This window comes from Bacillus sp. FSL L8-0167 (genome assembly GCF_038630295.1).
Taxonomy (GTDB): Bacteria; Bacillota; Bacilli; order Bacillales; family Bacillaceae; genus Bacillus; species Bacillus safensis.
On the sequence record NZ_CP152027.1, the window covers coordinates 2820830 to 2878500 of the forward strand.

Sequence of the window (57671 nt, forward strand, 5' to 3'; positions counted from 1 at the left end):
GTAAGGGCTCACCTCCTCTGGCATCAATTAATCATTACGGCCATTTAGGAAGATCATTACAAAACGGAGCAATTCAAACAGGGAGACAAGGGCCGCTGCTACGTACGTCAGAGCTGCAGCATTTAACACCTTGTTCACGCCTCTTTCTTCACTGCTTCTAATGATTCCTTCTGAAACAATGATATCTTTTGCACGAGAACTTGCATTAAACTCGACAGGCAATGTCACAAGCTGAAAGAATACAGCTGCTGAGAACAAAATGATCCCAAGCCCGATTAAGTTAAGGCTGCTGAGCAAAATTCCACCAAGGAAAAGAAGCGGAGCAACACCAGATGCAAAGTTCACGACAGGAAAGATCTTATGTCTCAAAACAAGCGCACCATAGGATTCCTGATGCTGCAAGGCATGTCCAACCTCGTGTGATGCGACTGAAATGGCCGAAATGGAGTGGCCGTAGTACACAGGTTCAGATAAACGAACCACACGCTGCGTCGGGTCGTAATGATCAGTCAAAGTTCCTCTTACCGGTTCAACAGGCACGTCGTATAACCCGTTGCGATCTAAAATATATCGAGCGGTTTCAGCACCTGTTTTCATACTGGATGCTTCCACCTTTGAATACTTTTCAAAATTATTCTTCACTTTAAATTGTGCCCAAAATGATAAACCCAATGCGGCAAACGTTAAAAAATAAAAAAACAGCATGCTCATCAGCTTCCTTTTTATTTTATATATTTATTTACAATTTTAATGACTTTTATGTACCATGTACAGCAAAAAGCACTAGGTCTTTTTTAGGGGAATAACCGCACCAATGAAAAAGAAGAACACACCTAAGCAAGCTGTATAAAAGGTCCCTGTACCATAAAGGTCTTGAAAAAAGTGCAGCCATGAAAAATCATTCATAAAATGATTCACAGCATTTAAATCAAACACGAGTAAGATGACAGCTGATGATAAAAAGTGCACACCAATAAAAAGAAGTACGGTCTTTTGAACAAACGACATTCGAATTCCCTCCTTCTTCTCCCTTATTTTAAGATATGGGTTCTATTTCAATACATGACGAAGATGAAAAAATGTTTCCTCAATCGGGCATACTGACATTAGCAGTCTCCTGAAAGGAAGAGTCCGATGAAATCAAACCGTATCTTTATCGCTTGGCTAAGGTGGCCACTTTATCTTCGAATTGCCATTATCATCTGTTTCTTGCTTCTCTTTTTTGGACAATTAATCGTTTTACTTGAACCGAAGCAGTATCATACGATCTTTGATGGGATCTGGTGGGCACTCATTACAGTCTCTACGGTTGGCTACGGTGATTTTGTGCCGCAAACCATGCCAGGGCAGGTGGCAGGTATGGCGCTCATTTTTATCGGAGCCAGCTTTGTCACCGCTTATTTCGCCACACTTGCCGCCGCTGTGTTCAGCAAGCAGCACCATTATGTTGAGGGCAAGGTAGCCTTTAAGGGGAAAGGACACCTCATTATCGTCGGCTGGAATGAGAAAACGAACAAACTGCTTCAGTCGTTTCAAACGATTGATCCAGCCATGCCGATTGTGCTGATTGATGACTCCTTGAAAGAAGGGCCTCTTTTGGAAAATGTTCATTTTATTAAAGGACATGGGACCGAAGATGTCACACTTCGTAAAGCCAACATTACCGGTGCAGATGCAATCATGATTACCGCGGATCAGCATGAAAATGAAGTGACAGCCGATATGCAGAGTGTTTTAACCTTACTTGCAGCAAAAGGATTAAACCCTTCTCTATATTGTTTAATTGAAATCTTAACAGATCGTTACGTGAAGAATGCCGAGCGTGCTGGCGCCAACCAAGTCATTCATACCTCTGATGCTGTCAATCATTTAATGGTTGAACATTTTCTGATAAAGGAACAGCTTACGGCGTTTAAGAAAAAACGACATATGACGCTGCATAAACACGTCACCATCATACCTGTACCGGCTTCATTGGCTGGAGAAACATTCTTAACGGCGCTCCATCACTTTCTAGAGCATCATGTAATTATCGTTGGCGTACAAAAAAAAGAAGGACCCATGATGAATCCTCCCTTTGGCTATGAGCTTCATCCAGAGGATGAATTGATCAGCCTTTAAAGCAGTGCGTCTTCTAATTCCTTGACGAGCGAAAAGCCAATCTCAGCATAAGCCTTTGATACATCCCCATCTTTCTCTTTTGGTTCTTGGAATTGATTAAAGGATGCACCCACATTTCCAACCATCGCATGATCATCTAACTTATCTTGATAGACATGCTTTAAGAGAAATGGATGTCCCATTTTCACCACAACACCTGGCTGATCGAGCTGGCCTTTCTCGGCTGTAAAAGGAACTCTGAGAAAGGTATAGCCATCACGGTTATCAATTTTATAATCAAAATACCCGTGATCATAATCCCAGTTGCCATTAATGACATAACCGAGCGGCTTCATCGTTTCTTCTAAATGGTAAAGTGAAAAGCTTTCACCAGGCAGCCTGGATGGTACATGAATCATACGAAACCCTCCTTTTTGTATAGGGTTCGTTAAAGAGAGGAATTCATACATTTCCCCCTCGTGATTTGTACATTGTTTGTAAACGCGGCATCAAACAGGCTTTGATTGGATGATTGATTCGTCTCGTTATCACTGCCGGAACCCGCTGTTTCCTTCGTAGCACTCTTAGAACAAATGCGTCCGACATTGCCAAAGTTAACGATCGCCTGCCCAGAAATATCATGAATATATATATGATTCGTCCTCATTTTTCACCCTCCTCCATTCATTATTCTATGTACAGCACACAGGAAAGCTTGCACAGGAACCTGAAGAAAACAAAAAAGGCACACCTTTATGAAAAGGTGTGCTTTTTGTTCTTATGATTGTTTTAAACGGCTTTCAAGCTCAGCTTTTTTCTCTTCGAAGCCTGGTTTTCCTAGTAAAGCAAACATATTCACTTTATAAGCTTCTACTCCAGGCTGATCAAATGGATTGACGCCTAGTAAATATCCTGACATCGCACATGCTTTCTCAAAGAAGTACACGAGGTATCCGAATGTATAAGCATCCATCTCAGGAATTGTCACGATAAGGTTCGGTACTTTTCCATCTGTATGGGCAAGCATCGTTCCTTCAAATGCTTTTTTATTGACGAAATCAACCGTTTTTCCTGCCAGATAGTTCAAGCCATCAAGGTCTTGTTCTTCTGCTTCAATTACAAGCTCATGTCGAGGCTTGTCTACACTCACGATTGTTTCAAACAAGTCTCTTCTTCCTTCTTGAACATATTGACCAAGTGAATGAAGATCTGTTGAGAAGTTAGCAGATGAAGGATAGATTCCTTTTTCATCTTTCCCTTCACTTTCACCGAATAATTGCTTCCACCATTCTGCGAAATATTGCAGACCTGGCTCATAGTTAATCAGCATTTCAATCGTTCTGCCTTTATTGTAAAGGACATTGCGGACGACAGCATATTGGTAAGCCGCATTTTCAGAAAGCTCCGATGAAGCGAAGTCTTCGCTTGCTTTTGCTGCACCTTCCATCATCTGATCAATATCTGCACCGCTCACAGCGATTGGCAAAAGACCGACTGCTGTTAATACTGAATAGCGTCCACCAACATCATCCGGGATGATAAATGATTCGTAGCCTTCTTCAGTTGCTAATGTTTTAAGTGCACCGCGTGCCTTGTCAGTTGTCGCATAAATACGTTTTTTCGCTTCTTCAGCACCGTATTTTTCAATGAGGAGCTTTTTAAAGATGCGGAACGCAATGGCTGGCTCTGTTGTTGTACCAGATTTTGAAATCACGTTAATGGAGAAATCTGCATCTTCCAATAGATCCATTACATCTGTTAAATAAGAAGAACTGATGTTGTTTCCAATAAAAATGATTTGCGGTGTCTTGCGCTTGCCTTTTGGCAAAGTGTTATAGAAAGAATGGTTCAAAAATTCAATCGCGGCACGTGCCCCTAGATATGACCCGCCGATTCCGACAACGAGCAGGACGTCAGAGTCAGATTTAATTTTGTCTGCACTTTTTTTAATGCGGGCAAATTCTTCGCGGTCATATTGCTTCGGCAAGTCCACCCAGCCTAAATAGTCACTGCCTGCACCCGTTTGTTCATGAATATTATGATGGGCTACCTTCACAAAATCTTTTAAATATGTAAGCTCATGTTCTTGAAAGAAAGGTAACGCTTTCGAGTAGTCAAATTGAATATGTGTCATCGCTTGTAAGCCCTCCATTACGTTAGTTCTGTCCCTTTCACTTTAGCGGAACTAGCTTTTGAAATCAAGTGATCGTCACTGGCATGGCAAAAAGCCGCTTCTCTTGATGAGAAGCGGCAATCTGAATTATAAAGAAGCTTTCAAAATGGATAGAATATCATCACGGTTAAGTTTCATAAAGTTACCAAAACCACCGTATTCCATTTCTTTTGCTGCAATGTCGGCAATTTTGTCCAGCTGATCTTCACCAATATCATAATCCGCTAAACGGCTTGGTGCACCGAGACTTGTCCAGAACGCTGACAGTTTGTCGATCCCTTCTAATGCGATGTCACGATCTGACTTTCCGTCTGTTTCGATGTCAAACATGTTCAGCATAAGGTTTTTAAAACGTTCTACATTATGATCGAGCGTGTGGCGCATCCAGTTTGGGAAGAGGATAGCAAGCCCGCCTGCATGCGGAATGTCATAGACAGCCGATACAGCATGCTCAATCGTATGGGACGCCCAGTCGCCAAAGTAACCCATTTGCAGCGTGCCATTTAAAGCAATCGTTCCTGCATATAGAATCGTTTCACGATGCTCATAGTTTTGTAAGTCTTCCAGCAGTTTTGGTGCTGTCTCGATGACTGTTTGAAGAACAGCAAAACACATCCGGTCCTGTAAAGGCGTGTTTTTCACATTATGGAAGTATTGCTCAAAAACGTGGCTCATCATATCGACCATACCATACACCGTCTGGTTTTCTGGCACAGAATACGTATGCTCAGGGTCTAGAATTGAAAAAGCAGGGTGAGTGACAGAGCTGCCCCACACATATTTTTCATTCGTTTCCCAGTTTGTGATGACAGAGTCTGGATTCATTTCTGAACCAGTTGCTGCAAGTGTCAGCACTGTGCCAAACGGCAGTGCTTTTTGAGCGGTTGTTTTCTTTGAAATAATATCCCACACATCACCGTCATACTCTGCTCCGGCTGCAATTGCTTTTGTACAGTCGATCACACTTCCGCCGCCAACGGCTAATAAGAAATCAATGTTCTCCTTTTGGCAGATATCGATTCCCTTTTTCACTGTTGTGAGGCGCGGGTTTGGTTCAACGCCAGACAGCTCAAACACTTCTGCATCTGCTTCATTTAACGCTCTGATGACATTGTCATAAAGACCATTTTTCTTAATGCTCCCTCCGCCATATACAAGTAACACTCGTTTTCCATAACGAGCGAGTTCGCTTTTGAATCCTTCTAGCTGTCCTTTTCCAAACATCAATTTTGTTGGATTATAGTAAATAAAATTCTCCATCTGTTGAAACATCTCCTTACAACGAATATATCCAAAAACATGAAAGACTACTGTAACATATGTACACGATGAACTCAAAAAAAGATAACTGCCCGCAAGCAGCTATCCCTTTATTGTTCAATTATAAAGAAGCGTTCAAAATGGCTAAAACATCTTCTTTGTTCAGCTTTTTAAATTGACCAAATTCACCGCGTGCCATTGCACGGTCTGCAATTAAATCAATTTTCTCATCGTTGATGTCATAATCCGCTAAACGACTTGGTGCACCAAGACTTGTCCAGAAAGCTGACAGCTTGTCAATTCCTTCTAAGCCGACTTCTTCATCTGTTTTGCCCGCAGGATCTACATCGAATACACGGACCGCTAATTGTTTAAAACGGCCTGGGTTTTCTTGAATCACATGTTTCATCCAGTTCGGGAACAAGATTGCAAGACCGCCTGCATGGGGGATATCATAAACAGCTGATACTGCATGCTCAATGTTATGAGAAGCCCAGTCACCACGTGCCCCCATTGAAAGCATGCCATTAAGCGCAATTGTGCCAGTGAATAAAATCGTTTCACGGAGCTCATAGTTCTCTAGATCGTTGATCAACTTCGGTGCCGTTTCAATGACAGTGCGAAGAAGTCCTTCACACATACGATCTTGGTAAGGTGTATTTTCTGTGTGATGGAAATATTGTTCGAACACATGTGACATCATGTCAACCATGCCATAAATCGTATGATTTTTAGGCACAGTGAATGTGTTGACTGGATCAAGAATAGAGAATTTCGGGAAAACTGCTGGACTTCCCCAGCCATACTTCTCATTTGTTTCCCAGTTTGTGATGACTGATCCAGAGTTCATTTCAGAGCCTGTTGCGGCAAGTGTTAACACAGTACCGAACGGAATAGCTTCCATTGGGACGTGCTTGCGTGTCACGATATCCCAAGCATCTCCATCGTACTTCGCACCAGCTGCGATTGCTTTCGTCGCATCAATGACACTGCCGCCGCCAACTGCCAAAATAAAATCAATGTCGTTCTCTTTGCAAAGTTCGACCCCTTTTCTTACTGTTGTTAAGCGCGGGTTAGGCTCCACACCAGCAAGTTCAGTGATTGCAGCTCCTGATTCTTTTAGGATGCTGACAACTTGGTCATAAAGGCCGTTTCGTTTAATACTGCCTCCACCATATACAAGTAATACGTTTTTTCCGTAGTGTTTGAGTTCATCTGAAAGGGCTGATACTTCTCCCTTTCCAAAAATTAATTTCGTTGGGTTCCAATAAGTAAATCGATCCATGTGATCTCCTCCTCGCGCTACATTATGCGCCTCATTCATTCCAAAAGTAAAGTAATTTGCTTTCATCCATTTTCTTACGCATAGTTTGGCTAAAAATCTGCAAAATATAAATGTATTGATGCTGTAGCGAAAGGAGGAATCACGATGAGTGCTATTCAGCGTATTGCCCTCGTGCTCACGATTATCGGTGCTATTAACTGGGGACTAATCGGCTTTTTTCAATTTGACTTAGTAGCAGCGATCTTTGGCGGACAAGGTTCTGCATTATCACGTATTATTTATGGTCTTGTTGGAATTGCAGGTCTTGTCAACCTTGGTCTGTTGTTCAAACCAAGCGAAGAAGCTGTTCGCCGTGACGAGCCGAACCCAGAAGTTCGTTAAATAAAAAGACATAAAAAAGGCTGCCTACATGAGGCAGCCTCAGCATGTAGACAAACCCTCGCATTCTTTGTCAGGTCTGCGCGCTGGTGCTCACGAATTCTAAATTCGTCCGCAAAAGTAGCCGCTCTTCCTTGACTTCAAAGGTTTTCTATCACGCTGAAAAAGAAGACAAAGGGCTAAAATAAAAATCATTTTAGCCCTTTGTCAACAATCTAAGGCACCGTTTGATGCGGTGCTTTTTTATTATTTCTTGATAAGGTCTTTACGGTTTGATTGCTCAATCCACTCTTCAAGTTTATCTTTAAGCGTATTGAAACCTTGTGGTGCAGCAGCTTCTTCTTTCACTTGCTGTGGTCTTTGTTTCTTTGGTTTGCTTTCTTTTCTTTCAGGTGCATCTTGTGTCGCACGGATAGAAAGGCTGATTTTACCTGCATTTTCATCAACAGAAAGAACTTTTACTTGTACTTCGTCACCAATTGAAAGGTGCTCGTTGATGTCTTTTACAAAGCCATGTGTTACTTCAGAAATATGCACAAGTCCTTGAGTTTCTTCATCTAATGCAACAAACGCACCATACGCTTGTAATCCTGTTACTTTACCAGTGTAAACACTGCCTACTTCAAACTTTGTCGCCATGATAACAACTCCTAAATAAATGTTTTAATATTCGTTTATACGCAATTAAAAACTATATCACAGAACAGGCAGTTACGCAAAATATTTTTTAAATGGGTTTAGATGAGATCAAAAGGGGGAATACCTGAAAACAAGAATGCTTTCTAGTATTCCCCCCTAATTTGTGAGGCATGAGTCCATTTGGACTGATGCCTTTTTTTATTTTAAGATGGCTGATGCTTCTTCCTTCACTTGTCGAGCCTGCAAAAAGCGCTGAATTCTTGAAAGTGATTCCTGAAGATGATCAAGTGACGAAGCATATGAACAGCGTATATGACCTTCACCGCTCGGTCCGAATACATTCCCAGGAACAACGGCCACTTTTTCGCTTAGGAGCAGCTCCTCAGCAAATTGTTCTGACGTCATGCCTGTGCTTTTAATCGATGGGAACGCGTAAAACGCTCCATTTGGCTGATGGCATGTAAGTCCTAGTTCATTAAGGGAGCCGACAAACAAATTACGGCGTCTTCTATAGCTTTTCTTCATTTTCTCTACATCTTCAAGCCCATTTTTTAATGCTTCTTCTGCCGCATATTGTGCCATCGCCGGCGCGCACATCATAGAATATTGATGTATTTTCAGCATGGCATCGCGCAGTACAGGTGGTGCTGCCACATATCCTAAACGCCAACCCGTCATGGCAAACCCTTTAGAAAAGCCTGAGATCAAGATCGTTCTTTCCTTCATATCTTGAATAGCCGCCACGCTTGTAAAAGCTTCATCGTATGTCAGCTCCGCATAAATCTCATCCGTAATAATGAGCAGGTCATGCTCTTTCGCAAATTGAGCAATATCTTCAAGCTCTTCCTTTGAATAAACAGACCCAGTCGGATTTGATGGCGAGCAAAGCAAAATGGCTTTTGTCTTCGGCGTCAGCTTTGTGCGAAGATCAGCAGAATCTGCTTTGAAATCTTTTTCAGCGGTTGTACTTAAATAGACAGGCACGCCGCCTGCAAGTGTCGTAAGTGCCCCGTATGCTACGAAACAAGGCTCTGGAATGATCACTTCATCCCCGCTGTTTAAAATCGCACGAAAGGCCAAATCAAGTGCCTGGCTTCCGCCAACTGTGATAATGAGTTCTTCTTCTGGACTGTAGTTAATGTGAAACCGCTTATATAAATAGTGGCTCAGTTCTTTTCGCAAAGAAATTAAACCTGCATTCGCCGTATAAGAGGTCAGCCCTTGTTCTAATGACATAATACTTGCCTCTCTGACATTCCAAGCTGTCACGAAATCTGGCTCGCCGACACCAAGGGAGATAACCCCCTCCATTGTGGCAGCCAAATCAAAGAATTTCCGAATACCTGACGGCTGAATGCTTTGTACCGTTTCAGATAAATAAGACTTTTTCATTTAAGGAGACACCACGATTCTTTTGTCATCGTCTCCTGTTTCAAACACTTTCCCATCATGTTTATATCTTTTCAAAATAAAGTGGGTAGTTGTTGAAACAACGGAATCAAGTGTCGATAATTTTTCAGATACAAAGCGGGCAATATCAGACATTGATCTTCCGCGGATCACAACGGAAAGATCATAAACACCTGACATGAGATAGACAGACTCCACTTCCTGAAACCGATAAATCCGTTCAGCAATTTCATCAAATCCGACGCCTCTTTTTGGTGTCACTTTTACATCAATCATTGCTGTAACGCCTTCATGACCATCCACTTTTCGCCAGTCAATCATGGTTGAATAATCAATAATGACTTTTTGATCTTCAAGTTTTTGAATGATGGCTTCGGCTTCTTCTGTTGTCACGCCTGCCATTTTTGCAATTGTATTTAAATCGGCGCGGCTGTTTTCATCTAAAATCTCTAATATTTCAGTTTCTTTTTCTGTTAGTTTCATTTGATTTCACACCTCAGATTATAAAAGCTAGTTTTAAAAAATCTTCTGAACATTATAGCACGTTTTTCCCATTATGCTAAGCAGGGAAAAGATTCTATTAATAGCTTAAAATCCACTTTTTAGGGTACAATACAGTCACCTAACAGAGAGAGTATCAAGTATCGGAGTGAAGAATGTGGACATTGTTCAGCCAGCTTATATGAAAAGTACATTCGGTTTAGACATCTATTACGAGCACTATCCAAATGAAGGCAAGAAGACATTGATCTTAATTCACGGTCTCTTCTCTTCTACCTTCAGCTATCGAAAGCTCATCCCGCTTCTGAAACAGGATTTCAATTTAATTGCAATTGATCTGCCGCCATTTGGACAGTCCGAGAAGTCGAATACGTTTATTTACAGCTATCGCAACATGGGAAAAATTATTATAGAGCTAGCTGGTTATTTACAGATTCGGCATGCGATTCTAGTGGGTCATTCAATGGGTGGACAAATCGCCTTATACGCTGCATCTGAACGGCCGGACCTATTTGAAAAGGCGGTTCTATTGTGCAGCTCTGGCTATTTGAATAAGTCAAAAAGATCACTTGTTTACAGCACATATATTCCTTATTTTTATCTGTATCTAAAAAGAAAGCTTTTAAAACAGGGCATTATGAAAAATTTAACGGCTGTTGTGCATGATCATTCCATCATTGATCAAGAGATGGTCGACGGCTATTTAAAGCCGTTTTCAGATGATCAAATCTTTCGGGGGATATTTCGTTTGATTCGGCACCGGGAAGGAGATTTGACCTCGGACGTTTTAAAGAAAATGGAAACACCCGTGCTGCTCATTTGGGGCGAGGAAGATCGAATCGTTCCCATCCAAATAGGCGAAAGACTGCACAAAGATCTGCCAAATTCAACCTTGCATGCATTAAAAAAAACCGGGCACCTCATTCCTGAGGAAAATCCGGTCTTTGTGTCTGATCAAATCGGACAGTTCAGCCTGTCTTAGCGTGAACAGGAGCTGCTGTCTCTTATGGCAAAAAGCTGATTCGCTGTATGCTGACAGCTCTCTATCGGAAGAAGCTGTTCAAATGAGTGATGGTAGATGGCTTGAATCTCTTTTGCTAAAGATAACGGGTCTTCTGCGTCGTATAATGCACTGATGACTTCAGCAGGCTCCGTTTCATAAAAATCCTCTCCATAATGAAAAGGGTCCCATGCCTTAATGAATTGAATCATCTCTTCTACAGCTTGACTATCTTTCATCGGTATCACCGCTTATAATAAATTTTGTGATGTTTATTTTAGCACAACCAAGAATGGTTGAAAAACAGCTAGAGGTGGGTTTCATGAATTTCGACGAACAGATCATACGTAAAGGTTCAAAATCAGTGAAATGGGATCAGGCAGAGTCTTTGTTCCTGACAACAGATGCCCTTCCGATGTGGGTGGCCGATATGGATTTTAAAGCACCGCAGGTCGTTCTTGATGCATTGAAAGAGCGATTAGATCACGGTGTATTTGGCTATGCATTTCAGGATCAGGATACGCAGCAGGCAGTCGCTGGCTGGCTCAAAAGAAGACATGGATGGACAATCCAGACAGATGCCGTCACCTTCACACCAGGAATCGTAACGGCACTTAGTTTTGCTGTTCAAGCCTTTACAGCACCGCACGACGAAGTAGTTATACAGTCACCAGTGTATACACCTTTTTATCAAATGATTGAGCGAAATGGACGTACAGTCTCAACCAATCCTTTAAAAATAGAAAACAACCGCTATATGATGGATTTTGATGATTTAGAGAAAAAACTGAGCAGACCACAAGCAAAGCTCATGTTCCTTTGCCATCCGCATAATCCGTCCGGAAGAGCATGGTCAAAAGAGGAATTAAAGCGAGTCGGAGACCTATGTGTGAAGCATGGAGTCACAGTCGTTTCAGATGAGATTCACTCGGATTTGATGCTTTACGGGAAGCAGCATGTGCCCTTCGCCAGCCTTTCTGACGACATTGCACATATCACGGTAACGTGTATTGCGCCGAGTAAAACCTTTAATCTAGCAGGGCTCCAGGCATCTGCTATTATCATTTCAGATGAAGAAAAAAGAACCCTTTTCACGAATGAAGTGCAAAGAAACGGACTGTCCAAACTGAATGCCTTTGCGATTCCAGCGATGGAAGCAGCATACCGCCACGGGGATGAGTGGCTTGATGCCCTTGTTCTTTATCTCGAAGGCAATATGAAAACGGCGATGGACTATATCGACGAAAATCTTCCAAATATGCGTTATATGAAACCAGATGCTTCTTATTTATTGTGGCTGGACATTCGGGATTATCAATTCAGTCAAGCGGAATTGAAACGGAATCTGCTGAAAAAAGGGAAAGTGATCCTAGAGCTTGGCCACGTGTACGGACACGAAGGAGACGGCTTTATTCGGATGAATCTCGGCTGTCCTGCTGAAACAGTCAAAGAAGGACTGAAACGTCTCCACCAAGCGTTCACGCTATCAGCTGAATAAGACCTATACGATAGAAAGAACATCCTAACGGGTGTTCTCAGCGCGTAGACAAACCCTCGCATTCTTTGTCAGTCCTGCGTGCTGGTGCCCACGAATGTCAAATTCGGTCCGCGCCAGTACTCGTCCTTCCTAGACTTCAAAGGTTTTCTATCACGCTGAAAAGAAGACAAAGGGCTAAAATCAAGATCATTTTAGCCCTTTGTCAACAATCTGAGAACATCCTAACGGGTGTTCTTTTTAAAGAAAAAAACCCTCCTTTTATCATATCTACTTTGTACATGAAATGATATAATGAGAGGAATTACAATTATTTACGAGGAGAGCATTTAAATGGAAATGTTCAAGGATTTTCTGCTCCATGTATCTTTTATTCTATTTCCAATCTTTTTATATCATGCGCTATGGCTAAGCCGGACCCCTGCTCATTTCCCAAAAACGAATAAACTGCTCATCACAGTATTCGCATCCATCTCTTCAGCACTATGTATTATGTATCCAGTTGGTTCGATTTTAGATTTGCAGACTGGGCTTCAATCCATTCCCCTTGTGCTTGCTATTTTATACGGAGGATACATGGCGGGGATCGTTGCCATCTTGATAAGCATCATTGTCAAATTCGTGATGTACGGCTCTTTCTTATGGATTGGGCTCATCGTTGTCCCAATTTACTTTTTCATCCCATTCCTGTTCTACCGAAAATGGCATCAATATTCGAAGCCAAATAAGCTGTTTTACGGAGTGCTTATCGGTTTATCCAAAGGATTCTTTATTTACATTGGCCTGCTTGCGGTCAGCTTAATGGCATACAGCCCAGCTTTTATTATGCAGCAAAAGCTCCTTGAGTTATTTTTCTCAACTCTTTACTACATATTCTTTCTTGTGCTCAGTATCTATTCCATTGAATTCGTGAAAGAAAATGCGGAAATGAGATCACAGCTTGTCCAGTCAGAAAAACTGACCATTGTAAGTGAACTTGCTGCAAGCGTTGCCCATGAAGTACGCAATCCGCTGACAGTTGTGAGAGGCTTTATTCAATTGCTCTTTTCGAGTGATAATACTAAAGAACCACCTGCCAATAAAGATTATAAGAATCTCGTTCTGTCCGAGTTAGACCGTGCGCAGGACATTATCACGAGCTATCTTGACATTGCAAAACAAAACTATTATCAAATTGAATCTCTTAATCTCTCTAAATTACTTGAGGAATGTGCATCACTGATGACATCCTATGCGAATTTTAAATCGGTCACAATTCATCAATCCATTGAACCTGACTTATACATTCAAGGGGATGTAACGAAGATCAAGCAAGTCATGATTAATTTAATCAAAAATGCGATAGAAGCGGCTCCTGAACATGAAGGGAAAATAGAACTTTTTGCTTCAAAAGAAAATCATAAGATCTGCCTTTATTTTGTTGATAACGGTGTAGGTATGACAGAAAGCCAAATGAAAAAGCTTGGCGAACCCTATTACACCTTGAAAAATAAAGGGACTGGGCTTGGGCTGACAGTGACTTTTTCTATTATTGAAAATCACCATGGAACCATTCGTTTCAAAAGCTCGCTGCAGTCTGGAACAACCGTCACCGTGAAATTTCCTGAAGATACAAGAAGAAAATGATTAATCCATTTTTTTTGTTCTTTTTTCATCTATCCGCTCCTGCTTCTTAGACGCTCGAACGATGAGACGAAAACAAATAAACGCAGCAATAAAGAAAATCACCGTGGTGATAGCCGCTGGGATGTACTCCCTTTTATCTTCAGGAAAATATAGTAGAAAAAGTACGATGAACGACATCATTCGCCATTCCCCCCCTTTTGCTCGTTTACTTCACTATATTGGCTAAAAGAAATGAAATACCTTCCGATGAGAAGGAAATGGAGGAATTTCACATGACAGACATTCAAATTGGACAAGTTGTGAAAGGTTTTTATAAAACAGGTGTATACGTTGGGGAAGTGACAGCAGTGAAACCATCGACCTATCTCGTTCAAGTAAAAGCCGTTCTGACACATCCCACTCAAGGCGACCTGCATCATCCGAAAGAAGCAGACGTGCCTTTTTTCCAAGAGAGGCGGGCTTTGGCCTATAGAGAACAGACAAATATCCCTCATCATATGGTGAAGCCTTATGATGGCGATATACCTGATTATGAAGAGTCACTGAAAGAAGCTGTAGATAAATTGAAACAAGCACTCCGTGCGGATGATTCTAAATGGGCTGAAAAATCAAGAGCGTGCCTATCTTCTCTTGAAAAAGATTATTTTCCAGAAGACGTCCGCTAATCAGCCGAATCAAAAAAATGTGAGAAATCGATCAGCTCACCAATTTTGGTTGTTTGCGGATTTTCCACATAGGCTCTGTCTTTTTCAAAAAGGGTGAACAGCTGATAAGTCGTCATGGCATCATCGAGTGCTTTATGATGCTTACCAGCTCCTTCACTGCCGTATTCCTTTGCCGCTTTTCGAAGCCCTGTCAGTGTACGGTCACCAAAAAAGGTTTTATATTCAAAAGCCAGATCCCTCAGCTTCCCCTTAAAAGGAAAGGTAATATGATTGAGCATACAATTTTGCTTCAGTACCTTCATGTCCATGTTGCCCCACGTAATAATCTCACAATTCTCTCCCCCATCAAGTGACACGAGCTTCTCGATAAACGCCTCAAATGAAATCCCGCTCTCTACATCCTCCTGCGTAATTCCGAGGAAAGATTTACAGCGCTTCGTCAGCTTCGGGAACTTTTTCGGTTTGACGTAACTAGAGAATGTGTCTATGATCGTTTCATCTGCTGCTTTCACTACCCCAGCTTCAATAATTTCAGGAAAAAAGTTTTGTGGATGATATTTTCCATCAGGCATCGTAAATTCAAAATCGACCACAAGCACCGTCTTCTGTTCCACCAGTTTCACCTCACTTTTTCGTCAGCTTTTCATTCTCATACCATTATATTAAGACGGACCTTGAAATCACTTCATTTTCGTGAAAATAATGCAGATTCACTATGCCCAACCTATTCATCTGATGAAAGATCGTTTATTTTCCTTTATAATTATTAAGGAACACGAAATAAATAAAGAAGGTGGTCTCTATCACAAACAGGAAGAAAAACTTGTACATCATGTGGTTTGTGAACTTTTTTGTATCTGCGAGTATTACAATGATCGTCCCTTTTTTATCACTTTACATAGAATCTCTTGATAGCAGCTATTCAAATGAATTTGTTCAAAGATGGAGCGGCTATGTCTTTGGGGTCACGTTTTTAACAGCCTTCCTGATTTCTCCGATTTGGGGGCGGATTGGCGACCGGCATGGCTATAAAAAGATATTATTAATTAACGGTATTGGCATCGCCACAAGTATTCTATTAATGGGGCTTGTGCACACCGTGTATCAGCTATTTGCACTAAGGCTCTTCATGGGGCTTGTCACAGGCTTTATCTCGACTTCAATGGCACTGATTTCTGCACAGACTGAAAAGGCAACTGCTGGTAAAACCCTTGGAACGATGCAGATGAGTAATGTCGCCGGAGGATTGTTTGGTCCGTTAATGGGCGGATTCATGGCAGACAGCGTCGGATTTATTTATACGTTTTTCCTCACAGCGGCTGTCATTTATGTGTCAGCTATTGTGATTATCTTCGGAGTAAAGGAACAGCCGATCCGGTCAAAAGAAGCAAAGCGAGTTTCTTACTCACGGAAGGATGTACTCATTCACATTTTCAAACAGCCTTTGCTTGTGGTCACGATGCTTTTAACGTTTATTACGCAGGTAGGGAACTTTAGCATACAGCCGCTTTTGGCTTTATACATTCATGATTTACATGGTCCTGTCAATCTCGCTTTTTATGCGGGGCTTGCTTTTTCTGCAACTGGACTTGGCAATTTGCTGTTCACGCGAAAATGGGGGGATCTCGGAGATCGAATTGGTCACGACAAGGTGCTGCTTGCCCTTCTCATCCTCTCCTCTATTTTATTCATCCCGCAAGCGATGGCGGATTCATACGTCATGTTAGTCATTTTCCGTTTCCTATACGGGATGGCACTTGGCGGAATTATTCCGTGTACGACGGCGTATATCCGGATCAAAGCACCTGCTTCTATGCAAGGGGAAGTGCTCGGATATAATGTCAGCTTCCGTTTTCTTGGGAATGTCGTCGGTCCGGTGATCGGCGGCATTGTGGCGAGTCATTACGGGATTCCAGCTGTCTTTTATGTCACTGCCGGCATTTTTCTGTTTGGTGCGTTATTTTTATGGGCGGTCCGCTCGCATGCGAAGACGAATGAAAGGAGTGTCTGATCATCTTCAGATACTCTTTTTTCTTGCGTAAAAGCCTTATTCACTAGACTTCACGCCCATTCTTTTCTAAAAATAACCTTCTCGTATTCGCAAAAGAATGGTACGATATGGCTAGAAAATTGAAGAAAGTGAGTGACCTCATGTTTCGTGCAATTATTGGTTGGTTATTACTTGCTGCCCTCATCCCATTATTTGTTCTGACTTTTTATCTATCAAAGGAAGAAGCTGCAAGTGTAAAGCCTGTTAACGAAGTGCTTGATCAAAAAATCAAGCTGGAAAAGATAGATTTTTCCCAAAATAGTTATATGTATGACCGGGATGGTTCTCTTATCTCCGAGATCGTCTCAAATGATGAGAACCGGGTGTTCGTGAAATACGATAAAATCCCTGAACCTGTGAAGGAGCTGTTCCTTCGTTCAGAGGACCGCAACTTTTATGACCATAAGGGAATTGACTTTATGGGGGTTGTTCGTGCCCTTGCTGCAAATGTCAAAAACCATGGCATCAGCCAAGGAGCGAGTACGATCACACAGCAGCTGTCCCGCAACTTATATTTAAGCCATGAACGTTCATTCAGCCGAAAGTTTACAGAGCTGCTCTATTCCTATGAACTTGAACGGAAATTCTCGAAGGATGAAATTCTCGAAAGCTATTTAAATACGATTTATTTCAGTAATGGTGTTTACGGTGTCGGTTCTGCGGCTAATTACTATTTTGATAAGCCGCTTAGTTCTTTAACACTTGCACAAATGGCATTTATCTCTGCTATTCCAAACAACCCAACACTGTATGACCCATTAAAGCAGTTCAAGCACACAAAGAAACGCCAAGAACGACTGCTTGGTATTTTGAAGAAAGATGGCGTCATCACCAAAAAGCAATACAAAAAAGCCGTCAAAGAAAAAATCAGCCTTTCTTTAAGTGAAAAGAAAAACCTATACCCTGATTATGTGACATATGCCAATGAAGAGTTTACCGATCTTGTGTCTGATCAGGAGGGCTTTACAAAACGATTGAAGAAAGCCAAAACAACTGAAGCGAAAAAGGCGATTCAAAAAGAATTATCTGAAAAGGTCAGTGCCCTGCTCCAGGATGGTGTGAAAATTTATACGGCGCTTGATCCTTCCTTACAGCAAAGAGCCGTCTATCAGCTCAATGCTCAATTGCCTTACCAAGGTGTGGAAGGCGGATCAGCCGTCATTAATCATGAAACGCATCAAATTGTTGCACTTGCTGGCGGGAAAAACTATAAGAAATTTGATTTTAACTACGCTTATCAAGCGCAAAGACAGCCTGGTTCTGCAATTAAACCGCTTTTAGACTATGCACCTTATATTGATCAAACCGGCGCAACGGCTTCAAGCACCATCAGTGCCGGCAAGTTTTGCAGCAGCGGATACTGTCCGCAGAACTATAATCATAAAACGTATGGTACAGTCACACTTGAAACAGCCTTTAAACATTCTTACAATACCCCTGCGATCCGAATGCTGGATACAGTAGGTGTCAAAAAAGGCTTCAGCTATTTAGAGAAGTTCTCATTTGAGCATATTGTAGCGGATGATTACCGCCTTCCTTCTGCACTTGGCGGATTTACGAAAGGCTTCTCACCGCTAGAAATAACAGATGCATATACCGTCTTTGGCAACCAAGGAGCCTACACACAAAGTCATTCGATCACAAAAGTGACAGACTTAAACGGTAAGACCCTTTACAAGTGGAAAGAGTCGCCAAAGCAAGTATATTCTCAGCGTACAAATGAAACGATGCGTAAGCTGCTTACCTCCGTTGTGAAAAGTGGGACAGGGAAAAAAGCGAATTTCAATGCCCCTTACATCGGTGGTAAAACAGGGACATCCAATGACTACAAAGATATTTGGTTTGTGGGACTGACAGATCAGTACACAATGGGTGTCTGGGTCGGAAGAGATAGAGGAACGGTCGAATCGATTTACAATTCAAGCCCGCACTTACGTATTTGGAAAAATACGATGCAATACGCCAGATAAACAGGAGGTTTGATTGCGATGCATTCAACACATCCACCCCATTTAATTTTATTTGACGGTGTCTGCAACGTGTGCAGCGGCGCTGTTCAGTTTGTGATTAAGCGCGATCCGAATGAACGGATGATGTTCGCTTCATTACAATCAGATACAGGGCAGCGTATTTTAAAGGAAAACGGTTTGCCTTTAGATGAGTTCAATTCATTCATTTATATCGAAAAAGGGACCCTGTATACGAAATCGACAGGCATCTTAAAAGCCGCGCGGCATTTAAAAGGAATCTACAGATGGAGCTTTTTACTCCTTGCCATACCTCGCCCAATCCGTGATTGGTTTTATCAGCTGATGGCAAAAAATCGCTATAAATGGTTTGGTCAAAAAACATCTTGTATGATGCCTACACCCGATATTCAAAAGCGGTTTCTTTCATAAAAAAAGCATCCTCCATCATTGGAGGATGCTTTCTTTGTCTGCTTATGAAGGCAGACTTGCCATCACACTGTTATAAAGCTTAATAAATAAGTACAAAATACCGATCAAAAACGTCGCCCAAAACAGCAGAATAAACATCATAAACCCAATCAAATTCAGCATAGAAAGCGATTGATAAATGCGAACCACAACCCAGATAAAATAGACAAGACTTGCTAATGCAAAAAGTCCAACAAGCAGAATGAGCTGCTGCGTCAACAGAAATGCAAGCAAGCTGGCAAATAAATAAACAACGGATGCAATCCGAATTTTCTTTAAGTTCTCCCCTTCAGGGTCCTTAGCGAAAAAGAGCAGCGCCAGCTCTAATACCGTATCTGCAATCAGTTTTAAGGCAGATAAGATCATAAAATAAACAAGTGCAAAAGCAGCAAAGAGAGCAAGACGAATGCCCTGTTCAGAGAAAAATTCAAGCATTCCTTTTAAAATGCCTGCTTGAGTCAAGAAATCAGTCGTGATACCTACTGTGAAAATCGAAAAAGCAGAGCTGAATAGTAAAATTGAAATCAGCGGAAAATATCCAGTCAAATATGTATTTTTCATAAATAGATCCTTTCTCATAAGCTCACATTTATTATGGCTCACTTAAAACGGATTGACAAGATGCTTTCAAAGTAAACTGACAGCAAAATCAAATTTATGATTTTGCACGTACATTCCTTCACAAACTTACATTTTCCCGTTAAAGTATTACTGTTACGAAAAAATCGTGCGTTAGGGGTATACTCGTGAAAAAAACTTTAAGACTGCAAACACGGCTGACGATCTTTGTGTGCATCGTTGTCCTGATCTCCCTTTGTATCACATTCTTTACGATATGGTCGGAAACAGCCAAGAACATCCATCAGCAGGAACGTGACATTGCTCTCTCTACTGCCAAAATGGTCGCAGAGGCACCGATCACCGCACAATCATTAGAAAATCATTCATATTCCGCATTACGAAAATATACAACAAGTGTTCAGCAAATCACCAAAACCGAATTCGTTGTCGTCATGGATATGAACGGTATCCGCAAAACACACCCGAATCCGCAGAAGATTGGAAAGCGGTTTGCCGGCGGTGATGAAAAAGCAGCATTACAGGGGAAAGAACATATTAGTACGGCTTCTGGAACACTCGGCAGATCCATGCGTGCTTTTGTTCCTGTTTATGATCAAAATGGAAAGCAGCTTGGGGCTGTGGCCGTCGGGATTACGTTAAAGGAAATTGACTTGATTATTCATCAAAGCTTACTTCCACTCTACTTCGTCACATCACTCAGCCTTCTATCTGGCATCATCGGGGCACTCATTGTGGCAAGAAAAGTGAAGAAGATTATGTTTGGACTTGAACCGGATGAGATCGCCACATTGTTAAAAGAACGAAGTGCCATGCTAGAATCAACAAAAGAAGGGATTCTTGCCGTCGATCAGCACGGTAAAATCAAACTGGCCAATGCAGAGGCAAAACGGCTCTTTCATAATATGGGCATTATGGTTGATCCTAGAGAACAAGATGTTCAAACTCTCCTCCCTTCAAGCGGCTTAAAACAGGTCATTGAAACACGCAAGCCGCTGCTTGATCGTGACGTGAGAATGAATGGACTGGAGCTCGTCTTTAATGAAGTGCCAATTACGGTAAAAGGTGAAATTGTCGGAGCCATCGCCACCTTCCGTGACAAAACAGAAGTGAAACATCTGGCTGAACAGCTTAGCGGGGTCAAAATGTATGCGAATGCGCTCCGTGCCCAGTCACATGAATTTATGAACAAGCTGCATGTCATTTTAGGATTGGTTCAGCTCAAAAACTACGATGATCTTGGCACCTATATCAAAGATATTGCGATCTATCAGCAAACGGAAACAAATGAAATCATCAACCATGTAAAAAACTCTGTTTTAGCAGGATTTTTACTAGGAAAACAAAGCTATATCAGGGAACAAGGCGCTGCCTTGGAGGTTATTTGCAGCACACAAGTGCCAAATACGGAGGACCCGGCAGTGACGCATGATCTCATTACCGTGATTGGCAACTTGTTAAATAACGCACTCGATGCTGTTTCACATACTGACACGAAAAACATCTCGATCTCCTTCAGATACATCCATGAGCAGCTTCACATTGAAATCACGGACACAGGTGTTGGTCTCACGAAAGAAGAACAAGACATCATGTTTGATCAAGGCTTTTCAACTAAAGGAGAAGACCGAGGGTTCGGACTCTACTTCGTTGACCAAAGCATCAAGAAATTGAACGGACATATGATTGTCACGAGTGAAAAAGGAGAAGGAACGACCTTTAGTCTCCGCATTCCATATAAACAAAAGGAGGATTCACATGATTAATGTGTTAATAGTAGAAGATGATCCAATGGTTGGGGAGCTGAACAAACGCTACCTGACCCAAATCGACGGCTTTGAGTTAAAGGGGATTGCCACCTCCTTTCAGCAGGCACTTGAAGTGTTAAAAACAGAAGTCATACACCTCGTCCTGCTCGATATTTATATGCCTGGTCAAAATGGACTGGCATTACTAACAGAAATTCGCCAGCAAAATCATGCCGTTGATGTCATTGTCATTTCGGCTGCAAATGAAGTCGATGTTGTACAGCAAACGATGCGAAACGGAGCAGTTGATTATTTAATTAAGCCTTTTGAGTTCGAACGATTCCAATCAGCACTGGCAGAGTACAAACGGAAACACGCCCTGTATCAATCCATGAACAGCATTTCGCAAAATGATTTAGATGCGAAGCTTTTTCATAAAAAAGCAGAGGCGGAAAAAGTCCTCTTGCCAAAAGGACTGACAAAAAGCACACTTAAACTCATCTGGACAAGCATTCAATCATTTGGTCAGCAGGCTTTCACGACTGAAGACCTAGCCAATCATACAGAAATCTCTCAAGTCTCCATTAGAAAATACTTGAAATTCCTTGAGGATATCGAAGTGGTGGATGTTGAAATGGCGTATGGGACAATTGGACGTCCTGTTTTCCAATATAAATTGAACACGAGCAATATGAATTTGATTCAGCAATATCTTTAAACTGCTACATCTGACCTTTCACAAAGGCCAGATGTTTTTTTATGGCATACGATGTAACAAACCCCTTGATATCAGTAGTTCTGCTGTAGCGAAGCACATCACAAAAGCGGCATTATATCATATTTCAGCAGATAAAAAGACATCAAATAAACCCATTTAACATTTTTTTAAAAATAAAACAAATTTCTATTTATTTATTCGATCGGAAATGATAAATTATGATTGATTAGTTCAACGAGATATAAGTCTGATGTCTCACATCTTCTCTCCTGCCCTCCATAAGTTTCATGAGAAAGCAGGATAAAATACCCTCTTCAGAAGGGTGAGAAGAGATAGATCGGTCTTTTTTCGCGAGACTTTTCTGAAACTTTTAAATTTTATAGGGGGTTATGTTTTGAAGAAGCGCAAAATTGGACTAGCATTGTCCTTAGTCGTAGCAGCAGGAACCATCCTTGGAGCATGCGGCAACTCTGGCTCAAACAGCGGTGAAAGCAAAAAAGATAAAGATCAATTCACTGTTGCAATGGTAACTGATGTCGGTGGTGTCGATGACAAATCGTTTAACCAATCAGCTTGGGAAGGTTTACAAGCATTTGGGAAAGACAACAATCTAAAAAAAGGTAAAAACGGCTTTGATTACTTACAATCTAAATCAGATGCTGACTATACAACAAACTTAAACACACTTGCTCGTGAGAAATTCGACCTGATTTACGGAATTGGTTTCTTAATGGAAGATGCTATTTCTGAAATTGCGGATCAACGTAAGAAAAACCACTTTGCGATCGTTGATGCAGTCGTGAAAAAAGACAACGTAGCCAGCATTGTATTTAACGAAAACGAAGGATCATTCCTTGTGGGTGTTGCGGCTGCTCTTTCTACAAAATCAAACAAAATTGGATTCGTAGGCGGCGTTGATTCTGAATTAGTCAGAAAATTCGAAGTTGGCTTCCGCGCAGGTGTTGAAGCAGCTAATCCGAAAGCAAAAGTTGAAGTGAAATATGCCGGTGCATTCGATAAGGCTGACATCGGGAAAGCAACAGCTGAAAGCATGTACAAATCTGGCGTCGACATCATCTATCATGCTGCTGGCGGCACTGGAACTGGTGTCTTCACAGAAGCGAAAAACCTGAAAAAAGCAGATCCTAACCGTAAAGTTTGGGTTATCGGTGTAGATAAAGACCAGTATGACGAAGGAAAAGTACCTGGAACAAAACAAAGTGTCACCCTTACTTCTATGGTTAAGAAAGTAGACACAGCGGTACAAGACTTAACAACGAAAGCAAAAGAAGGTAAGTTCCCTGGCGGTGAAGTGATCACATACGGTCTGAAAGAAGGCGCTCTTGACATCTCTCCATCTAAGGAAAACCTTGATAAAGATGTATTAAAGAAAGTTGAAGAATGGAAACAAAAAATCATCAAGGGTGAAGTGAAAATCCCTGCAACACGTGATGAACTAAAAGATTTTAAAGCTTAATTTGAGCATCGGGATAAGCGCGCCTTATCCCCTTGCCTCTCCTTTACCTCCTCTTTATTCGTAAAAGGTGGTAAAAGAAAAGCTGCAGCCTCGTTTTGCAGCTTTTCTTTTGCTAGTTTTTATCTTCATCAGCACCCTAAAAAAGGAGCGGTTAAACCTGTGGATTATGTCATTGAAATGTTGAATATACGCAAAGAATTCCCTGGCATTGTAGCAAACGACAACATTACGCTGCAGCTAAAAAAGGGCGAAATTCATGCGCTGCTTGGTGAAAACGGCGCTGGAAAATCAACGCTCATGAACGTGCTTTTCGGACTGTACCAGCCTGAAAAAGGTGAAATCAAGGTACACGGAAAACCTGTGACCATCTCTAGTCCAAATGATGCTAGTGATTTAGGCATCGGAATGGTGCATCAGCACTTTATGCTTGTCGATACCTTCACTGTCGCTGAAAACATCATTTTAGGTAAAGAGCCAAAGAAGTTTGGAAAGATTGACAAAGAACAAGCCATACAGCAAGTACAAGAGCTTTCTGACCGCTATGGTTTGAAAATAGATCCTGCCGCAAAAGTATCTGACATCTCTGTCGGCATGCAGCAGCGTGCAGAAATTTTAAAAACACTTTACCGCGGCGCTGACATTTTGATCTTCGACGAACCAACGGCCGTTTTAACACCTCAAGAAATCAAAGAACTCATACAAATTATGAAAAACTTAATCAATGAAGGCAAATCCATTATTTTAATCACCCATAAGCTGAAAGAAATTATGGATGCCTGTCATCGCGTGACCATTATCCGAAAAGGCCAAGGCATTCGTACACTTGATGTGGCAAGTACAAATAAAGACGAACTGGCAAGCCTCATGGTTGGCCGTGAAGTGTCATTTAAAACAGATAAAAAAGCGGCTTCTCCTGCTGAGGAGGTTCTTCAAATTCAAGACCTCACAGTAAAAGACGCCAGAGGAATTGAAGCGGTCAAACAGTTGAACCTCTCAGTGAAGGCTGGCGAAATTGTCGGAATTGCTGGGGTAGATGGCAATGGCCAGTCTGAATTAATTGAAGCCATTACCGGTCTAAAGAAATCAGAATCTGGCACGATCATGCTAAACGGGAAAGCCATTCAAAATCTCCCGCCTCGTAAAGTGACCGAATCCGGGATTGGACATATTCCTCAGGATCGTCATAAACATGGACTTGTACTCGATTTTTCAATTGGAGAAAACATTTCCTTACAAACGTATTATCAGCGTCCTTATTCAAAATTCGGATTATTGAATATGAAAAATATTTATCAAAAAGCAAAACGAATCATTGCGGAATATGACGTCAGAACACCGAGTGAATATACAGAAGCGCGCGCTCTGTCAGGCGGTAACCAGCAAAAAGCCATTATCGGCCGTGAAGTTGACCGCAATCCTGATTTATTAATTGCCGCTCAGCCGACACGTGGACTTGATGTTGGTGCGATTGAATTTGTTCATAAACGTCTAATCGAGCAAAGAGACACAGGCAAAGCCGTTTTGCTCATCTCCTTTGAGCTTGATGAAATTATCAATGTCAGTGATAAGATCGCTGTTATTTTCGAAGGCAGCATTGTCGCCATTGTTGATCCAAAAGAAACAACAGAGCAAGAGCTTGGTCTATTAATGGCTGGAAGTACGCAACAGGAAGTGGGGAAAGAAGCAAATGTCTAATCGCTTAACAAATCTGCTGATTCCGCTTATAGCCATTGTACTTGGTCTTTTGGTTGGGGCCATTATTATGATGGCAAGCGGTTATAGTGTCATCGAAGGCTATAGCGCCCTTTGGAATGGCGTTTTCGGTGAAACCTATTATATGGGAGAAACCATCAGACAAGTAACACCTTATATTTTATCAGGGCTTGCTGTTGCCTTTGCATTTCGGACAGGCCTGTTTAATATCGGTGTAGAAGGTCAAATGCTTGTTGGCTGGGTAGCCGCTGTATGGATTGGAACAACTGTCCATGCACCTCTATATATTCATCTGCCGCTTGCACTCATCACCGCAGCTGCTGCAGGTGCTTTATGGGGCTTTATTCCTGGATTTTTAAAAGCTCGTTTTTATGTGCATGAGGTCATCGTTACTATCATGATGAACTACATCGCCCTTCATGTCACAAACTATTTAATCTCAAATGTCTTAACAGATAATAAAGATAAAACAGATAAAATCGATGCCACTGCGTCGCTCCGCTCTGGATTTTTTGAGCAGATCACTGATTTTTCCCGAATGCATAACGGTATTTTTGTTGCCATTATTGCTGCGGTCGTAATGTGGATCATTATTCAAAAAACGTCTAAAGGGTTTGAATTACGAGCAGTTGGTATGAACCAGCAGGCATCACAATATGCTGGTATGAACGTTCGCCGCAATATCATTTATGCGATGCTTATTTCAGGTGCTTTTGCAGGTCTTGCAGGCGCTATGGAAGGCCTTGGTACATTTGAATATGCTTCTATTAAAGGCTCGTTTACAGGCGTAGGTTTTGATGGAATTGCCGTCGCTTTATTAGGTGGAAATACGGCTGTTGGTGTTGTCCTTGCTGCATTATTGCTTGGTGGATTGAAGGTCGGTGCATTAAATATGCCGCTTGAATCAGGCGTACCGACTGAGGTTGTTGATATTGTCATTGCGATCATCATTCTTTTCGTCGCCTCAAGCTATATTATCCGTCTTGTGATTCAACAAATGAAGAAAAAGGGGGGAAAATAAGTGGGATTTCTGCAAATACTTGAAATCATCGTCCCAGCTACACTTGTTTATGCTGCACCACTTATTTTAACCGCTCTTGGAGGCGTCTTTTCAGAAAGATCAGGTGTCGTCAATATCGGTCTTGAAGGGTTGATGGTCGTCGGAGCATTTTCAAGCATTATTTTTAACTTATTTTTTGCTGATACGTTTGGAGCCTTGACCCCGTGGCTTGGGCTTCTCGTCGGAATGGCTGTTGGCGGTTTGTTCTCACTGATTCATGCAGTGGCGACCATTACCTTCCGAGCTGATCAAACGGTCAGTGGTGTGGCGATTAACATGCTGGCACTTGGCGCTACATTGTTTGTCGTCAAACTGATTTATGGAAAAGCACAAACTGATAAAATTACAGAGCCTTTCTATAAAGGAGATATCTCCCTTTTAAGTGACATTCCGATCATTGGTGATATTTTCTTTAAAGATGTTTATTATACGTCTATACTCGCCTTAGCTCTTGCGGTTGTTGCTTGGTTTGTTTTATTTAAAATGCCGTTTGGTCTTCGTCTTCGTGCAGTCGGAGAGCATCCAATGGCAGCTGATACAATGGGTATCAAAGTGTACCGGATGCGTTACATTGCTGTTTTCATTAGTGGACTGTTTGGCGGTCTTGGCGGAGCTGTTTATGCCTCAACGATCGCGCTTGATTTCTCACATGCCACCATTACTGGACAAGGCTTCATCGCACTAGCTGCGCTTGTATTCGGTAAATGGCATCCATTTGGCGCAATGGGCGCCGCCTTATTCTTTGGATTTGCTCAAAGTTTAAGCATCATTGGCTCTCTCCTGCCGCTGTTCCAAGATATACCGAATGTGTATATGCTCATAGCACCATATGTGCTCACCATTTTAGCACTTACTGGCTTCATCGGACGTGCCGATGCACCGAAAGCACTTGGTACGCCTTATCTAAAAGGAAAACGATAAATACGATGTATGATCAATCCCCTGAAGGACAAACTACCTTCAGGGGATTTTTGTATGATAAAAAACTCAAAAACCCCTGTTTATTTTACTTTTATTACACTTATTTTAGTTTAATAAATAGAAGAGTGTCATTGAATCTTCTACAATTGAGACAAATAGCATTTGGGGGTGTTTATGTGGCTAATGCACAACAATTGAAATCGATTACAGACGATTCTGACAATAATAAAAGCGTTTTCCGTAAGATCATGTCTTGGAAAATTGGTGTTATTGATCTACCTGTGTATTTAGTACTTGCAGCGATTATTTTAACTGCCGCTTATTTTAATAAAATTCCAGCAAATATGCTTGGTGGTTTCGCTGTTATTATGATTTTGGGGATTTTCCTTGGAGATGTAGGACAACGTATTCCAATCTTAAAAGATATTGGTGGACCGGCGATTCTTTCTTTATTCGTACCATCGTTCCTGGTCTTTTTTAATGTTCTGAATCCGAACTCATTGGAAGCGGTTACGTCTCTTATGAAAACGTCGAACTTCCTTTACTTCTATATTTCTGCTCTTGTAGTAGGTAGTATTCTTGGGATGCAGCGAACTGTTTTAGTACAAGGCCTTATTCGTATGTTTGTTCCTCTAGTTGCAGGTACAATTGCAGCTGTGAGTGCTGGTATCCTTGTTGGCCTTTTAGTTGGTTACACACCGCATCATTCATTCTTCTTTATTATTGTACCGATTATTGCCGGTGGTGTTGGTGAAGGGATTTTGCCATTATCTATCGCTTATTCACAAATTCTTGATGTGTCAGCAGAGTCATTAATTTCTCAATTAATTCCTGCAGCTGTCATTGGGAACGTCATTGCCATTATCTGTGCTGGCGCAATGAAGAAGCTTGGTGAGAAACGTCCTGAACTAAACGGAAATGGCCGTCTTGTGAAATCAAAAGAAGCAAACGAAATATTTGAACAGCCAGATCTGGATGCAAAAGTTGATTTCGGGTTAATGGGTGCTGGTGTACTCGTTGCTTGTACAACCTTCATCTTTGGTGGTTTGTTAGAAAGCTTTGTTCATATTCCAGGTCCAATCTTGATGATTGTTCTTGCCGCTTTAATCAAATACTTAAACGTGATGCCTCAGCATCTTCAAAATGGCTCACAGCAGTTCTACAAGTTTGTATCAAGAAGCTTTACATGGCCGCTAATGGTTGGTCTTGGTATTCTGTACATTCCACTTGATGATGTAGCAACTGTCATCTCCATTCCATTCGTATGCGTATGTATCGCTGTTGTACTCGCAATGGTTGGTTCTGGTTACTTCGTTGGAAAACTAATGAACATGTATCCAGTAGAATCAGCTATTGTCACTGGCTGTCACAGCGGACTTGGCGGTACTGGTGACGTTGCCATTCTTTCAGCTTCTGGAAGAATGGGTCTTATGCCTTTCGCACAAGTATCTACACGACTTGGCGGAGCAGCAACAGTCATCTGTGCAACGATCTTACTCAGAATGTTTAGTTAAACATTCACACATAAAAAGCATGGGCTCTCACATGGACCCATGCTTTTTTTATATTTCTTTTATCCTATAGGATCTTATTCATCAGCTAATACAATTCGTAAATATTCCCTGGGCTGAAAAGGATACAGCTTGGTTTCTTGATAGCTCATGTGAAGAAGATGCTCAGAAAACAGCGGCCATTCACTCCCGGCCTGCCACCTTTTTTGATCATTTCGGTCGATCAAGAATGCTCCTCCTAAAATCGTGCAGAATAGGCTTAAGCTGATGGCGATCTTTCGTTTCATTTGATCAGCTCCTTTAAGAAAAGCATGTACGAAAAACAAAACAATATACAATGAGTATCATTTTTGATAAAATTATTTTGTGGTCAAAAGAACCTAAAACAAATACAGTTTACTTGAAATCGTTTCAAACCAATGCACTATGGCTGTATTTACGCTATAATTTTAATTACCAGTTCTTTAGAACGTGAATTTATATTGATCAAAGGAGGTTCATTTTCTTGCAGCTTATTCACTTCGCCATCCTATCACCTTTTTTACTCGCTTTTGTTGTACCTTTCCTTTACAAATATGTGAGACGTATACATACAGGATGGTTTGTTCTCATCTTGCCGATTCTTTTATTTACCTATTTCATCCAAATGTTACACATCACTTCGAATGGACGAACGCTTTTCTCACAGGCTGAATGGATTCCATCTTTAGGGATGAATTTCACTGTGTATGTCGATGGTCTCAGCCTGTTATTTGCTTTATTAATTACAGGTATCGGCTCACTAGTGGTGCTGTACAGTATTTTCTACTTATCAAAGGAAAAAGAACAGCTTGGCTCTTTCTACACGTATTTGCTCATGTTTATGACCGCGATGCTGGGTGTCGTTCTTTCTGACAACATGGTCGTTCTATACTTGTTTTGGGAGTTAACGAGTATCTCTTCCTTCCTCTTAATTGGGTATTGGTATAAGCGGGACCGCTCTAGGTATGGAGCAACAAAATCACTGCTTATTACTGTTTTTGGCGGATTAGCTATGCTTGGCGGCTTCATCCTCATTTACCTGATTACTGATTCATTCAGTATTCGTGAAGCAGTGAATCAGCTTCAGCTCATTATGGCATCACCTTACTTTATCCCTGCCATGATCCTAATCTTACTAGGTGCCTTTACGAAATCAGCGCAGTTCCCATTCTATATCTGGCTGCCTGATGCAATGGAAGCACCGACCCCTGTGAGCAGTTATCTGCATTCAGCTACGATGGTGAAAGCCGGTATTTATCTTGTTGCCCGCTTCAGTCCAATCTTTGCTATATCAGAGGTATGGTTCTGGACCATTTCCATCGTGGGACTTGTCACATTATTCTGGGGATCATTCCACGCCGTCCGACAAAACGATTTGAAAGCCATTCTGGCCTATTCGACAGTGAGTCAGCTCGGCATGATTATGCTCATGCTTGGCGTCGGCGCAGCTGCGATTCATGAAAACAATCCTGCCTTTTTTGGCGCAGCCGTTCTTGCAGCTATTTTTCACCTCATTAACCATGCTACGTTTAAAGGCAGTCTCTTTATGGCAGCTGGTATTATCGATCATGAAACAGGAACTCGTGACATTCGGAAATTAGGCGGATTAATGACGATCATGCCGATTACCTTCACCATTACGTTAATCGGTACATTTTCAATGGCCGGATTACCGCCATTTAACGGTTTCTTAAGTAAAGAGCTATTTTTCACAAGTATGATACGGATTTCCGATATCAGCTTTACGGACGTTTCAACATGGGGTGCCATCTTCCCAGCACTCGCTTGGCTCGCTAGTGTCTTTACGTTCATTTATAGTATGATGCTCCTCTTTAAAACTTTTAGAGGCCGTCTGAATATAGACCAATTGGAGAAAAAACCGCATGAAGCACCGATCGGCATGCTCATTCCGCCCATCATTCTAGCTGCACTTGTGGTCACCTTCTTCTTTTTCCCTAATATTCTTGCCTATTCTGTCATTGAACCCGCAATTGCGGCGATCATTCCTGAAGCGATTGAAACAGGAAGCCGGTTTTCTGTGAAAATTGAAGCATGGCATGGCTTCCAGCCAGAACTCTATATGACAATAGGTGTTGTTGTACTCGGCACAATCGGCTACTTGACGCTTTCAAAATGGCGTCCAATATACAACATCTTTAAGGAAAAATGGTCATTTAACGCTTTATACGACCGCTCTCTTATCGGTTTGGAAAAAGGTTCATACCGCCTGACAAACAGTTATATGACTGGTTTTCTTCGTGACTATCTTGTCTATGTGTTTGGGTTCATGATTATCGTCATTGGCGGCGTGATGTTTTATCAGCAGGCCTTTTCATTTCAAACAGATCAGGCTGCCTCAATTGGCACGTATGAGGTGATTCTTTCACTTGTGATGGTGGCGGCGACGATTGCCACAGTATTCGCAAGCTCACGATTAACAGCTATTATTGCTCTAGGTGTCATGGGCTACACGCTGTCACTATTCTTCGTGATTTTCAGAGCACCTGACCTTGCGCTGACGCAGTTGATTATTGAAACGATTTCAGTCGCACTGTTTTTGCTTTGCTTCTATCATTTGCCGAAGCTGAGCTTAAAGCAAAAAACGAGAAGATTCAAAATGACCAATTTCATCATTTCTTTAGGTGTTGGGGTTGTTGTCACTTGTCTAGCCTTCGCTTCCACAAGTCAGCAGTCACTTGACACCATCTCAACTTACTTTATTGAAAACAGCTACAAACTTGCTGGCGGTGACAATATTGTCAATGTCATTCTTGTAGATTTCAGGGGCTTTGATACCCTTTTTGAAATTACCGTGCTCGCCATTGCGGCACTTGGTATTTATGGGTTATTAAAAACACAAGTAAAACGGAAGAGAGGTGTGCGGCGATGAGAAAGATTGATACGAATGATATGCTTTTGCAAGTCACAACAAAAATCACAGCATTCATCATCTTGCTTTTCTCCCTTCACCTATTTCTTGCAGGACATAACAATCCTGGCGGCGGATTCATTGGCGGCCTGATGAGTGCTGCGGCTGTCGTTCTTCTGCTTTTAGCCTATGATCTGAAAACAGTAAGACGCATTTTGCCATTTGACTTTATTTATGTAACTGGAGCCGGTTTGCTCGTTGCGATCCTGACAGGTATGGGATCCTTTCTATTCGGTGCACCTTTTCTATCCCATGCATTTGATTATTTCCAATTACCGTTTTTAGGAAAAACAGAACTAGCGACAGCCGTCCTGTTTGATATCGGTGTGTATTTGGTTGTTGTCGGTGTCACCATGACCATTATTCAAATGATTGGAGAGAAGGAATAATGGAATTTCTAATGTCTATTATCGTCGGAATTATTTTTATGGCGGCGACCTATTTGATGCTGTCAAAGAGCCTTCTGCGGGTCATCGTCGGTACTGCTGTTTTGAGTCACGGCGTCCACTTGCTTCTTTTAACAATGGGCGGTTTAAAAAAAGGAGCGCCTCCAGTTCTAAAAGAGGGGCTCACATCCTATGTAGATCCATTACCACAAGCATTAATTTTAACAGCCATTGTCATTGCTTTTGGTGTGACATCCTTATTACTTGTCATGGCCTTCCGTGCCTTCCAAGAGCTGCGAACAGATGACATGGATCAAATGAGAGGAAATGATCAGCATGAATAATCTCGTGATCCTGCCTATTTTAATTCCATTACTAGCTGCTACACTGTTGATCTTTATGAATAAAAACATCATGCTGTCAAGAGTCTTTAGTGTCTTGGCATCTCTTTCAGCCATTATATGTAATGCATATTTGGTTCAAACGATTTTCACAAATGGGATACAAACCCTTTATTTGGGCGGCTGGAAAGCGCCATTTGGGATTGCCCTTGTGGCCGATCAATTTGCTGCACTCCTTGTACTGACCGCTTCCGTTGTCGGGCTTGTGACAGTCCTCTTCTCATTTCAAACGATTGGGAAAGAAAGAGAGCGTCTCTTCTATTATTCTGGCGTGCAGTTTTTGTTAGCTGGCGTGAGCGGAGCCTTTTTAACAGGAGATATTTTCAACCTGTTTGTATTCTTTGAATTACTGCTGATGGCATCTTATATGCTTATTGTATTAGGCGGATCAAAGCCTCAGCTTCGTGAATCACTCAAATATATTGTGTTTAATATCATCTCGTCGGCATTATTTATTGTCGGAGTCGCCTGTTTATATGCAGTGACGGGTACGCTCAATATGGCTGATTTAAGTGTGAAAATAGCTGAATCAGGGCAAACAGGGCTAATCACTGTTATTTCCATCCTGTTCCTCATTGTATTCGGCTTAAAAGCTGGGATCTTCCCGCTTTATTTCTGGCTTCCAGGATCGTATCACGCGCCGCCAGCAGCGATTTCAGCTCTATTTGGGGCTTTGCTGACAAAGGTTGGCTTATATGCGATAGCCAGAGTCTTTACATTAATTTTTATACACGATACAGGCTTCACCCATACACTCATGGCGTGGCTTGCCGCACTGACGGTGATATTCGGTGTGATAGGCTCGATCGCCTATTCTGATGTACAGAAGATCGTGATTTATAACATTGTCACAGCTGTTGGGGTCATTTTGTTTGGATTTGCAGCCAACACACCTGCATCACTCCAAGGTGCCATTTATTATCTCATTCACGACATGGTGATCAAAGGGGCTTTATTTATGCTGGCAGGTGCCCTCTTTGTGTATGCTGGTACAAATCAACTGAAAAAAATGGGCGGACTGATTCAATCCCAGCCTCTATTAGGATGGATGTTTTTCATATCGGCTTTATCGCTTGCAGGAATTCCGCCGCTGAGCGGCTTTGTTGGAAAACTAAAAATTGTGGAAGGTGGATTTTCTGCTGGACACATGACGTTTTCTATCCTGGTCTTACTGTCCAGTCTTCTTGTCCTCTACTCTATTATGAAGATTTTCATGTCCGCATTTTGGGGCGAGGAACAGGATATGCGAAGAAGAAAGCCGTCAATTAAAGGAATGGTGTACCCTGGCGTACTGCTTGTCGTCTTATCGCTTGCCATTGGGTTAGGGACAGAGTTCATTGCCCCTTATATCAATCAAGCAGCGGAAATGCTTTCTACACCAGAAAAATATATTCAAGCTGTGCTGAAGGAGTAGATGAACATGGCCTTTCAAATATTACTAAACGCACTCCTCGCCTTTACATGGATGTTTATGAATGATACATACAGAGCCGCAGACTTTGTATCAGGTTTTGCATTAGGGATGATCGCCATTTTTATGCTGCGTCGATTTTTCCCGCAGCGTTTTTACGGCTATGCCCTTTATGCGATTTTCAAGCTGATCATCATTTTTATTCGCGAGCTGCTTCTTGCCAATTTAAGTGTATTAAAGACCGTATTATCTCCAAAGCTCACGATTAAGCCCGGTATTTTCGCCTTTCGTACGGACTTGAAAACAGATTGGGAAATCACCATACTGGCAAATATGATTACATTGACACCAGGTACACTAGTGATTGATATTTCCGATGATCGGTCCATTTTATACATTCATGCGATGGATATTGAAGATGCTGAAAAAGCCATTCACGATATCCGGGTTTCATTTGAAAAAGCGATTCAGGAGGTGAGCGGTAAGTAATGGAACTCATTTTGCAAATGTCACTTGGCATTCTTGCGCTGTCTACTTTGCTTTTTGTGATACGAGTGATCAAAGGTCCCTCTATTCCTGATCGCGTGAGTGCACTTGATGCGATAGGAATCAATTTAATTGGGATGACAGCCATCGTTTCAATTTTACTGAAAACCACTGCATTCTTTGAGATTATTTTACTGCTCGGCATCCTTGCCTTTATCGGTACTGTCGCTTTTTCCAAATTCCTTGAGAAAGGGGAAGTGATTGAAAATGATCGTCATCGCTAAAGCCATCGTGATTTTCTTTATCCTGCTAGGCGCTATCCTCTGTTTGATTTCAGCCATTGGTGTCCTTCGCCTGCCGGATGTTTACACACGTATGCATGCTGCATCAAAAGCATCGACCCTTGGCGTTGTTCTGATTTTAGTAGGTGTGTTTTTTCACGAATGGTTTCTTGCAGGCGTTATTTCTGCAAAAATCCTTCTCGGGATCGTATTTATCTTCCTGACAGCACCAGTCGGCGCACACTTAATCGGAAGAGCCGCGTACAATACTGGTGTTAAGCTCGACAAGCGCAGTGTCCAAGATGATTATGGCGGTTTCCGTAACTTTGTGATTAAGCGAAAAGAAGATTCTTATTTATAAAAAGCAAAAAAGAATGGCCTGCCATGTTGGGCCATTCTTTTTTTATCGCTCAACAGCATACAAAAAAAGCTTCCGCTGCACCGGGAGCTTTTTTATATGCGATCAATGACAGCAAGTGTGCATCTTGACGTACAGATGTGCCGGTCTCGATCATCTTTTATATCGATTTGAAATACCATTGTACGCCGTCCTACATGTACTGGAACAGCTGTCGCTGTCACCACTCCATCGCGTACAGATTTTAAATGATTGGCATTGATTTCAATACCTGAGCAAACTTGCTGCGTTAAGTCCAAATGAGCAGCAGCCCCCATGCTCGCCACTGTTTCTGCTAGAGCAGCAGATGCTCCCCCGTGCAGCAGTCCAAATGGCTGTTTTGTTCTGTGATCGACTGGCATTGTTGCAACGCATCGTGATTTATTGCACTCTACAATCTCAATGCCTAGTGCCTCAAGCAGAGTATTTGATCCGCTCACATCCATTAAGGCCCTCTCCCTTCACACGTTTACAGCACACTTTCAGACTTGGCAATTAACACCGCTTCTGTACGAGATCCAACATTCAGCTTATTAAAGATGGATGTCAAACTGTACTCAATTGACCGTTTGCTCAAATGAAGCACATCGGCAATCTCCTGGTTCGTGTATCCTTTTTCCACTTCTCTAAGGATCAAACACTCCCGTTCGGTTAAGAGCTCGTGATCAGTCTGCTGCGCCTGTTCTGGCTTTTCTTGCTGCTGTGAAATTAATTTCTTTAAATAGGACAGCTGAATGACAACTTCCCCTTGCAATGTGCGGTGTATGTATTCAATAATTTTGTCTTTCGTCTCTGTTTTACTAATTGCACCGTGTAATCCAGCCCGAATAGCCTCTTCAAAATAATCATCTACTTCATACCCTGTATAAATGATAATTTTCACTTGATGGTTGGTTTCTAAAATTTGTTTCGCAATGTCCATTCCATTGATATCCCCGAGATTTAAATCCATTAAAATCACATCATAGATGGAAAAGTCATGCGTCTTTAAAAAGGCGGCTTCTGCATCAGGACTTAAACAATCGACTGATAGCTGCTGGTCTGATTCTAATATGCTTTTTGTCCCTTCCATGACAGCCGGATGATCATCAATGACCAATATCTTCTTCATGTCTTCCTCCCTTTAAATCACTCACTTCCATTTTATATAAAAGACTTGGCTGATGCCAAGTCTTAATCCTTAATAAATCGTTACAATTCCATTTCAATTTTCACCTTGAGCCCTTTTTCCGGGGCTGTGTGAATTTGAAGCTTTCCATTTAACGCTTTCACTCTTTCTCTAATTCCCGACAGACCCATGCTCATTGTGTGCTGATCAAGATGACTGGCATCAAAACCGACTCCATCATCCTCATAGTGAAGAACAACCTGATCTTTAATACAAATCAGCATCACTAACACTTGAGTGGCTTTTGAGTGCTTCAGGGCGTTGGATAACAGTTCCTGAACAATTCTGTAAATATTCAGCTGTGAATCAATATCAATGTCCAATTCTTTATCAAAGCGTGTAGTATTCAGCCTAATATGAAACGGTGCTTCCTCTTGGATTTGAGAAGTCAGCTTCGATATCGCCTTTACTAAACCTAAATCATACAGCAGCTGCGGCCGAAGCTCATGACACGTTTCTCTCGTCGTTTGAATCACTTTGGACATTTGATCATTCCATGAGATAAGCGAATTTTCAATAGATGTCGGGCATTGGTTGTTTTGGAAATTCGTTAAAAACATCTCCGACTGCCTTTTTAGTGATATCAAGTCCTGCAGCACGGAATCATGAAGATCTCTCGCTAAATCTGAACGCTGCTTTTCTTCCATAGCAAACATGATTTTCTTCAGCCATGCAGGATTGGCCTCGCGCTGTTTCAAATCGTCAAGGTGCTCCATCAATTCTTCGATTTTAACGACATTTTCCAAACTGACACTTGTATAAAAGGCCAATGTTTTCAGCCAAGAAATCTCATCGCGCGACAATTTCGGTGTCCGTAAATTAGATAAACAGCAAATCACAAACGAGTGACCGCCCCGCTCACCAATTTTCATCATAAACCCTTTATCAAACGCAATGATTTTCCCGACTTCACCTAATAATTCTTGAAATTGGTCTACATACTTTTTCCATAGCTTACTTTCCTCTGTCGATTCATCAATCTCTTCAACCTGTCCATCTGCCTTCACTTCAAGCACAAAGGCTTTATTTACAACAAGTACTTCTAAAATGGTGTATTTTAAATGATATAACACTTGGTGAAGTGATGACGCCTCACGAATGAGCTGCGTGAATTTAAACACGCTATCTTGGTAATTATGCTTCTCTGAAAAACGCTTCAGACGAAAACGGAAGTCGATGATTTCTTTAAAATAGAAGACAGTGAGCATAAGAATATACGTGATAATCGTAAATTTCATTGTATAAAAGTTAGCACTTGGCTTTTGAATGAAATCAAATATAACGACTACCACTATAGTAGGTGTGATGGCTAAAAGACTATAATATTTGATTCTCCCTAAAAAGAAATCAACATTATATAATTTATTTGTCATAAATTGATAGACTAAGAAAAACGGAATCAATAAAGCGAACGATGCTAGGATATAAGGTGAAATAAAATATTTATGAAATAAATAAGGAATAATAAAAAATAGCATAAATGGACTGAATGATGAGATCAAAATAAGTGCAAAGGCACTAAGGACATTTCCGATTTCAGTCCCTTTCAACTTTTTAGCAGCCCTTAATGTGATAATAATCGTAATAAATGCAAGTGCAAAGAATGATAGTAAGTTAAAAGCAGCTAAAACCATATTTTTAAACAGAATTTCTAATACAATATTTATAAAAGGGACGGCATACAAACAAAGAAGTACACGCCAACTAATAATTACCGTTCCTAATTCCTTTAAATATTGATACATAAAGTGCATATATAACGACGGTACACTAGTCATCGTAAAAATTACGACAAAGCTGCTAATATATTCCCCTTTACCAGAGCCCCCAGAGCTTACATAGGCTACAGCAACAGCTAGCAAAAAGAGAGCTAGAATATATGCAGACTCTTTTTTCCTAGATTTATTGATTTTTAAAATCATAAATATACAAAATAGACAGATCGAATAAAAAATGATAGGTATTATATAAATAAACAGATTTTCTTGACTCAATAAGCTTACATTCTCTATTTCAATTTCATCACCATGTCTATCAACAACTAAACTCTTGACATTCGCTAAATAACCTCGTCTTACTTCTTCGGTTGGTTCTTTGTTACCGTTCACTTCAAGGATGATATCGCCTTTCCTAACACCAGCATAATAGCTGTCTGTAAAATCAACAACATCCACTATTTCAAGTTGGCCGTCACTATTCACCGAAACGACTGCTCCTACAAAAATATTAAACACATTAATGTAGGAAATATAAATCACATAAATAAAGCTAAGGATCATTAATATAACAGTTAATTTCGAGTAAAATTTTTGCATAGACCCTCTATACTCACCCAGCATCTTTCCATTTTTTTGATCTAATGGTGTCTTCTTTTTGAAAACCTTCAACAATAATGCTTGCAGTCACTTGATCAACGTGAAGTAACGATGCATTTCCATTTGCAACTTGCTTTAATGCCGAGGGATTCTCCACTAGATAACTAACTAGGTTCTGAATGTTCATCTTCTCCATCTCCAATTAAAAAAAGTATCAGCTTTTCCTTTTTAGAAGCCTCTAAATGTAGTATTTCGAATGCTTCTTTAAACTTATTTCTGAGAAGGTTTCTCATAATAAATACATATTGTTGAACGCCAGATTCTTTTAATTTATCCTTTAATTCTTCAGAGCCAATGCTCTTATCCTCTGATTGATAATAACTGAGCAAGTCAGAACTGGATGGATTAAATTCATTTTTTAAATATACTAGCGGTAATGTTTGCATTCTTTTAAAATCAATATTCTCTTTATTAAAAAGAGCTACATAGTCATTTTCAAGCTGCTCTGCCATGCCTAGATAATAAGCATATTGTTCTACATTTTTTTCAAAAGAACCTGTTGCCAAGATAACCCCTAACATACAGGGTAACACAAACAGTGATCCTGCCTTTAATCTCATGATATTTAAACAATCCTGCTCATTCTCCGGCTCCACTGTCATATCCAAATGCTGTCCTTGCATTGACTGAATGGAATAAGAGTATACACTGTTTAAAAGCTCCGTTGCATGATCAAGCTTTGAAAAGACTTCAAAGCTCAATGCAAAAAGAACATTTGCCGCATTCATCGCAACTCCGCTCTGACACTTCATCCAAGGATACGAATCTTTGTCTTGATCTTCAATATCATCTAATATATCGGCTGATAAGATGAGAAGTTCAATCCCTGCTGCCAGTTTTGTAATCGCTTGCTTGTCTTGACCGCCAAATGCCACATAATGCTGGTAAGCCAATTGTCCAAAAGGAAATTCATTCTTTATATCTGTAAATTCATGAAGCAGCTTTTGTAAATCATTCTGCCTGACTGCATGTTGAATAAAATCAGACATATTCTGCTTGATTTTTGTATTCTCTAGATAGTTTAGCATACTCGATCTTGTACCTCACCCTTCCGCCTTTTATTTTACTAAAAAGACATGAGCAAATGTCCACTGACATCACTATTTAACAATTATATAATAATATATCCTTTTTTTGTATGTATTTGGATAAAAAAAAGACTTGATGATTATCAAGTCTTTAAGAAATTTTCACATATTCATATTTGTCGTATTGATCAATGCTTTTGTTAATGTTATGAAGAGAAGCCGTTGTTTCTCTGATTTCGTTTTCAAGTTTCCATAATAATTGTTTAAGTTCTTCGATTTCATACTTTTCCATCGATTCCACTCTCCTTTTTTGGAAGATCAATGTATTTGTGTATGGTGATTGGGTCATAAGTATTTGATCTGTTACTAACAGTGTAAATGTAATTGAGTATTTTTTCACCGAAAAGTATGCACAAAACGTGTGCGCGATACCGCAAAATTCAATAGGTCTTTTTTCATCATTTTCTGACTTTTCAAATCATACTTTTATCTCAATTTCAAAGGAATTGCGTCATTTTTGCGACAGGAATAGGCATCATTCGTCACACTTCTCTCCCGATAGAACGTACGATCCCCTCTGTATCTTCGGTTTTGCGTGTCATAGGTCAGACGACAGATGCTATTGTGGACACCGCAATTTTTTGGCGACATTCACCGAAATTGACCGCAAAAGTACCTATTTTTATGCTGGAATTACAAAGATAGAAAGATCATTTTGATTCTTTATTCTGATTTTCTACATACATTTAGAACAGATATCCGTCCAATTTCACGTCAATGAGAGAAGAGGTGACCATGTGTTTTACTATGTTCCTTATCCTGCTTTGCAGGTTCCCGCAATGAGCCGCGCATACCCGCCGCGCACGCCAATGACTTTTCCTCCAGTAGATGCCCACTCATTTCAACGAGCCGCAAAAGAATCAGCCCGCCTCGTTGCTGATGCTTCACTCATTACACAGCAAATTTCCAGCTCCCTTCCGTTTGCGCAGCGCATCATGGAGGCTGCTGAGCGCTCTGATTCAACAAGTGTCATCCGAATGCTGAAGCAAATCGGTGTGAAAAGCGGCATTGATATCCGCTTTAGTCCAGAAGGGATTCGAATCTACTTGTCTCTTGCCTCCAGCAGACTTTTCCTTCTTTTAAAGTGGGCATGACAAAGAAAAAGCCGCTCTCACGCGAGCGGCTTTTCTTAAGATTCAAACATTTTATGGCACCATTCAATGGCTTCTATATAACAGCCATAGGCTTCCTGTTTCGGGAGATTTCCATCTAACATCTCATCATCCCATTCATTTCGTTCAATACGTTTGGCCACACCTAGTACAAAAGAATAATCATTTTCATAGCCAAGCAGTGCCTCACCAACTTCATCAGAAAGCGGCAGTTCCTTCACAAGTTCTGTGATATCTGCCCTGACAAGCGTATCAATCAGAGAAAACATACCTGTCAGCATATAAGAGGCGGGGTGCTCTCGTTCAGTACGAGAAGCAATCAGTTCACACGTTTTGGCACGAATGAATGACATTTTGATGATTTCTTTTTGGCTTGAATTAGCTTGGACATTCAGTTCTTTAAATGAAAGGATAAAGATCCAGCGCCGAATTTCATTAAACCCAAGCAGGATAATCGCCTGCCGGATACTTTTAATTTGATAAAGACGTCTCATGCCGCCTGAATTCAGCATTTTTAATAATTGATATGATAGCGAAAGGTCACTTTCAATAAAATGGGTCACGGTCTGGATATTCGGCTGGTCCTTGCTTAACTCATTTAAAAGCTGATGGTACGCATGGAAGCTGGTCGATAATGCTCGTCCCGATATCACATGCGGCTCACTAAAGAAATACCCTTGAAACAAGTGGAAGCCCGCTTCAAGCGCCTCTTCATATTCTCTTCTCGTTTCTACCTTTTCTGCTAGGAATCGAAGGCGATACTTTTTATACGAATGCAGAATATCTCTTCGTTCTTGCGTTGTGGTTTTCAGAAAGTCAATTTTTAAAATATCTATGCAGTAGAGGAGTTCCTCAAGCAGCTTGTCACTATAATGTGTTCCGTTTAGGAAGAAATCATCGAGTGCAATCGTATATCCCCATTTTTTTAACTGCTTACATCTCATAATAAGTGCCGGGGTAATCGGTACATTTTCTAATATCTCGATCACAAGCTGATGCGGATCAAAATAGGTGAGCAGATCAGATGAAAGCAAGCTTTCGGTGAAATTAATGTAGCATCGTTTTCCTTCTGTCAGTGTTTCGATGCCGATATTTAGAAAACTGTTGATAATGAGGTCCGTTGTCGCTTGATCACCGTCTTCAGCGCTATATGTATTGGTTTCACTATCTCTATAAAGCAGCTCATATGATACGACTTGTTCTTTTCTGTTAAAAATAGGCTGTCTCGCAACAAACACCCTCAACTGCTCCAATCCTCCTTTATGCCATGACAAACAAGATGTGCTTTCAGTATACCAAATGATTGCGCTTTTAGTTCAATTTCAATCGGTCAAAATAAAAAAAAGAGACCACCTGGCTTGATGGTCTCCCTTTCTTCAAATCATTCGCTTTCATAAAGCTCTTTTTTGATTTTATTTTTCACATCATGGATAAACTGCATTTTATTATCCCAGCATTTTTGACTCAAATCGACTGGATATTCTTCTGGTTTGCTGATTCGTTTGTATTCCTCCCAGAAGAGTCCAAGACTGTCCTGCACGTAGGCTTGAATCGTTTGAATATCTGGATTGTCATAGACAAGTTTTCCTTGATCAAAAATCAGGACGTGAAGATCTTTCGCCACAAAGTTTGTCACGAATTTACTAATAAACGTATGCACAGGATGGAACATTTTTAGTTTGTCCTCACTATGAACATCTTCCTCTTCAAGTGCAATGTAGTCGCCCTCAGAATGATGATTCAATTGATTGATAATCCGGTACACACGTTTACGGCCTGGTGTTGTCACTTTCTCTGGGTTAGATGAAATTTTGATGGTATCATTCATTTTGCCGTTTTCTTCAATGGACACAAGCTTATATACTGCACCGAGGGCTGGCTGATCGAATGCTGTGATCAGTTTTGTCCCAACACCCCACACATCAATTTTGGCGCCCTGTGCCTTTAAATTCATAATGGTGTGTTCATCAAGATCGCTTGATGCAATGACTTTAGCATCATGGAAACCTGCTTCATCAAGCATTGTTCTAGCTTTTTTAGACAAGTATGCAAGGTCTCCGCTATCAAGTCTGACACCAATGAAGTTGATTTTATCTCCAAATTCTTTCGCTACCTTAATCGCATTCGGAATACCTGATCTGACGGTATCATACGTATCGACTAAAAAGACGCAGTCTGTATGTGTTTCAGCATATTTTTTAAATGCCGTATATTCATCGCGGTATGCTTGTACAAGTGCGTGGGCATGTGTTCCTGATACTGGTATGTTGAAGCGTTTCCCAGCACGAACATTACTTGTCGCCTGAAAGCCGCCGATGAGTGCCGCTCTTGCTCCCCACATCGCTGCATCCATTTCATGCGCACGTCTTGTTCCGAATTCTAATGCTGTCTCATCTTCTATGATTCCTTTAATCCGGGCCGCTTTTGTTGCAATCAGCGTCTGGAAATTCACGATATTGAGCAATGCCGTTTCGATTAACTGAGCTTCAACAAGCGTTGCTTCAATGCGCATAATCGGTTCATTCGCAAAGACAATTTCCCCTTCTCGCATTGAATGAAGTGTACCTGTAAAGGACAATCCGCTTAAATAGTCAATGAAATCGCTTTTATAACCGAGTTCATCTTTTAAATACGCTAGATCGCTTTCGGTGAAGGAAAAGTCCGATAAATATTCAATCGCTTTCTCTAAGCCAGCAAATACAGCGAAGCCATTGTCAAATGGAAGCTTTCTAAAGAAGAGTTCAAAGACTGCCTTCTTCTCATGAATGCCGTCTCTCCAATACGTTTCTGCCATGTTAATTTGATAAAGATCTGTATGTAGTGATAAACTGTCGTCATTAAACCGATGCTCCAACTTCCATTCTCCTTCCCTTACTTAACCACTTTCGCACCAAGCGACTGCTCAAAGTGAGAAAGTGCCCACTCGTGCCCCGCTTCATTAAAACTCGCCACAGCATTTTGGTGAATCACAAGTTCGAAGCCTTTATTGTACGCATCAACAGCTGTATGAAGTACACAAATATCGGTACATACGCCGGCTAAGTGAAGTTCCGTGATGCCGCGCTCGCGCAGTTTCATTTCTAATTGAGTGCCTGCAAAAGCAGAGTATCTTGTTTTTTCCATATAGTAGACATGTTTTAAATGTTTTGACGTGTGAAATAGTGAACTTAGTTGTCCATAAAGTTCAATACCCTCTGTTCCGCGAATATTATGGGGCGGAAATAACTTTGTCTCTGGATGATAAGGGTCCTCTTCTTCATGATGATCGACAGCAAAGACGACAAAGTGGCCTTCATCAATAAATGAAGAAGTGATCTCTGTGATCTTAGACTCAATCGCCTGTCCAGGCTTTCCGCATGTCAGTTTTCCATCGTCTGCAACAAAATCAACTGTATAATCTATACAAATCAACGCTTTGCCCATCCGCATCTCTCCCATATGCTCTTTTGAATCATTATAGCTTATTCATTTCACTAGGGAAACCTATTCAACAGATTCATGAGAAAAAGCTTTTTGAAACAGCTCATCCTCTATATAGATATGCTCCTGATTGACCGCATCAGGCATCTCTATGACAAGACCAAAAGGAGAGTGCGCTTCGTGATGATTCACCACTTTAAAGGAACATCCAGCGGCATTTGCCATTTTGACATATTGAGAATAAGAAGCATAGGAAAGTTCACCATTTAATAGAACTGTGGCCTGGCGATTGGCCTTCAATATTTGTTCGACTTCTTGATACGGTTTATTTCTTGATACCTGTCCCTTTGTCAGGGCGAGAAGCGCTCGTTCTCTTAATGAGCCAAGAAACATTCTTCGTTCATCGGGTTTTGTTTCAGCATGTCCAAATATCCCTTGCTGCAAATAAAAGTCTACGGATTCTTCTTTCATCGCTGTGTTCACTCCTGGTTTCTTAATTTACATTTCTGTGACCCAGTGCACAATCTTGAGTGCGAGGTCACGGGCTTCGTCTGTTTCTACTCTTTCCATTAAGGATTGTTCAAGCGTATGGATGAGCTGCTCTTTTTCGTCCTCATACGCAATGGAAATACTCCATTCAATGTCAGGTACGGCTACAAGCGTTTTATATTCTTTTTTATTTTCATGTAAATATACATTGTAGGTCTTTGGTTGTCCGCTTGTGATGTGTGCTTTTCTAATTTTCATTTGACTCAGTTCACACCTCTTTTTTCTTCTTACATCCATATCCATTGTACCATAAAAAAAGCCAGCTTCTGAAAAGGAATTCCCTTTCAAAGCTGGCTATGCATTAAAGCCCTTTTGCTGGCTGATCAGGTCTATATCCCACATAAACGTAACGTTTGGACTGCTAAAAAATTGGACAAAGTCCCCTGCATTATAGGTACCTGATCCACCGGCGGAGTGATCGACACTTTTTGGCGAAATGGCAAAAACATCACCGAAATGTGCAGAACCATTTCCAATCACACGGTCAATATGAATAGGCCCAACAATCGCTGGCATCTTTCCACCACCTTTTCTCCCCACATCATATGCCCAGCTCAAAAATACGTGTATGAAAAATAAAAAAGACAGCTGATCTGTGAGTATCAGCTGCCTTTCTATGCGTTAAATGATTGAGGCTGGCCAAACAATGTAAAATCCCAAAGCATCGTGGCATTCGGATCACTTGTAAGTGACATATAATCACCTGAATTAAAGGCTCCCGCACCGCCAGTAGAGTGGTCGACAGCCAAAGGGGCAATGGCCAGGACATCACCGAAAGTAGCTGCACCGTTTCCTCCTAACGACTCGATATGAATAGGTCCAACGATTGCAGGCATCAGAATCTCCCCCTATCTGCTTATCTCAATCATCTTATGCAAGAAGGGAAAAGGTGTGCATCTGTCCTAGACGTTTAAATGCTGTTCTTTGCGAGATCGCTGACGCAGCTGCACCAATCTGACAATATTCAAGGTGATGGCTTTGAGCAGTGCATAGACAGGGACCGCAAAAATCATGCCAAGGATTCCGCCAAAGCTTCCTGCCCCAATTAATAGCAGGATGATGGTCAAAGGATGTGTGTTGAGGCGTTTCCCAATGATCAATGGAGAAATGACATTTCCATCAATTTGCTGAACGACAAGAATGACAATGACTGTCACCACCGCTTTTCCAGGCGAATCAAGAAACGCAATAAGCACAGCTGGTGCCGCGCCAAGATATGGCCCAAGGTACGGAATCACATTTGTGACCGCAATGATAATGCCGAGAATGAGCGCATATTTCACACCGATTAATAAGTATCCGATAAAACAAGCCACTCCAACAAATAAACAGACAACAATCTGCCCTTGTATGTAAGCTGCAAGCGTATCGTTTAATTCTTTAAAGATTTTCAATCCTTCCTTACGGTAAGGCATTGGCAAAAATTGAACGAGCTTGTCCGGAAACTTATGTCCGTCTTTCAACATATAAAACAAAATGAACGGAACTGTGATCACAGCTAAAGCAATATTGGCAATCACACCAAACACAGCAGACATACTTGAAGCAATATTTTCCGGCAAACTTTTTAATGTCGAAACAATTGTCTGTTCAAACTTCGAGACGGAGACATAATCTTGGTTCATCATCCAAGTAAATGTTTTAGAATGCGAGAAGTCGTTGATAAATTTCTGCATATCCGTCACATAACCAGGGAAGCTTTTGACAAGTCCACCAACCTGCGTGACAATAACCGGTCCCGCAGCATTCACAATGAACGTGATGAGTCCGATGAACAAAAGATAAATGATCAGGATAGCAAGTGTCCTAGGAATTTTCCTGGACAAAAATCGAACAATTGGATTAAAGATGAAAAAGAGAATTCCAGCCAGCAAGATGGGAACAAACAAGGTAGATGCAAATAAAATAATCGGCTGAAATAAAAACGAAACCTTTGTAGATACATAAACAATGAGTAAAACAAGTAATATTTGGAATGTCCAAAAATGAACTTTAGATTTTAACAAAGATGCTCCTCCTGTTACGTATTGATCTTATTAAAAAACTACTATTCCACCCACCTTCTGTCAACTGCTTCTTGTTTTAGAACCTTATTTTTTGTAAAAAAAAGAACAATTGGTATATCATGCACTTTTTCCAGATATACATTCTATAAGCGTGAAAAAAGCAGACACCTTTGCGTCTGCTTGTTACACTCTTTCACTGTGATCAGGCATCACCGATACAATTTGCTGGATCCGCACATAAAAAACTGATTTTGTCCCCGCCTCAATGACAATATGATCCGGCATGACTTCCTTCAATTTTCCGCGCACTGTATCTTTCACTGTTTGAACAATCAATCTCATACCGATCACTTTCTGCAATGTTTGATAAACATATGGATCAACTAATGAAACAAGCTGCGGACTTCCTTGTTGTGCCATCCTACCTGCCCCTTTACTTGTGTATTTACCCACATCGTATGCAATGACCCATGTGAATGTCACTCAGGGCAAACCCACAACTCAAATACCATATTTTAACATTTTATTTAATTTTACATCTTTTGGAAGTATAATAGATTGGTGCTGCCAACAAATTAAATCATTTGAAGAGGTGAATGATCTTGAAAAAACTCATCTGTCTCGCTGCTGTCATGCTCTTTTTTTCCTTTGCAAGTTATGCGTATGCAGGATCAATTGGAGATGAACCTGGGACACCAGGAAAGTGGTTTAAAGGAGAAGAGCCGGTTCAAAAAGACGAGTCAAAACCACCACTTGTTTTTGTTCACGGCATTAACAGCTCCTCCTCCACATGGTTCGACCGAAACGACATGGCAAAGCAAGCTGTTCTGAACGGATACGAAAGCGCATTCATAGATTTGTATCCAGATCAGGATACGAAAAAGAATGGCAAACTATTAGCAGAAAAGTTAAAAGAAATCTATGATGTGTTCGGTCGAAAACTTATTGTGATTGGTCATAGTAAAGGCGGGGTGGATACACAGTCCGCACTCGTGTATCACGATGCCCATCCATATGTAGAGAAGGTCATCACACTCGGCTCCCCTCATTACGGGACGCCGCTGGCAGATTTAGCGTATAGCAAGGGCGGAAGCTGGCTCGCAGAAATTCTTGGACAAAAAAGCGACGCGCTCTATTCTTTGCAAACGGGGCTCATGGCGGCTTTTCGAAGTGAAACCGACAAGCTGGAGAAGTTTCCTCAAAAATACATCACGTATTCGGGATCGGAATGGGGAACATTTGGCGGGGTGCTGTATTTAGGCGGCATGTATTTAAAGAGCTTTGGTGCAAATGATGGCGCCGTCACAGTAAGCAGCACAAGACTATCATATGCAAACAATATTTTAACAGGGAAATGGGATCACAACTCCATTAAAAACGGCACAAGCATGTTCCCTGTGTTTCAGCATCAGCTGCTGGCAAATGCCGCAAGCGCTGAAAAAGAAAATATAGAGAGCCCCAACTCTACTGAGCTGAATACAGATGTTTATGTGAAAGGCGGTGAAAGTGAAAAGGATAAAACAGAAGCGTTCTATGTAGAGGAAGGAACGAATGGCTTATCGATTCAGTGGTTAAATGAAAGTCATGAGGCGCGGACGGAAATCATCGCCCCAAATGGAGACGTCTTAACAAATCTGAAGACATCGGAAGCATCTTTCCCATATGAAGGCGCATTTTCGCACCATGTACAAATCAATAAACCCGTTCCTGGAAAATGGACGATTCGATCAAATTCAGGAAAAAAGGCTCCTTATTTGCTGCTCGTATCCTTTGATTCACCATTAAATGACGAAATCAAAGCAGAGGCAGCGAAATCAGGGGATGATGCATCGACCCATTCAAGCGGTCTGATTAAACGATTAAGCAAGAAAGTCGAAACCTTTTACTTTAAGGATGCCCAAAAAGATCATCCACTCAAAACAACTGCTTCATCCGCTGTTGAATTGAAAAAAGAAGGTGCTTATTCTGTCACGGTTCATTACACCGGACTCACTGCATCAGGTACATCAGCATTTAACCGTACCGTTATTCGCACATTGTATGTCGATCAGGATGGAAATATTCATGGAGACATTCCATACTAAACAGAACGTTTCATGGGCTGAAGTGCCTGCTGCACTTTCTGATCCAATTCCGTGATTTTTTTCATTGCAAGTGATTCGTCTATTTGTCTGTAATGGTGATGTCCGCCAGGCTCTTCATCCATTTCATCTGCCTTCTTGACGATTTGCTGAAGTGTGTCCTTATGAAGGTCGCCCTCTGGCAAATATGAATCTGTATGAAGCAGAATCGCAAGCGCAATATCTTTGGCTGCCTTTGGTTCCTCACCGAGGCGTATGAGCAGTTTGTGAGCCCGCTCTGCGCCTTTAATGGCATGGATATCATTCCGTCTATATGTCTCGTAATCCCATTCTCCGCCAGCTGTATACCATTCATAGTGGCCGATGTCATGCAAGAGGGCTGCTTTCACAGCGAGATCTGGATTAATCCCAGCCTGCACCGCCAGTTTGAATGCGTGATAAGCACAAGCAATCGCATGGGCTTTTCCTGAACGATTTAAATATTTTTGAGCGACTGGATGGGTGTAAACATCCATTAATGTAACCTTTCTCATGGAAACCCCTCCTTATCTATATTTTTAGCATCCTAACATATTCTGAAAAGAAACTCAAATGTTCTGTTATATTTTCTATGAGTCTCAAGAACAGCTTATGTCAAATGAGCCGTTTTTGCTTGTACAATACGAAAAAAGCAGTCGTTATGACTGCTTTTTTTCTCCTTTTCAGCGTGATATGAAAACCCTTGAAGTCTAGGAAGACCGAGTACTTGCGCGGAGCGAATTTGAGATTCGTGAGCACCGGCACCGAGGCCTGACACAGAATGCGAGGGTTTTTCTTCACGCTGCAGCAGTCGTTATGACTGCTTTTTCCCATACTCACGTGCATCGTAGACACATCCGCCAGCTGGATCATCCGCTAAAAGATCGAGCAAAATACCTGCGACTTCATCTGGGCTCTTCAGCGTGCCTGTTTCATATAATTGCTGAAAACGGTCTATTTGTTCAAAGTCTTGTTTTGATGACTTCCGAATTTCCCCCTGCATATCTGTATCGATCGTGCCGGGTGAAAAGGAAAACGTGTTGATCGGATGCGCCTCGTCCTGTTGTTCCTCATGAAAAGTCCTCATAAACATGTCGAGTCCTGCCTTTGAACTGCAATACGCACTCCAGCCTTTATATGGGTTTTTCGCCGCTCCAGAAGAAAGATGAACGATCGTTTTCTTTCCGTTAAATGATTGAGTCTGCTTAGCAAACATATGGCTCAGTAAAACAGGAATGACAAGATTCAGCTTGTAATGCTGATGAAGCGTATCCTGTCCGCCTTGTCCAACGCGCTTGATAGGTGTGACCATTCCTGCATTGTTGACAAGTAAGATGTCATCAGCATCTGCCAGAGTTTGCGGCGTGAGACTATCTTGAATCCATTTGGCCGCTGCTTCTTCATCGGTCAGATCAACCTGGGTATGTGTGAGCTTCGGATGGGATATTGGCGATGCACTTCTTGCTGCTGTGTACACATGATCCCCGCGCGAAAGCAGCCTGTTCACAAGTGCTAAGCCAAAACCTTTTGATCCGCCTGTAACGATTGAAATTCGAATGACAATCTCCTCCCTTGATATCACTATTTTACGTAGTGAAACGGTATGACATCAAGCAATCTGCATAAAGAAAAGCCTGCCTCTTTTAAAAGAGACAGACTATTTCTTTTCAGCCTTCACATTCACCTTTGGAATCAGGATGATCATCACAACGAGACCAAGGGCTATCAAGAAACCAAAGATCATCGGAAGCAGTGCCGATGTCTGCTTCTCATGATCATCCTCAGATGGTGCTGATACAGCCGAATCACTAAAAGAGATATTCATCTCTTTCATCATGCGAGCTGGTGTTTTGGGCGGGTTCTCCTTTAGATCACTAAAAAGCTGCGGAGAAAGAGATCCCCCCGGGGCTTTGGGCGGTTCAGCAAAATGAATGTCTGTTTTGATTTTTGACGTCGTTTTGCTTTGTTCGTATTTTGTTTGATCCCTCAATATACTCGAGTTAATATTAAGTTCCTTTTCCTGATATTCATTCGGCTTGACATTCGTATCCGTATCTTCACCAGCAGCGAAAGCAGCAGGGATGAGGAGAAAAAGGGAAACGGCAACGAGTGCTGCCCCTTTCACGAATAGATTAAGCTTCATGAGTCACATCACGTTCCTCTGTTTTATCTTTCCATAGCTTTTTCACAAGCGGTACGACCATGAAAAGGACAGTTAAAATCACTAACCCTGTGACGCCCATTCCAAAGGTGTCTCCATTTCCATATTGGATCGACAGGTATACGTCTGTCACTGGATTGGTAAAGTGGAAATTCGGCATCACCAAATCAATTAACGGTGCGACAAAGAAGAAAATCAGTGCCGTTGCTGCCATCCATCCGGCAATGGAACCGAAAAGGAAGGCCGTGCGAATAAAGGCAGAGCACGCCACTAACAACAAAATGGTGAAGATCGACCATTGAATGGCTTGATCATCTGCAAGTTTGTAAATGTTCAGTCCAAACAAGCTGATCATGAGCCCGACTAATAGATTCAAGATGCCAAACAGTGCACCTTTGACCAGCATCGGAGCTGACGCATAATACGAGCTGAAAAAGCCAATTAACAAACTGCTGATCATCACAATGACCAAAATGACGACCGGCGGTACAGTCTGCGTTTTTTCTTCCGGCACATCGCCGCTGATTTTCAGCGGATTGGCTAAATGGTTATACACATAGTTGCTGTTGCCTTGATCACTTAATGTATTTCCTAAAATACCCTTTAAATCTTGCTGAACAAGTTTTGTAGAATCGACATTCTTGCTCCAGTTTTCATTCAGCGTATCTGCTTTCTCTTGAACTGTTGTGACACTCTCTTCAATGTTATTCGTATAATCCGCCACCCCTTTTTGGCGGTCGGTTAACGAACTCATATTTTCAGAAAGACGAAGCACTTCCTGACCAATTGAATCCTGTGCACTGACAACAATTGAACTGCCTGCAAGGTCTGCTGTATACACCGCATCTCCTTGATCAGCCATTTGCTCAGCTACATTGTCCGCACTTTCAGAAATTGTTTGTAATTCCTGTTCCATGCTTGCCTGCTGAGTCGTAATGTACTCCGCATAACCATCTGAAAATTTCTGCATCTCATCAATAAAAGTAGACACATCATCGTTTGATGTCAGCATTTGGTTTTTGAGCTTATCCCAGTTTTCTGTTTCTTCTTTTTTGATGGAGAGGATGGACTGGATTTCATCTGGTTTGGTGTCGACCAAAGAAGAAGGATCCTTCTCTTGATAGAAGCTGTTAAGTAATGCTTCATAATGTACTAATTCATTTGAATACTTTAATAATTCTGATGCATTTTCTGATTTTGTATTAAAATCCCTAAGTTTATCCATTTTCGATGTATATTGATTTAATGGAGATTGAGTTGTTTCTATTCGTTCTAATTTTCTTGTAATAGCAGATTCTTGTTTGATGATGGATTTCTTTATATCACTTATGTTTTTATTGTTGCTAGTTTCTATTCTTATTATTTTTTCTTCTAGTTTATCTATTTTATCTGTTAAAGATTTTAATACTTTACTCAAAAGATCGACTTTTCCTTGTAATTGATCATTATGAGCTGTGGTTTTCTCCTCGATATTCTTTTTCACTTCTTCTAATTTTAGGGACAGTGCTTTTAGTTGCTCTTTTGATTGAACTGACGTTGATTTGGTTTCCCCAGTTTGTTCTGGATTTTCTTCACCATTTTCTGGAGTAGGTGGCGTTTCTTCATTTCCAGACAACTCATCTGCCACTTGATTTATTTCTGTTGAGATTTCAGATAATTTCTTCGTCTCTTCTTCAAGATCGATTTTCAAATCGTCTGTCGAGTCTTTTTGGTCTTCACCTTGATTATTCGAATCCTCATTCGGATCCTCTTTCGGTTTCTCTGCTTCAAGCAATGCCTTTCTTGAAGCTTTCAATTGCTCTTGCAATGGAGTAATTTTATCCCCTATGTATGCAAGATATTGAGCTTCATAATTTCTAATCAGTTCTTCCTGAGACGTCTTCACAAGTTCCTTTAACCCCGTTGATTGCTTAGGAATAACGTCTTCTCTCGACTTTTGAACAGATTGGATGGCGCTGTCCGTTGTTTTCAGCTGACTTTGTACCCCGTTGATGTCTGTTTTGAGTCCCCCCATTTGATCACTAAAGCTGCGGGCATTTTGGTTTTGAATGTCAGCGAGTTGTTTGAGCCCTTGCTGGATTTGCTTTTGGCTTGCTGATTGCGCTTTGATCAAGAGATCCTTTTGTTTATCTTGATACTGCTGGTATTGATCGACTGCTTTCACAAAGTCCTTTAATTGGTTCTTTGCTTCTTCTGTTGTACTCAAGCCGTCTTTATACTCTTTCTGTGAATCGGCCATCGCATTTTTTAATTCTTCTATTTGTTTCTTCTGCTGCTGGACGGCATCTGATAGTTTGTTTGAGTTCGGTTTATAGAAGTTGTACATCGTGTTTTGGAATTCGACTTCTTTGCCGACAATATGCTCAAACTCTTCTCTTACATTGCCGATTTCCTGTGATACAAAACTCCAGTATAGCGTCGACATCTGTTCATTCATTTTCTTTTGTGCATTTTCCAGCTCTCTTTGCACTTTCTCTTTATTGACTGCATTGAGCTGATCTTGAATTGAAAATTGAATGGACGCCTTTTCAGGATGGTCTTTATCATAGCTCAGCACATTTTTAGAGAAATCAGACGGAATATAAAGGACAGCGTCATATTTTCTGTTTTTCAGTCCATTTTCCGCCGCACTGCGATTCACTACAGTCCATGTATAATCAGGACGTTCTGACAATGCTGCCACAACATCCTGTCCGAAACGAGCCGTGTTTTCACTTTCGCTCGCTCCCATATCCTCATTGACCACTGCAATATTTCGTGTGGCATTCTTCTTCTGTTTTGCCGGGTCATCTCCAATCAGGTGGAAAAATAAAACCGGCAGCACAAGAATCAATATCATGGTGGATACGATTTTGATGGAGCTTTTTTGCTGCTCTGTCATTGAACACTCTTCCTTTCTACCGCACATAAAGGAACCTGGATTTTCTTCTCTTTTCCGTTTTCAACCAAATACCCGAAGCCTGGCTGAATCTCTGGTTCTTGTCTTGCATACGGAAGCGGTATGATGTTTTGCTCTGATTTTTTCATGAGTAACATAGCATGACGAACTTGTTTGATTTCGTTTGTGAGTGCATCATAGCCCTTACTGAACTCGGTATGATTCCCTGATGCAATCAGGCTGAAGCCTAAGTGTGCATATGACTTCATGAAATCAGCCAATTGATCTTGAAGACGCGGATCGATCGTCTGCTGAAAACGCGTAATGCCATCGATCACAAGCACAATTTGAGGAAATGACAGCTGATCGGTCTCCCCTTGGCGCACAGCTTCGACATATATTTCTTCCCGCACCTTGAATATGCGGTCCATTTCTTCTGCCCATTCGGTGATATCATTCTTTGTTTCAAGGTAATCAATGTTCTCTTCTTTTGCATAATGGGATAGACCTCGATCAATTGAATCAAAGACAGCCAGCTTTTCAGGCTTTGCCACTAAAAGCTGATCGAGCATCAGTTTTGTCACATTTGTTTTCCCGCGCTGCGTTTGACCGATAATGAGGCAATGTTTATTCTTTTTCAAGTCAAAATAAACAGGTGCCACAGATTCCTCATCTAATCCGACTGGAATGTCATAAGGCGGTTTTTGTTCATCTAAACGACTCTCAAGCTCCCAAACTGTCAGCTTATCAGGAAGCATTGGCACAGGCTTTGGTTTTTCGGATGCTTCAAAGCGGTCATGAAGAAGCTGTATCTCTTGTTTCAAATGCTCAAACAATTCGAGATCGTTCTCTCCTTCAACTGGCAGAAACATTTGCGCAAAATAAAGCTCTTCTTTGTTAATAATGACTCGTCCTGGGATCGGCTCTAAGCTGAATTTCGGTCTGCCAATAATCGAGTACGCCTCTCCTTGATCCATTAAGTAATGGACAATCTTTGTTTTCAAATTGTTCATCAGCGATTGACGCACTGCATTTACCCGGGTTGCTGTAATCAAGAAGTATATACCTAGTGATTGTCCGTCACGGCTCAGCTGAATAAATTCAGATTCGAGATCATGCATTTCGTCTTTCACAATGTCGAAGTTGTCAATCACGATAAAAATGAACGGAAGCTTTTTCTCATTTAAGGCGTTGTACATTTTGATATGACTCATTTCTTGCTGTCTAAATAACCGCTTGCGATATTCAACCTCTTCCCGCAGACGCTTCATTGATTTTTGGATCTTTCTCATCTGATCCATTAAGAAATAATCCGCCGTATGCGGCAGTTTGGCTAACGGAAGCAATGTTCCGTTTCCGAAATCATAAATATATGCATGCCATTCTTCAGGTGAATACCTCTCCGCAAAGCTCATCAGCAGTGTTGTAGCAGCAAGTGATTTGCCGTAGCCGGAGGAACCGAAGATGCCAATGTTCCCATCTTCCATCATTTGATAAGAAAGTGGATGCTGGCTTTGCTGATCTGGTTCATCAACAAGCGCAAAATGGAAGACATGCTCTTCACTCGACGCATAACGCGTTTTTGGAATCCGTTCTTCAAGCGGTGGAAGCCATGGACTTGGCAGCTTCTCAATTCCAAGCTCCTGCTGCATACGTTCAATTTCATCCACGACAGCGGAAATCTCCGTCACTGTCTCTTTTTTCACTGCTGGCTCTGTGCTTACCCCTGATAACGGAATAAGACCAGTATCTGTCACAATGGCAATGTCATCTTCTGAGCCGTAGCCATCTTCCATATATGGTGCACCGCTCCAAGCCGATTGGAACAATTCATAAATTTCATTGTTGCCCACTTGTAAATAACCGCGGCCTGTGACCGTAATGGACGCTGCATCACTATTTTTCAAAATTTCCTTACTGTCTGACGCATCTTGTACTTTTAGTGCGACCTTAAAACGGGAGTTACTCCAAATCTGGTCATCAATGACCCCGCCTGGCTTTTGGGTAGCCAAAATGAGATGGACCCCAAGGCTTCGGCCGATACGTGCAGCGCTGACAAGCTCCCTAATAAAGTCTGGCTCTTCACTTTTTAATTCAGCAAACTCATCAGAGATTAAGAACAAGTGAGGCATTGCCTGCTCAGCCTTTTTCTCCTTGTAGAGCTTCGTATAATCATTGATGTGATTCACGTGATACTGATCAAACAGCCGCTGCCTTTTCTTCAATTCACTTTTAATTGAGGCAAGCGCTCTTTCACTAAAGTTCTTGCTGCCTTCAATATTGGTGATCGTTCCAAGTAAATGAGGAATATTTCGAAACGGCTGCGCCATTCCGCCTCCTTTATAGTCAATCAACAGAAAAGCAACTTCATGCGGGTGAAAATGTACAGCGAGCGATAAAATATACGTCTGTAAAAATTCACTTTTCCCTGATCCCGTTGTTCCCGCCAACAGTCCGTGAGGGCCGTGTGCTTTTTCATGCAGGTTCAGATCGACAATGTCGTTTTTCCCTTTATAACCAATTGGAACTGATAATGATTTGGCCGTTTCTGAAGTCAGCCATTTTTCACGAATGCCAATGTCATCTACCTGTTTGGCATGGAAAAGATCAAGGAATGAGACCGTCTCAGGAATCGAATTGGTCATACCGACTTGATGATCTAATGTTCTCAGTGTTCTGGCAAACAGTTCATTGTCCCCGCGCTGATGTGTATCAAGCTGAAACGGAATTCGTACTGCCTTCTTGTGCTGAATGAGAATATCTCCTTCTTCTTCGTTAATATAACGGACAAGCGTCGAAATATTTTCAGCTAAGCTTTCCTTTGTTTCTGCTGCAAAGATGATGGAGATACCAAGATCTGTCCGGCTGCCTTCTAAGTATTCTAAAATCACATGCTCGGCAATGAGCTCATGATTTGTCACGATGAACACAAAATGAGGCGTAAAGATTTTCTTCTCTTTTTCTTCTTCTAAATCACGCTCGCGTAAAATTTCATAAATCGAGGACAACAGCTGATCGCGTGTTTGTTCGTTGTAAATAAACCCTTTGCCATATGTATGAGGCAGCTGGAAGTGCGGAAGCCATTTCATCCATTCCCAATTCTCATACTCCTGCTCATGAAAGATAAAGACAAATCTCAAATCGTGATAGCTGTGCGAGAAAGCAAGCTGTCCAACAAGCTGATGTAGCTCATTTTTCACAATCGCAGGCTTCCCAATTAATCCTGTTGGACCATCCGCAAGACCGAATGTAATCGGGACATTCTTCACTTCACGATATACTTTTTGCATGTGCTGCGTTTGTTCCATTAAGTCATCAATATCTCGATTGGCCATATCGCCGCCGCTCATCGATAATTCATAGCTTGATGGGACTGCGCCTGTGCCAAGACGCAGGTGCAAGAAGTCGTCACTCACAAGCGTCTTTTCCCAAATGCGTCCGCTGATTTCTGATGTTAAATACTTCATTTGTTCAAATGACGGATAATGATACGTCAAAATATATTGCTGGCGGTCATACAGCTCCTGCAGCTCTTTCCGCTTATTTTCTAAATAAAGAGAGTAGACTCGCTGCCGCTTCTCTTCTCTTCTTTTGCGCTGTGATTTTTCCTTAAAGTATTGAACGGACGATGTAATTAACGTCATGATAAACATCGCCATCGACACGATAATAAAGATTCCGCGCGGCTGGATTAGGGCAACAATCCCCATCACAAGGAGCATCACAAGCGGCGGAAGGACAACAAGCCAAAGCCCT

At 41.4% G+C, this 57671-nt stretch carries 60 protein-coding genes (1 of these 60 cut by a window edge); 25 read left to right on the forward strand and 35 right to left on the reverse strand.

What is annotated here, in order from left to right:
• Positions 1–27: 27 nt before the first annotated feature.
• A complete protein-coding gene (locus MHB66_RS14675) occupies positions 28–702 on the reverse strand; it encodes a zinc metallopeptidase (RefSeq protein ID WP_024423288.1) in 675 nt (224 codons plus the stop codon).
• 81 nt (positions 703–783) lie between these two features.
• Positions 784–1008: a hypothetical protein gene (locus tag MHB66_RS14680; RefSeq protein ID WP_024423289.1), complete on the reverse strand. Its 225-nt coding sequence runs from the start codon at positions 1006–1008 to the stop codon at positions 784–786.
• A gap of 126 nt (positions 1009–1134) precedes the next feature.
• On the opposite strand from MHB66_RS14680, the gene MHB66_RS14685 reads away from it, so the two are divergent.
• Complete coding sequence (locus MHB66_RS14685) at positions 1135–2121, forward strand: potassium channel family protein (protein ID WP_046313373.1); 987 nt, start codon at positions 1135–1137, stop codon at positions 2119–2121.
• On the opposite strand, the gene MHB66_RS14690 is transcribed toward MHB66_RS14685, so the two are convergent.
• The 5 genes from MHB66_RS14690 to MHB66_RS14710 all read right to left on the reverse strand — a co-directional run bounded on the left by MHB66_RS14690 (position 2118) and on the right by MHB66_RS14710 (position 6818).
• On the reverse strand, positions 2118–2519 hold the full coding sequence (locus tag MHB66_RS14690; RefSeq protein WP_024423291.1) for a YugN-like family protein: 402 nt from the start codon (positions 2517–2519) through the stop codon (positions 2118–2120). The two genes, MHB66_RS14685 and MHB66_RS14690, sit on opposite strands and share 4 nt — an antisense overlap.
• A gap of 29 nt (positions 2520–2548) precedes the next feature.
• Positions 2549–2767 (reverse strand): spore germination protein, encoded by a 219-nt coding sequence (locus MHB66_RS14695; RefSeq protein ID WP_046313371.1) that lies wholly within the window; start codon positions 2765–2767, stop codon positions 2549–2551.
• Between the two features lie 111 nt (positions 2768–2878).
• Complete coding sequence (locus MHB66_RS14700) at positions 2879–4234, reverse strand: glucose-6-phosphate isomerase (protein WP_041107612.1); 1356 nt, start codon at positions 4232–4234, stop codon at positions 2879–2881.
• Between the two features lie 126 nt (positions 4235–4360).
• On the reverse strand, positions 4361–5533 hold the full coding sequence (locus MHB66_RS14705) for an iron-containing alcohol dehydrogenase (protein ID WP_046313369.1): 1173 nt from the start codon (positions 5531–5533) through the stop codon (positions 4361–4363).
• Between the two features lie 121 nt (positions 5534–5654).
• Positions 5655–6818, reverse strand: coding sequence for an iron-containing alcohol dehydrogenase (locus MHB66_RS14710; RefSeq protein WP_034282535.1), 1164 nt, complete (start codon positions 6816–6818; stop codon positions 5655–5657).
• 144 nt (positions 6819–6962) lie between these two features.
• Between MHB66_RS14710 and MHB66_RS14715 the strand changes: the two genes are divergently transcribed.
• Positions 6963–7199: a DUF378 domain-containing protein gene (locus MHB66_RS14715; RefSeq protein ID WP_003212952.1), complete on the forward strand. Its 237-nt coding sequence runs from the start codon at positions 6963–6965 to the stop codon at positions 7197–7199.
• A 243-nt stretch (positions 7200–7442) separates the two neighbouring features.
• Here MHB66_RS14715 and yugI read toward each other — a convergent pair whose 3' ends face one another.
• The 3 genes from yugI to MHB66_RS14730 form a co-directional block, all read right to left on the reverse strand.
• Positions 7443–7835 carry a S1 domain-containing post-transcriptional regulator GSP13 gene (yugI, locus tag MHB66_RS14720; RefSeq protein ID WP_007500519.1) on the reverse strand — a complete coding sequence of 131 codons (393 nt, stop codon included), beginning with the start codon at positions 7833–7835 and terminating at the stop codon, positions 7443–7445.
• Between the two features lie 198 nt (positions 7836–8033).
• Positions 8034–9227, reverse strand: a complete 1194-nt coding sequence (locus MHB66_RS14725; protein ID WP_034282537.1) for an aminotransferase — start codon at positions 9225–9227, stop codon at positions 8034–8036.
• Positions 9228–9728, reverse strand: a complete 501-nt coding sequence (locus tag MHB66_RS14730) for an Lrp/AsnC family transcriptional regulator (protein ID WP_003213765.1) — start codon at positions 9726–9728, stop codon at positions 9228–9230. It abuts the gene before it with no gap.
• Between the two features lie 199 nt (positions 9729–9927).
• Between MHB66_RS14730 and MHB66_RS14735 the strand changes: the two genes are divergently transcribed.
• A complete protein-coding gene (locus MHB66_RS14735) occupies positions 9928–10728 on the forward strand; it encodes an alpha/beta hydrolase (RefSeq protein WP_231122832.1) in 801 nt (266 codons plus the stop codon).
• On the opposite strand, the gene MHB66_RS14740 is transcribed toward MHB66_RS14735, so the two are convergent.
• Positions 10725–10985 carry a DUF1871 family protein gene (locus tag MHB66_RS14740; RefSeq protein WP_046313365.1) on the reverse strand — a complete coding sequence of 87 codons (261 nt, stop codon included), beginning with the start codon at positions 10983–10985 and terminating at the stop codon, positions 10725–10727. The genes MHB66_RS14735 and MHB66_RS14740 overlap by 4 nt on opposite strands.
• An 83-nt stretch (positions 10986–11068) precedes the next feature.
• On the opposite strand from MHB66_RS14740, the gene MHB66_RS14745 reads away from it, so the two are divergent.
• Positions 11069–12244: a MalY/PatB family protein gene (locus tag MHB66_RS14745; protein ID WP_046313363.1), complete on the forward strand. Its 1176-nt coding sequence runs from the start codon at positions 11069–11071 to the stop codon at positions 12242–12244.
• 330 nt (positions 12245–12574) lie between these two features.
• A complete protein-coding gene (locus MHB66_RS14750; RefSeq protein ID WP_034282546.1) occupies positions 12575–13867 on the forward strand; it encodes a HAMP domain-containing sensor histidine kinase in 1293 nt (430 codons plus the stop codon).
• Here MHB66_RS14750 and MHB66_RS14755 read toward each other — a convergent pair whose 3' ends face one another.
• Positions 13868–14047 (reverse strand): hypothetical protein, encoded by a 180-nt coding sequence (locus tag MHB66_RS14755; RefSeq protein WP_034282549.1) that lies wholly within the window; start codon positions 14045–14047, stop codon positions 13868–13870.
• A 92-nt stretch (positions 14048–14139) separates the two neighbouring features.
• Here MHB66_RS14755 and MHB66_RS14760 point away from each other — a divergent pair, with 92 nt between their 5' ends.
• Positions 14140–14532, forward strand: coding sequence for a kinase-associated lipoprotein B (locus MHB66_RS14760; RefSeq protein ID WP_025094193.1), 393 nt, complete (start codon positions 14140–14142; stop codon positions 14530–14532).
• Here MHB66_RS14760 and kapD read toward each other — a convergent pair.
• On the reverse strand, positions 14529–15146 hold the full coding sequence (gene kapD, locus MHB66_RS14765; RefSeq protein ID WP_046313361.1) for a 3'-5' exonuclease KapD: 618 nt from the start codon (positions 15144–15146) through the stop codon (positions 14529–14531). The two genes, MHB66_RS14760 and kapD, sit on opposite strands and share 4 nt — an antisense overlap.
• A gap of 218 nt (positions 15147–15364) precedes the next feature.
• Between kapD and MHB66_RS14770 the strand changes: the two genes are divergently transcribed.
• From MHB66_RS14770 to MHB66_RS14780, 3 genes are all read left to right on the forward strand, one after another.
• Positions 15365–16543: an MFS transporter gene (locus tag MHB66_RS14770; protein WP_029707381.1), complete on the forward strand. Its 1179-nt coding sequence runs from the start codon at positions 15365–15367 to the stop codon at positions 16541–16543.
• Between the two features lie 107 nt (positions 16544–16650).
• Positions 16651–18552, forward strand: coding sequence for a transglycosylase domain-containing protein (locus tag MHB66_RS14775; RefSeq protein ID WP_046313357.1), 1902 nt, complete (start codon positions 16651–16653; stop codon positions 18550–18552).
• An 18-nt stretch (positions 18553–18570) separates the two neighbouring features.
• The gene (locus MHB66_RS14780; RefSeq protein WP_024425932.1) at positions 18571–18981 is read left to right on the forward strand and encodes a thiol-disulfide oxidoreductase DCC family protein; all 411 of its coding nucleotides are present in this window, start codon (positions 18571–18573) and stop codon (positions 18979–18981) included.
• A gap of 42 nt (positions 18982–19023) precedes the next feature.
• On the opposite strand, the gene MHB66_RS14785 is transcribed toward MHB66_RS14780, so the two are convergent.
• Entirely contained in the window at positions 19024–19581 is a 558-nt protein-coding gene (locus tag MHB66_RS14785; RefSeq protein WP_024423305.1) for a YufK family protein, read from the reverse strand.
• A gap of 185 nt (positions 19582–19766) precedes the next feature.
• On the opposite strand from MHB66_RS14785, the gene malK reads away from it, so the two are divergent.
• From malK to MHB66_RS14820, 7 genes are all read left to right on the forward strand, one after another.
• Positions 19767–21365, forward strand: a complete 1599-nt coding sequence (gene malK, locus MHB66_RS14790) for a malate sensor histidine kinase MalK (RefSeq protein ID WP_046313355.1) — start codon at positions 19767–19769, stop codon at positions 21363–21365.
• Positions 21358–22065, forward strand: a complete 708-nt coding sequence (locus tag MHB66_RS14795) for a response regulator (protein ID WP_024423307.1) — start codon at positions 21358–21360, stop codon at positions 22063–22065. The genes malK and MHB66_RS14795 overlap by 8 nt, the downstream gene beginning before the upstream one ends.
• 394 nt (positions 22066–22459) lie before the next feature.
• On the forward strand, positions 22460–23542 hold the full coding sequence (locus MHB66_RS14800; protein WP_024425935.1) for a BMP family protein: 1083 nt from the start codon (positions 22460–22462) through the stop codon (positions 23540–23542).
• A gap of 159 nt (positions 23543–23701) precedes the next feature.
• Positions 23702–25237 carry an ABC transporter ATP-binding protein gene (locus tag MHB66_RS14805; protein WP_046313354.1) on the forward strand — a complete coding sequence of 512 codons (1536 nt, stop codon included), beginning with the start codon at positions 23702–23704 and terminating at the stop codon, positions 25235–25237.
• The gene (locus tag MHB66_RS14810) at positions 25230–26276 is read left to right on the forward strand and encodes an ABC transporter permease (protein WP_046313351.1); all 1047 of its coding nucleotides are present in this window, start codon (positions 25230–25232) and stop codon (positions 26274–26276) included. The genes MHB66_RS14805 and MHB66_RS14810 overlap by 8 nt, the downstream gene beginning before the upstream one ends.
• Positions 26277–27236: an ABC transporter permease gene (locus tag MHB66_RS14815; RefSeq protein WP_046313350.1), complete on the forward strand. Its 960-nt coding sequence runs from the start codon at positions 26277–26279 to the stop codon at positions 27234–27236.
• A 176-nt stretch (positions 27237–27412) separates the two neighbouring features.
• The gene (locus MHB66_RS14820; RefSeq protein ID WP_046313348.1) at positions 27413–28750 is read left to right on the forward strand and encodes a 2-hydroxycarboxylate transporter family protein; all 1338 of its coding nucleotides are present in this window, start codon (positions 27413–27415) and stop codon (positions 28748–28750) included.
• 74 nt (positions 28751–28824) lie between these two features.
• Here the strand turns inward: MHB66_RS14820 and MHB66_RS14825 are convergent, their stop codons facing one another.
• Positions 28825–29034, reverse strand: coding sequence for a hypothetical protein (locus tag MHB66_RS14825; protein WP_024423313.1), 210 nt, complete (start codon positions 29032–29034; stop codon positions 28825–28827).
• A 218-nt stretch (positions 29035–29252) separates the two neighbouring features.
• Between MHB66_RS14825 and MHB66_RS14830 the strand changes: the two genes are divergently transcribed.
• Genes MHB66_RS14830 through mnhG form a run of 7 tightly spaced genes read left to right on the forward strand, consistent with a single transcriptional unit; the run spans position 29253 to position 35023 of the window.
• A complete protein-coding gene (locus MHB66_RS14830) occupies positions 29253–31658 on the forward strand; it encodes a Na+/H+ antiporter subunit A (protein WP_034282561.1) in 2406 nt (801 codons plus the stop codon).
• Positions 31655–32086, forward strand: a complete 432-nt coding sequence (locus MHB66_RS14835) for a Na(+)/H(+) antiporter subunit B (RefSeq protein WP_024423315.1) — start codon at positions 31655–31657, stop codon at positions 32084–32086. The genes MHB66_RS14830 and MHB66_RS14835 overlap by 4 nt, the downstream gene beginning before the upstream one ends.
• Positions 32086–32427: a Na(+)/H(+) antiporter subunit C gene (locus tag MHB66_RS14840; RefSeq protein ID WP_024423316.1), complete on the forward strand. Its 342-nt coding sequence runs from the start codon at positions 32086–32088 to the stop codon at positions 32425–32427. The genes MHB66_RS14835 and MHB66_RS14840 overlap by 1 nt, the downstream gene beginning before the upstream one ends.
• Positions 32420–33898, forward strand: a complete 1479-nt coding sequence (locus tag MHB66_RS14845) for a Na+/H+ antiporter subunit D (RefSeq protein WP_024425940.1) — start codon at positions 32420–32422, stop codon at positions 33896–33898. The genes MHB66_RS14840 and MHB66_RS14845 overlap by 8 nt, the downstream gene beginning before the upstream one ends.
• Positions 33899–33904: 6 nt before the next feature.
• Positions 33905–34384, forward strand: a complete 480-nt coding sequence (locus MHB66_RS14850; RefSeq protein ID WP_024425941.1) for a Na+/H+ antiporter subunit E — start codon at positions 33905–33907, stop codon at positions 34382–34384.
• Positions 34384–34665 (forward strand): Na(+)/H(+) antiporter subunit F1, encoded by a 282-nt coding sequence (locus MHB66_RS14855; RefSeq protein WP_024425942.1) that lies wholly within the window; start codon positions 34384–34386, stop codon positions 34663–34665. Before MHB66_RS14850 ends, MHB66_RS14855 begins: the two co-directional genes overlap by 1 nt.
• Positions 34649–35023, forward strand: coding sequence for a monovalent cation/H(+) antiporter subunit G (mnhG, locus tag MHB66_RS14860; RefSeq protein WP_024423320.1), 375 nt, complete (start codon positions 34649–34651; stop codon positions 35021–35023). The genes MHB66_RS14855 and mnhG overlap by 17 nt, the downstream gene beginning before the upstream one ends.
• 92 nt (positions 35024–35115) lie before the next feature.
• Here the strand turns inward: mnhG and MHB66_RS14865 are convergent, their stop codons facing one another.
• The 6 genes from MHB66_RS14865 to degQ form a co-directional block, all read right to left on the reverse strand.
• Complete coding sequence (locus MHB66_RS14865) at positions 35116–35505, reverse strand: hotdog fold thioesterase (RefSeq protein WP_024423321.1); 390 nt, start codon at positions 35503–35505, stop codon at positions 35116–35118.
• Between the two features lie 23 nt (positions 35506–35528).
• Complete coding sequence (locus tag MHB66_RS14870; protein ID WP_034282566.1) at positions 35529–36170, reverse strand: response regulator transcription factor; 642 nt, start codon at positions 36168–36170, stop codon at positions 35529–35531.
• Between the two features lie 80 nt (positions 36171–36250).
• Positions 36251–38542 (reverse strand): ATP-binding protein, encoded by a 2292-nt coding sequence (locus MHB66_RS14875; protein WP_046313345.1) that lies wholly within the window; start codon positions 38540–38542, stop codon positions 36251–36253.
• Between the two features lie 13 nt (positions 38543–38555).
• Positions 38556–38729 (reverse strand): competence pheromone ComX, encoded by a 174-nt coding sequence (gene comX, locus MHB66_RS14880; protein ID WP_046313343.1) that lies wholly within the window; start codon positions 38727–38729, stop codon positions 38556–38558.
• On the reverse strand, positions 38707–39630 hold the full coding sequence (locus MHB66_RS14885) for a polyprenyl synthetase family protein (RefSeq protein WP_046313342.1): 924 nt from the start codon (positions 39628–39630) through the stop codon (positions 38707–38709). Before MHB66_RS14885 ends, comX begins: the two co-directional genes overlap by 23 nt.
• A gap of 151 nt (positions 39631–39781) precedes the next feature.
• The gene (degQ, locus tag MHB66_RS14890) at positions 39782–39922 is read right to left on the reverse strand and encodes a degradation enzyme regulation protein DegQ (protein ID WP_003213123.1); all 141 of its coding nucleotides are present in this window, start codon (positions 39920–39922) and stop codon (positions 39782–39784) included.
• A gap of 505 nt (positions 39923–40427) precedes the next feature.
• Between degQ and MHB66_RS14895 the strand changes: the two genes are divergently transcribed.
• Positions 40428–40784, forward strand: a complete 357-nt coding sequence (locus tag MHB66_RS14895; protein ID WP_041115816.1) for a hypothetical protein — start codon at positions 40428–40430, stop codon at positions 40782–40784.
• A 35-nt stretch (positions 40785–40819) separates the two neighbouring features.
• On the opposite strand, the gene MHB66_RS14900 is transcribed toward MHB66_RS14895, so the two are convergent.
• From MHB66_RS14900 to MHB66_RS14940, 9 genes are all read right to left on the reverse strand, one after another.
• Complete coding sequence (locus MHB66_RS14900; protein WP_024423326.1) at positions 40820–42046, reverse strand: HDOD domain-containing protein; 1227 nt, start codon at positions 42044–42046, stop codon at positions 40820–40822.
• Between the two features lie 137 nt (positions 42047–42183).
• On the reverse strand, positions 42184–43656 hold the full coding sequence (locus MHB66_RS14905; RefSeq protein ID WP_046313339.1) for a nicotinate phosphoribosyltransferase: 1473 nt from the start codon (positions 43654–43656) through the stop codon (positions 42184–42186).
• Between the two features lie 17 nt (positions 43657–43673).
• Positions 43674–44225 (reverse strand): isochorismatase family cysteine hydrolase, encoded by a 552-nt coding sequence (locus MHB66_RS14910; RefSeq protein ID WP_024425949.1) that lies wholly within the window; start codon positions 44223–44225, stop codon positions 43674–43676.
• A 60-nt stretch (positions 44226–44285) separates the two neighbouring features.
• Positions 44286–44693 carry a YueI family protein gene (locus tag MHB66_RS14915; RefSeq protein ID WP_034282575.1) on the reverse strand — a complete coding sequence of 136 codons (408 nt, stop codon included), beginning with the start codon at positions 44691–44693 and terminating at the stop codon, positions 44286–44288.
• A gap of 27 nt (positions 44694–44720) precedes the next feature.
• Positions 44721–44969: a YueH family protein gene (locus MHB66_RS14920; protein ID WP_024423330.1), complete on the reverse strand. Its 249-nt coding sequence runs from the start codon at positions 44967–44969 to the stop codon at positions 44721–44723.
• A 96-nt stretch (positions 44970–45065) separates the two neighbouring features.
• Positions 45066–45287, reverse strand: a complete 222-nt coding sequence (locus MHB66_RS14925) for a spore germination protein (RefSeq protein ID WP_046313336.1) — start codon at positions 45285–45287, stop codon at positions 45066–45068.
• 98 nt (positions 45288–45385) lie between these two features.
• Positions 45386–45607 carry a spore germination protein gene (locus tag MHB66_RS14930; protein WP_003213446.1) on the reverse strand — a complete coding sequence of 74 codons (222 nt, stop codon included), beginning with the start codon at positions 45605–45607 and terminating at the stop codon, positions 45386–45388.
• A 66-nt stretch (positions 45608–45673) separates the two neighbouring features.
• Positions 45674–46777, reverse strand: a complete 1104-nt coding sequence (locus tag MHB66_RS14935) for an AI-2E family transporter (protein ID WP_046313333.1) — start codon at positions 46775–46777, stop codon at positions 45674–45676.
• A gap of 183 nt (positions 46778–46960) precedes the next feature.
• Positions 46961–47197: a YuzF family protein gene (locus MHB66_RS14940; protein WP_034282580.1), complete on the reverse strand. Its 237-nt coding sequence runs from the start codon at positions 47195–47197 to the stop codon at positions 46961–46963.
• A gap of 176 nt (positions 47198–47373) precedes the next feature.
• Here MHB66_RS14940 and MHB66_RS14945 point away from each other — a divergent pair, with 176 nt between their 5' ends.
• The gene (locus MHB66_RS14945; protein WP_235362377.1) at positions 47374–48861 is read left to right on the forward strand and encodes an alpha/beta hydrolase; all 1488 of its coding nucleotides are present in this window, start codon (positions 47374–47376) and stop codon (positions 48859–48861) included.
• Here MHB66_RS14945 and MHB66_RS14950 read toward each other — a convergent pair.
• From MHB66_RS14950 to essC, 5 genes are all read right to left on the reverse strand, one after another.
• On the reverse strand, positions 48858–49391 hold the full coding sequence (locus MHB66_RS14950; RefSeq protein WP_024423336.1) for an HD domain-containing protein: 534 nt from the start codon (positions 49389–49391) through the stop codon (positions 48858–48860). The two genes, MHB66_RS14945 and MHB66_RS14950, sit on opposite strands and share 4 nt — an antisense overlap.
• A gap of 299 nt (positions 49392–49690) precedes the next feature.
• Positions 49691–50434 carry a (S)-benzoin forming benzil reductase gene (locus MHB66_RS14955; RefSeq protein WP_034282708.1) on the reverse strand — a complete coding sequence of 248 codons (744 nt, stop codon included), beginning with the start codon at positions 50432–50434 and terminating at the stop codon, positions 49691–49693.
• 99 nt (positions 50435–50533) lie between these two features.
• Entirely contained in the window at positions 50534–51019 is a 486-nt protein-coding gene (gene essA / locus MHB66_RS14960) for a type VII secretion protein EssA (RefSeq protein WP_041115809.1), read from the reverse strand.
• Positions 51009–53918, reverse strand: coding sequence for a type VII secretion protein EsaA (esaA, locus tag MHB66_RS14965; protein ID WP_046313330.1), 2910 nt, complete (start codon positions 53916–53918; stop codon positions 51009–51011). Before esaA ends, essA begins: the two co-directional genes overlap by 11 nt.
• On the reverse strand, positions 53915–57671 hold the 3' portion of the coding sequence (gene essC / locus MHB66_RS14970; RefSeq protein ID WP_046313327.1) for a type VII secretion protein EssC. 719 nt of this gene lie beyond the right edge of the window; 3757 of the gene's 4476 nt are visible here — the last part of the coding sequence; its start codon lies off the right edge, out of view; its stop codon occupies positions 53915–53917. The genes esaA and essC overlap by 4 nt, the downstream gene beginning before the upstream one ends.

What these genes read in the sequence shown, in the direction of transcription:
- MHB66_RS14735 (WP_231122832.1), top strand. Translation starts at nt 9,928, where the DNA reads ATGAAAAGTACATTCGGTTTAGACATCTATTACGAGCACTATCCAAAT.
- MHB66_RS14795 (WP_024423307.1), top strand. Translation starts at nt 21,358, where the DNA reads ATGATTAATGTGTTAATAGTAGAAGATGATCCAATGGTTGGGGAGCTG.
- MHB66_RS14920 (WP_024423330.1), bottom strand. Translation starts at nt 44,969, where the DNA reads ATGAAAATTAGAAAAGCACACATCACAAGCGGACAACCAAAGACCTAC.
- esaA (WP_046313330.1), bottom strand. Translation starts at nt 53,918, where the DNA reads ATGACAGAGCAGCAAAAAAGCTCCATCAAAATCGTATCCACCATGATA.
- MHB66_RS14945 (WP_235362377.1), top strand. Translation starts at nt 47,374, where the DNA reads ATGATCTTGAAAAAACTCATCTGTCTCGCTGCTGTCATGCTCTTTTTT.
- MHB66_RS14745 (WP_046313363.1), top strand. Translation starts at nt 11,069, where the DNA reads ATGAATTTCGACGAACAGATCATACGTAAAGGTTCAAAATCAGTGAAA.
- MHB66_RS14715 (WP_003212952.1), top strand. Translation starts at nt 6,963, where the DNA reads ATGAGTGCTATTCAGCGTATTGCCCTCGTGCTCACGATTATCGGTGCT.
- MHB66_RS14705 (WP_046313369.1), bottom strand. Translation starts at nt 5,533, where the DNA reads ATGGAGAATTTTATTTACTATAATCCAACAAAATTGATGTTTGGAAAA.
- MHB66_RS14845 (WP_024425940.1), top strand. Translation starts at nt 32,420, where the DNA reads ATGAATAATCTCGTGATCCTGCCTATTTTAATTCCATTACTAGCTGCT.
- MHB66_RS14750 (WP_034282546.1), top strand. Translation starts at nt 12,575, where the DNA reads ATGGAAATGTTCAAGGATTTTCTGCTCCATGTATCTTTTATTCTATTT.
- MHB66_RS14825 (WP_024423313.1), bottom strand. Translation starts at nt 29,034, where the DNA reads ATGAAACGAAAGATCGCCATCAGCTTAAGCCTATTCTGCACGATTTTA.
- MHB66_RS14740 (WP_046313365.1), bottom strand. Translation starts at nt 10,985, where the DNA reads ATGAAAGATAGTCAAGCTGTAGAAGAGATGATTCAATTCATTAAGGCA.
- MHB66_RS14885 (WP_046313342.1), bottom strand. Translation starts at nt 39,630, where the DNA reads ATGCTAAACTATCTAGAGAATACAAAAATCAAGCAGAATATGTCTGAT.
- comX (WP_046313343.1), bottom strand. Translation starts at nt 38,729, where the DNA reads ATGAACATTCAGAACCTAGTTAGTTATCTAGTGGAGAATCCCTCGGCA.
- MHB66_RS14930 (WP_003213446.1), bottom strand. Translation starts at nt 45,607, where the DNA reads ATGCCTGCAATCGTTGGACCTATTCATATCGAGTCGTTAGGAGGAAAC.
- MHB66_RS14690 (WP_024423291.1), bottom strand. Translation starts at nt 2,519, where the DNA reads ATGATTCATGTACCATCCAGGCTGCCTGGTGAAAGCTTTTCACTTTAC.
- MHB66_RS14685 (WP_046313373.1), top strand. Translation starts at nt 1,135, where the DNA reads ATGAAATCAAACCGTATCTTTATCGCTTGGCTAAGGTGGCCACTTTAT.
- MHB66_RS14730 (WP_003213765.1), bottom strand. Translation starts at nt 9,728, where the DNA reads ATGAAACTAACAGAAAAAGAAACTGAAATATTAGAGATTTTAGATGAA.
- MHB66_RS14680 (WP_024423289.1), bottom strand. Translation starts at nt 1,008, where the DNA reads ATGTCGTTTGTTCAAAAGACCGTACTTCTTTTTATTGGTGTGCACTTT.
- MHB66_RS14775 (WP_046313357.1), top strand. Translation starts at nt 16,651, where the DNA reads ATGGCTAGAAAATTGAAGAAAGTGAGTGACCTCATGTTTCGTGCAATT.
- MHB66_RS14780 (WP_024425932.1), top strand. Translation starts at nt 18,571, where the DNA reads ATGCATTCAACACATCCACCCCATTTAATTTTATTTGACGGTGTCTGC.
- MHB66_RS14855 (WP_024425942.1), top strand. Translation starts at nt 34,384, where the DNA reads ATGGAACTCATTTTGCAAATGTCACTTGGCATTCTTGCGCTGTCTACT.
- MHB66_RS14940 (WP_034282580.1), bottom strand. Translation starts at nt 47,197, where the DNA reads ATGGCACAACAAGGAAGTCCGCAGCTTGTTTCATTAGTTGATCCATAT.
- MHB66_RS14835 (WP_024423315.1), top strand. Translation starts at nt 31,655, where the DNA reads ATGAGAAAGATTGATACGAATGATATGCTTTTGCAAGTCACAACAAAA.
- MHB66_RS14925 (WP_046313336.1), bottom strand. Translation starts at nt 45,287, where the DNA reads ATGCCAGCGATTGTTGGGCCTATTCATATTGACCGTGTGATTGGAAAT.
- MHB66_RS14695 (WP_046313371.1), bottom strand. Translation starts at nt 2,767, where the DNA reads ATGAGGACGAATCATATATATATTCATGATATTTCTGGGCAGGCGATC.
- MHB66_RS14865 (WP_024423321.1), bottom strand. Translation starts at nt 35,505, where the DNA reads ATGGATGTGAGCGGATCAAATACTCTGCTTGAGGCACTAGGCATTGAG.
- MHB66_RS14910 (WP_024425949.1), bottom strand. Translation starts at nt 44,225, where the DNA reads ATGGGCAAAGCGTTGATTTGTATAGATTATACAGTTGATTTTGTTGCA.
- MHB66_RS14840 (WP_024423316.1), top strand. Translation starts at nt 32,086, where the DNA reads ATGGAATTTCTAATGTCTATTATCGTCGGAATTATTTTTATGGCGGCG.
- MHB66_RS14770 (WP_029707381.1), top strand. Translation starts at nt 15,365, where the DNA reads ATGTGGTTTGTGAACTTTTTTGTATCTGCGAGTATTACAATGATCGTC.
- MHB66_RS14710 (WP_034282535.1), bottom strand. Translation starts at nt 6,818, where the DNA reads ATGGATCGATTTACTTATTGGAACCCAACGAAATTAATTTTTGGAAAG.
- MHB66_RS14785 (WP_024423305.1), bottom strand. Translation starts at nt 19,581, where the DNA reads ATGAAAAATACATATTTGACTGGATATTTTCCGCTGATTTCAATTTTA.
- mnhG (WP_024423320.1), top strand. Translation starts at nt 34,649, where the DNA reads ATGATCGTCATCGCTAAAGCCATCGTGATTTTCTTTATCCTGCTAGGC.
- MHB66_RS14950 (WP_024423336.1), bottom strand. Translation starts at nt 49,391, where the DNA reads ATGAGAAAGGTTACATTAATGGATGTTTACACCCATCCAGTCGCTCAA.
- MHB66_RS14875 (WP_046313345.1), bottom strand. Translation starts at nt 38,542, where the DNA reads ATGCAAAAATTTTACTCGAAATTAACTGTTATATTAATGATCCTTAGC.
- MHB66_RS14915 (WP_034282575.1), bottom strand. Translation starts at nt 44,693, where the DNA reads ATGAAAGAAGAATCCGTAGACTTTTATTTGCAGCAAGGGATATTTGGA.
- MHB66_RS14870 (WP_034282566.1), bottom strand. Translation starts at nt 36,170, where the DNA reads ATGAAGAAGATATTGGTCATTGATGATCATCCGGCTGTCATGGAAGGG.
- MHB66_RS14760 (WP_025094193.1), top strand. Translation starts at nt 14,140, where the DNA reads ATGACAGACATTCAAATTGGACAAGTTGTGAAAGGTTTTTATAAAACA.
- MHB66_RS14755 (WP_034282549.1), bottom strand. Translation starts at nt 14,047, where the DNA reads ATGATGTCGTTCATCGTACTTTTTCTACTATATTTTCCTGAAGATAAA.
- degQ (WP_003213123.1), bottom strand. Translation starts at nt 39,922, where the DNA reads ATGGAAAAGTATGAAATCGAAGAACTTAAACAATTATTATGGAAACTT.
- yugI (WP_007500519.1), bottom strand. Translation starts at nt 7,835, where the DNA reads ATGGCGACAAAGTTTGAAGTAGGCAGTGTTTACACTGGTAAAGTAACA.
- MHB66_RS14810 (WP_046313351.1), top strand. Translation starts at nt 25,230, where the DNA reads ATGTCTAATCGCTTAACAAATCTGCTGATTCCGCTTATAGCCATTGTA.
- MHB66_RS14850 (WP_024425941.1), top strand. Translation starts at nt 33,905, where the DNA reads ATGGCCTTTCAAATATTACTAAACGCACTCCTCGCCTTTACATGGATG.
- MHB66_RS14725 (WP_034282537.1), bottom strand. Translation starts at nt 9,227, where the DNA reads ATGAAAAAGTCTTATTTATCTGAAACGGTACAAAGCATTCAGCCGTCA.
- MHB66_RS14700 (WP_041107612.1), bottom strand. Translation starts at nt 4,234, where the DNA reads ATGACACATATTCAATTTGACTACTCGAAAGCGTTACCTTTCTTTCAA.
- essA (WP_041115809.1), bottom strand. Translation starts at nt 51,019, where the DNA reads ATGAAGCTTAATCTATTCGTGAAAGGGGCAGCACTCGTTGCCGTTTCC.